This is a genomic window from Tsukamurella sp. USMM236 (genome assembly GCF_037148755.1).
Classification (GTDB): domain Bacteria; phylum Actinomycetota; class Actinomycetes; order Mycobacteriales; family Mycobacteriaceae; genus Tsukamurella.
This window is the reverse complement of sequence record NZ_JBBCSS010000005.1, coordinates 1-57,671: the sequence shown is the minus strand read 5'-3', so window position 1 is coordinate 57,671 and position 57,671 is coordinate 1. Positions and strand designations below refer to the sequence as shown.

49 protein-coding genes and 1 riboswitch (1 of these 50 running past the window's edge) are annotated in these 57,671 nt (G+C 70.2%); of the genes, 27 read left to right on the top strand and 22 right to left on the bottom strand.

Features of this window, described 5'->3' with window-relative positions; genetic code table 11:
* The 12 genes from WFK95_RS17105 to WFK95_RS17050 form a co-directional block, all read left to right on the top strand.
* On the top strand, window positions 1–108 hold the end of the coding sequence (locus tag WFK95_RS17105) for a PH-like domain-containing protein (RefSeq protein ID WP_224646575.1). The gene continues 384 nt to the left of window position 1, outside the view; only the last 108 of its 492 coding nucleotides appear in the window; the start codon falls outside the window, past its left edge; the stop codon is at window positions 106–108.
* The gene (carA, locus tag WFK95_RS17100; protein WP_224646574.1) at window positions 109–1,233 is read left to right on the top strand and encodes a glutamine-hydrolyzing carbamoyl-phosphate synthase small subunit; all 1,125 of its coding nucleotides are present in this window, start codon (window positions 109–111) and stop codon (window positions 1,231–1,233) included. It abuts the gene before it with no gap.
* Complete coding sequence (carB, locus tag WFK95_RS17095) at window positions 1,233–4,562, top strand: carbamoyl-phosphate synthase large subunit (RefSeq protein ID WP_336671344.1); 3,330 nt, start codon at window positions 1,233–1,235, stop codon at window positions 4,560–4,562. The genes carA and carB overlap by 1 nt, the downstream gene beginning before the upstream one ends.
* A complete protein-coding gene (gene pyrF, locus WFK95_RS17090) occupies window positions 4,559–5,353 on the top strand; it encodes an orotidine-5'-phosphate decarboxylase (protein WP_336671343.1) in 795 nt (264 codons plus the stop codon). Before carB ends, pyrF begins: the two co-directional genes overlap by 4 nt.
* A gap of 55 nt (window positions 5,354–5,408) precedes the next feature.
* Window positions 5,409–5,891, top strand: coding sequence for a cation:proton antiporter regulatory subunit (locus WFK95_RS17085; protein ID WP_336671342.1), 483 nt, complete (start codon window positions 5,409–5,411; stop codon window positions 5,889–5,891).
* The gene (locus WFK95_RS17080) at window positions 5,888–7,099 is read left to right on the top strand and encodes a cation:proton antiporter (protein WP_224646566.1); all 1,212 of its coding nucleotides are present in this window, start codon (window positions 5,888–5,890) and stop codon (window positions 7,097–7,099) included. Before WFK95_RS17085 ends, WFK95_RS17080 begins: the two co-directional genes overlap by 4 nt.
* 336 nt (window positions 7,100–7,435) lie before the next feature.
* Window positions 7,436–7,750 carry an integration host factor, actinobacterial type gene (mihF, locus tag WFK95_RS17075; protein WP_224646564.1) on the top strand — a complete coding sequence of 105 codons (315 nt, stop codon included), beginning with the start codon at window positions 7,436–7,438 and terminating at the stop codon, window positions 7,748–7,750.
* 6 nt (window positions 7,751–7,756) lie between these two features.
* Window positions 7,757–8,353 (top strand): guanylate kinase, encoded by a 597-nt coding sequence (gmk, locus tag WFK95_RS17070; RefSeq protein ID WP_224646562.1) that lies wholly within the window; start codon window positions 7,757–7,759, stop codon window positions 8,351–8,353.
* A gap of 69 nt (window positions 8,354–8,422) precedes the next feature.
* Window positions 8,423–8,695 (top strand): DNA-directed RNA polymerase subunit omega, encoded by a 273-nt coding sequence (rpoZ, locus tag WFK95_RS17065; protein WP_068520856.1) that lies wholly within the window; start codon window positions 8,423–8,425, stop codon window positions 8,693–8,695.
* A gap of 13 nt (window positions 8,696–8,708) precedes the next feature.
* Window positions 8,709–9,947: a bifunctional phosphopantothenoylcysteine decarboxylase/phosphopantothenate--cysteine ligase CoaBC gene (gene coaBC / locus WFK95_RS17060; RefSeq protein ID WP_224646560.1), complete on the top strand. Its 1,239-nt coding sequence runs from the start codon at window positions 8,709–8,711 to the stop codon at window positions 9,945–9,947.
* Between the two features lie 38 nt (window positions 9,948–9,985).
* The gene (gene metK, locus WFK95_RS17055) at window positions 9,986–11,209 is read left to right on the top strand and encodes a methionine adenosyltransferase (protein WP_336671341.1); all 1,224 of its coding nucleotides are present in this window, start codon (window positions 9,986–9,988) and stop codon (window positions 11,207–11,209) included.
* A gap of 17 nt (window positions 11,210–11,226) precedes the next feature.
* Window positions 11,227–13,218, top strand: coding sequence for a primosomal protein N' (locus WFK95_RS17050; protein WP_336671340.1), 1,992 nt, complete (start codon window positions 11,227–11,229; stop codon window positions 13,216–13,218).
* On the opposite strand, the gene WFK95_RS17045 is transcribed toward WFK95_RS17050, so the two are convergent.
* Window positions 13,215–13,901, bottom strand: coding sequence for a TetR/AcrR family transcriptional regulator (locus WFK95_RS17045; protein ID WP_336671339.1), 687 nt, complete (start codon window positions 13,899–13,901; stop codon window positions 13,215–13,217). The two genes, WFK95_RS17050 and WFK95_RS17045, sit on opposite strands and share 4 nt — an antisense overlap.
* A gap of 62 nt (window positions 13,902–13,963) precedes the next feature.
* On the opposite strand from WFK95_RS17045, the gene WFK95_RS17040 reads away from it, so the two are divergent.
* A complete protein-coding gene (locus WFK95_RS17040) occupies window positions 13,964–14,536 on the top strand; it encodes an ester cyclase (protein WP_336671338.1) in 573 nt (190 codons plus the stop codon).
* Window positions 14,537–14,545: 9 nt separating this feature from the next.
* Here WFK95_RS17040 and WFK95_RS17035 read toward each other — a convergent pair whose 3' ends face one another.
* Complete coding sequence (locus WFK95_RS17035; protein WP_336671337.1) at window positions 14,546–14,854, bottom strand: hypothetical protein; 309 nt, start codon at window positions 14,852–14,854, stop codon at window positions 14,546–14,548.
* Between the two features lie 108 nt (window positions 14,855–14,962).
* Here WFK95_RS17035 and WFK95_RS17030 point away from each other — a divergent pair, with 108 nt between their 5' ends.
* Window positions 14,963–16,837 carry a neutral/alkaline non-lysosomal ceramidase N-terminal domain-containing protein gene (locus WFK95_RS17030; RefSeq protein WP_336671336.1) on the top strand — a complete coding sequence of 625 codons (1,875 nt, stop codon included), beginning with the start codon at window positions 14,963–14,965 and terminating at the stop codon, window positions 16,835–16,837.
* Here the strand turns inward: WFK95_RS17030 and WFK95_RS17025 are convergent.
* The 3 genes from WFK95_RS17025 to pdhA are packed head-to-tail and all read right to left on the bottom strand — an operon-like array spanning window position 16,798 to window position 20,231.
* On the bottom strand, window positions 16,798–18,099 hold the full coding sequence (locus tag WFK95_RS17025; protein ID WP_336671335.1) for a dihydrolipoamide acetyltransferase family protein: 1,302 nt from the start codon (window positions 18,097–18,099) through the stop codon (window positions 16,798–16,800). The genes WFK95_RS17030 and WFK95_RS17025 overlap by 40 nt on opposite strands.
* Window positions 18,096–19,100: an alpha-ketoacid dehydrogenase subunit beta gene (locus tag WFK95_RS17020; protein ID WP_336671334.1), complete on the bottom strand. Its 1,005-nt coding sequence runs from the start codon at window positions 19,098–19,100 to the stop codon at window positions 18,096–18,098. Before WFK95_RS17020 ends, WFK95_RS17025 begins: the two co-directional genes overlap by 4 nt.
* A 3-nt stretch (window positions 19,101–19,103) precedes the next feature.
* Complete coding sequence (gene pdhA / locus WFK95_RS17015; protein ID WP_336671333.1) at window positions 19,104–20,231, bottom strand: pyruvate dehydrogenase (acetyl-transferring) E1 component subunit alpha; 1,128 nt, start codon at window positions 20,229–20,231, stop codon at window positions 19,104–19,106.
* 153 nt (window positions 20,232–20,384) lie between these two features.
* Here pdhA and WFK95_RS17010 point away from each other — a divergent pair, with 153 nt between their 5' ends.
* Window positions 20,385–20,876 (top strand): Lrp/AsnC family transcriptional regulator, encoded by a 492-nt coding sequence (locus tag WFK95_RS17010; RefSeq protein WP_336671332.1) that lies wholly within the window; start codon window positions 20,385–20,387, stop codon window positions 20,874–20,876.
* 59 nt (window positions 20,877–20,935) lie between these two features.
* Here WFK95_RS17010 and gdhA read toward each other — a convergent pair whose 3' ends face one another.
* Complete coding sequence (gene gdhA, locus WFK95_RS17005; protein WP_224646718.1) at window positions 20,936–22,279, bottom strand: NADP-specific glutamate dehydrogenase; 1,344 nt, start codon at window positions 22,277–22,279, stop codon at window positions 20,936–20,938.
* A gap of 105 nt (window positions 22,280–22,384) precedes the next feature.
* Window positions 22,385–23,437, bottom strand: a complete 1,053-nt coding sequence (locus WFK95_RS17000; RefSeq protein ID WP_336671331.1) for an alpha/beta hydrolase family protein — start codon at window positions 23,435–23,437, stop codon at window positions 22,385–22,387.
* A 144-nt stretch (window positions 23,438–23,581) separates the two neighbouring features.
* Here WFK95_RS17000 and def point away from each other — a divergent pair, with 144 nt between their 5' ends.
* From def to WFK95_RS16985, 3 genes are read left to right on the top strand one after another with little or no spacing between them, the layout of a single operon-like run.
* Window positions 23,582–24,127, top strand: coding sequence for a peptide deformylase (gene def / locus WFK95_RS16995; protein ID WP_224646716.1), 546 nt, complete (start codon window positions 23,582–23,584; stop codon window positions 24,125–24,127).
* Window positions 24,127–25,062, top strand: coding sequence for a methionyl-tRNA formyltransferase (locus WFK95_RS16990; RefSeq protein ID WP_336671330.1), 936 nt, complete (start codon window positions 24,127–24,129; stop codon window positions 25,060–25,062). The genes def and WFK95_RS16990 overlap by 1 nt, the downstream gene beginning before the upstream one ends.
* On the top strand, window positions 25,008–26,420 hold the full coding sequence (locus WFK95_RS16985) for an RsmB/NOP family class I SAM-dependent RNA methyltransferase (protein ID WP_443081576.1): 1,413 nt from the start codon (window positions 25,008–25,010) through the stop codon (window positions 26,418–26,420). The genes WFK95_RS16990 and WFK95_RS16985 overlap by 55 nt, the downstream gene beginning before the upstream one ends.
* Here the strand turns inward: WFK95_RS16985 and WFK95_RS16980 are convergent.
* Together WFK95_RS16980 and WFK95_RS16975 are read right to left on the bottom strand one after the other, a co-directional pair.
* Window positions 26,417–27,019: an endonuclease domain-containing protein gene (locus tag WFK95_RS16980; protein ID WP_336671329.1), complete on the bottom strand. Its 603-nt coding sequence runs from the start codon at window positions 27,017–27,019 to the stop codon at window positions 26,417–26,419. The genes WFK95_RS16985 and WFK95_RS16980 overlap by 4 nt on opposite strands.
* A gap of 461 nt (window positions 27,020–27,480) precedes the next feature.
* Entirely contained in the window at window positions 27,481–28,431 is a 951-nt protein-coding gene (locus tag WFK95_RS16975) for an LGFP repeat-containing protein (protein ID WP_224646711.1), read from the bottom strand.
* 192 nt (window positions 28,432–28,623) lie between these two features.
* Between WFK95_RS16975 and rpe the strand changes: the two genes are divergently transcribed.
* From rpe to WFK95_RS16940, 7 genes are all read left to right on the top strand, one after another.
* Window positions 28,624–29,301: a ribulose-phosphate 3-epimerase gene (gene rpe, locus WFK95_RS16970; protein ID WP_224646709.1), complete on the top strand. Its 678-nt coding sequence runs from the start codon at window positions 28,624–28,626 to the stop codon at window positions 29,299–29,301.
* 2 nt (window positions 29,302–29,303) lie between these two features.
* Window positions 29,304–30,296 carry a bifunctional diaminohydroxyphosphoribosylaminopyrimidine deaminase/5-amino-6-(5-phosphoribosylamino)uracil reductase RibD gene (ribD, locus tag WFK95_RS16965; protein WP_224646707.1) on the top strand — a complete coding sequence of 331 codons (993 nt, stop codon included), beginning with the start codon at window positions 29,304–29,306 and terminating at the stop codon, window positions 30,294–30,296.
* Window positions 30,297–30,341: 45 nt separating this feature from the next.
* A riboswitch (FMN riboswitch) is annotated at window positions 30,342–30,500 on the top strand.
* A gap of 55 nt (window positions 30,501–30,555) precedes the next feature.
* The gene (locus WFK95_RS16960) at window positions 30,556–31,188 is read left to right on the top strand and encodes a riboflavin synthase (RefSeq protein WP_224646705.1); all 633 of its coding nucleotides are present in this window, start codon (window positions 30,556–30,558) and stop codon (window positions 31,186–31,188) included.
* A gap of 2 nt (window positions 31,189–31,190) precedes the next feature.
* Window positions 31,191–32,438 carry a bifunctional 3,4-dihydroxy-2-butanone-4-phosphate synthase/GTP cyclohydrolase II gene (locus WFK95_RS16955; RefSeq protein WP_068520822.1) on the top strand — a complete coding sequence of 416 codons (1,248 nt, stop codon included), beginning with the start codon at window positions 31,191–31,193 and terminating at the stop codon, window positions 32,436–32,438.
* Window positions 32,435–32,914, top strand: coding sequence for a 6,7-dimethyl-8-ribityllumazine synthase (gene ribH / locus WFK95_RS16950; RefSeq protein ID WP_336671328.1), 480 nt, complete (start codon window positions 32,435–32,437; stop codon window positions 32,912–32,914). Before WFK95_RS16955 ends, ribH begins: the two co-directional genes overlap by 4 nt.
* Entirely contained in the window at window positions 32,911–33,357 is a 447-nt protein-coding gene (locus tag WFK95_RS16945; RefSeq protein ID WP_336671327.1) for a 6,7-dimethyl-8-ribityllumazine synthase, read from the top strand. The genes ribH and WFK95_RS16945 overlap by 4 nt, the downstream gene beginning before the upstream one ends.
* Window positions 33,358–33,410: 53 nt before the next feature.
* Complete coding sequence (locus WFK95_RS16940) at window positions 33,411–33,863, top strand: PH domain-containing protein (protein ID WP_224646727.1); 453 nt, start codon at window positions 33,411–33,413, stop codon at window positions 33,861–33,863.
* A gap of 4 nt (window positions 33,864–33,867) precedes the next feature.
* Here the strand turns inward: WFK95_RS16940 and WFK95_RS16935 are convergent, their stop codons facing one another.
* The 7 genes from WFK95_RS16935 to WFK95_RS16905 form a co-directional block, all read right to left on the bottom strand.
* Window positions 33,868–35,355, bottom strand: coding sequence for an aldehyde dehydrogenase family protein (locus WFK95_RS16935; protein WP_336671326.1), 1,488 nt, complete (start codon window positions 35,353–35,355; stop codon window positions 33,868–33,870).
* Entirely contained in the window at window positions 35,352–36,932 is a 1,581-nt protein-coding gene (locus WFK95_RS16930; protein WP_336671325.1) for a GMC family oxidoreductase, read from the bottom strand. Before WFK95_RS16930 ends, WFK95_RS16935 begins: the two co-directional genes overlap by 4 nt.
* Window positions 36,933–37,033: 101 nt before the next feature.
* Complete coding sequence (locus tag WFK95_RS16925; protein WP_336671324.1) at window positions 37,034–38,488, bottom strand: peptide MFS transporter; 1,455 nt, start codon at window positions 38,486–38,488, stop codon at window positions 37,034–37,036.
* A 40-nt stretch (window positions 38,489–38,528) separates the two neighbouring features.
* Window positions 38,529–39,539 (bottom strand): ankyrin repeat domain-containing protein, encoded by a 1,011-nt coding sequence (locus WFK95_RS16920; protein ID WP_336671323.1) that lies wholly within the window; start codon window positions 39,537–39,539, stop codon window positions 38,529–38,531.
* 27 nt (window positions 39,540–39,566) lie between these two features.
* Window positions 39,567–40,571, bottom strand: coding sequence for a hypothetical protein (locus WFK95_RS16915; protein WP_336671322.1), 1,005 nt, complete (start codon window positions 40,569–40,571; stop codon window positions 39,567–39,569).
* A gap of 95 nt (window positions 40,572–40,666) precedes the next feature.
* Window positions 40,667–41,038 carry a TA system antitoxin ParD family protein gene (locus WFK95_RS16910; RefSeq protein WP_336671321.1) on the bottom strand — a complete coding sequence of 124 codons (372 nt, stop codon included), beginning with the start codon at window positions 41,036–41,038 and terminating at the stop codon, window positions 40,667–40,669.
* A 102-nt stretch (window positions 41,039–41,140) separates the two neighbouring features.
* Window positions 41,141–41,815 (bottom strand): DUF4352 domain-containing protein, encoded by a 675-nt coding sequence (locus tag WFK95_RS16905; protein WP_336671320.1) that lies wholly within the window; start codon window positions 41,813–41,815, stop codon window positions 41,141–41,143.
* Between the two features lie 334 nt (window positions 41,816–42,149).
* On the opposite strand from WFK95_RS16905, the gene WFK95_RS16900 reads away from it, so the two are divergent.
* Entirely contained in the window at window positions 42,150–44,021 is a 1,872-nt protein-coding gene (locus WFK95_RS16900) for a DUF2075 domain-containing protein (protein ID WP_336671319.1), read from the top strand.
* Window positions 44,022–44,100: 79 nt separating this feature from the next.
* Complete coding sequence (locus WFK95_RS16895) at window positions 44,101–44,982, top strand: HNH endonuclease (protein WP_336671318.1); 882 nt, start codon at window positions 44,101–44,103, stop codon at window positions 44,980–44,982.
* Window positions 44,983–45,021: 39 nt separating this feature from the next.
* Here WFK95_RS16895 and WFK95_RS16890 read toward each other — a convergent pair whose 3' ends face one another.
* The 6 genes from WFK95_RS16890 to pglX all read right to left on the bottom strand — a co-directional run bounded on the left by WFK95_RS16890 (window position 45,022) and on the right by pglX (window position 57,536).
* Window positions 45,022–47,130, bottom strand: coding sequence for a DEAD/DEAH box helicase (locus WFK95_RS16890; protein ID WP_336671317.1), 2,109 nt, complete (start codon window positions 47,128–47,130; stop codon window positions 45,022–45,024).
* Window positions 47,131–47,137: 7 nt separating this feature from the next.
* Window positions 47,138–48,427 (bottom strand): BREX system ATP-binding protein BrxD, encoded by a 1,290-nt coding sequence (gene brxD, locus WFK95_RS16885; protein ID WP_336671316.1) that lies wholly within the window; start codon window positions 48,425–48,427, stop codon window positions 47,138–47,140.
* Window positions 48,424–51,162: a BREX-2 system phosphatase PglZ gene (pglZ, locus tag WFK95_RS16880; protein WP_336671315.1), complete on the bottom strand. Its 2,739-nt coding sequence runs from the start codon at window positions 51,160–51,162 to the stop codon at window positions 48,424–48,426. Before pglZ ends, brxD begins: the two co-directional genes overlap by 4 nt.
* Complete coding sequence (locus WFK95_RS16875; RefSeq protein WP_336671314.1) at window positions 51,159–54,908, bottom strand: DUF6079 family protein; 3,750 nt, start codon at window positions 54,906–54,908, stop codon at window positions 51,159–51,161. The genes pglZ and WFK95_RS16875 overlap by 4 nt, the downstream gene beginning before the upstream one ends.
* 220 nt (window positions 54,909–55,128) lie before the next feature.
* Complete coding sequence (locus WFK95_RS16870) at window positions 55,129–56,535, bottom strand: P-loop ATPase, Sll1717 family (RefSeq protein WP_336671313.1); 1,407 nt, start codon at window positions 56,533–56,535, stop codon at window positions 55,129–55,131.
* A complete protein-coding gene (pglX, locus tag WFK95_RS16865) occupies window positions 56,535–57,536 on the bottom strand; it encodes a BREX-2 system adenine-specific DNA-methyltransferase PglX (protein ID WP_336671312.1) in 1,002 nt (333 codons plus the stop codon). The genes WFK95_RS16870 and pglX overlap by 1 nt, the downstream gene beginning before the upstream one ends.
* Between the last annotated feature and the right edge of the window lie 135 nt (window positions 57,537–57,671).

The window sequence follows — 57,671 nt, the reverse complement described above, 5'->3', positions numbered from 1 at the left end:
CTGTTGGTGTTCCGCTGGGAGCTCCCCACCGGCACCGTCGTGGACACGGGCTTCCGCGCCGACGACAAGACGACGTATCGAAAACTGATGGACGTGAGGGAAAGTTAGATGGCTGCCGACAACAAAGCACTGCTGGTCCTCGAGGACGGAACCGTGCACCGCGGAGTCGAGTTCGGCGCCGTCGGGCAGACCCTCGGCGAGGCCGTCTTCTGCACCGCGATGACCGGCTACCAGGAGACGCTGACCGACCCGTCGTACGCGCGACAGATCGTGGTGGCGACCGCCCCGCAGATCGGCAACACGGGCTGGAACGACGAGGACGACGAGTCCCGCGGCGACAAGATCTGGGTCGCCGGCTACGCCGTGCGCAACCCCACCCGCCGGGTGAGCAACTGGCGCGCCAGCGGCACCCTCGAGGGCGAGCTGGTGGACCAGGGCGTCGTCGGTATCGCCGGCATCGACACCCGCGCGCTGGTGCGCCGCCTCCGCGACAACGGCTCCATGCGCGCCGGTGTGTTCTCCGGCGAGGCGCTCGCTCCCGAGGCCGAGCTCCTCGACCGGGTGCGGGAGCAGCCGTCGATGAAGGGGCAGAACCTGATCGGCGAGGTCTCGACCACCGAGTCCTACACCATCGAGCCGGAGGGCGAGGCCCGCTTCACCGTGGTCGCCGTCGACCTCGGCATCAAGACCAACACGCCGCGGATGTTCGCCGAGCGCGGCATGCGGGTGCACGTGGTGCCCTCGACCATCACGCTCGACGAGGTGCGCTCGTTCAACCCGGACGGCTTCTTCCTCTCCAACGGCCCCGGCGACCCCGCCACCGCCGCGCACGAGGTGGAGCTGACCCGCGGCGTCCTGGACGCCGGGCTGCCGCTGTTCGGCATCTGCCTGGGCAACCAGCTGCTGGGCCGTGCCTTCGGCCTGGAGACCTACAAGATGAAGTTCGGCCACCGCGGCATCAACATCCCCGTCGTGGAGCACGCCACCGGCCGGATCTCGATCACCGCGCAGAACCACGGCTTCGCCCTCGAGGGCGAGCGCGGCGCCGAGTTCGACACCCCGTTCGGCCGCGGCCGCGTCAGCCACGTGTGCGCCAACGACGGGGTCGTGGAGGGCGTCGAGCTGCTCGACGGCCGCGCCTTCTCGGTCCAGTACCACCCGGAGGCCGCGGCGGGTCCGCACGACGCCGCCTACCTCTTCGACAAGTTCGCGACTGTTATGGGAGACAAGTAATGCCACGGCGCACCGACATCCAGCACGTCCTGGTGATCGGCTCGGGCCCGATCGTGATCGGCCAGGCCTGCGAGTTCGACTACTCCGGCACCCAGGCCTGCCGCGTGCTGCGCGCCGAGGGCCTGCGCGTCTCGCTGGTGAACTCGAACCCGGCGACGATCATGACGGACCCCGAGTTCGCGGACGCCACCTACATCGAGCCCATCACCCCCGAGTACATCGAGAAGGTGATCGTCGCCGAGCGCGACAAGGGCTTCCCGATCGACGCCGTGCTCGCCACCCTCGGCGGCCAGACCGCGCTCAACGCCGCGGTCGGCCTGCACGAGCAGGGCATCCTCGAGAAGTACGGCATCAACCTCATCGGCGCTGACTTCGACGCCATCCAGCGCGGTGAGGACCGGCAGAAGTTCAAGGACATCGTCGCCAAGATCGGTGGCGAGTCCGCGCGGTCCAAGGTCTGCTTCACCCTGGACGAGTGCAAGGAGACCGTCGCCGACCTGGGCTACCCGGTCGTCGTGCGGCCGTCGTTCACCATGGGCGGCCTCGGCTCGGGCATGGCCTACGACGAGGCCGACCTGATCCGCATCGCCGGTGCGGGCCTCGCCGCCTCGCCGACCGCGAACGTGCTCATCGAGGAGTCGATCCTCGGCTGGAAGGAGTACGAGCTCGAGCTCATGCGCGACGGCCGCGACAACGTGGTGGTCGTCTGCTCCATCGAGAACGTCGACCCCGTCGGCGTGCACACCGGCGACTCGGTCACCGTGGCCCCGGCGATGACGCTCACCGACCGCGAGTACCAGATCATGCGCGACCAGTCGATCGCCATCCTCCGCGAGGTGGGCGTCGACACGGGCGGCTGCAACATCCAGTTCGCGCAGGACCCGCGCGACGGCCGCCTCGTCACCATCGAGATGAACCCGCGCGTCTCGCGCTCCTCGGCGCTCGCCTCGAAGGCCACCGGCTTCCCGATCGCCAAGATCGCCGCGAAGCTCGCCGTGGGCTACACGCTCGACGAGATCCTCAACGACATCACCGGCGAGACCCCGGCGTGCTTCGAGCCGACGCTCGACTACGTCGTGGTCAAGGCCCCGCGCTTCGCCTTCGAGAAGTTCCCCGGCGCCGACGACACCCTCACCACCACGATGAAGTCGGTGGGCGAGGCGATGAGCCTGGGGCGCAGCTTCGCCGAGGCCTTCGGCAAGGTGATGCGCTCGCTGGAGACCAAGCGCCACGGCTTCTGGACGGGTGCGCCCGTCGAGGGCACGCTCGAGGAGCTGCTGCAGGAGATCACCGTCCCCAAGGACGGCCGGTTCTACCTGATCGGCCGGGCCTTCGAGCTGGGCGCCACCGTGGAGCAGGTCTTCGACGCCACGGCGATCGATCCCTGGTTCCTCGAGGAGATCAAGGCGGTCATCGACCTCGGCACGCGGGTCCGCGACGCGGACCTGACGCCGGACCTGGTGCGGCTGGCCAAGACCCACGGCTTCTCCGACCTGCAGATCGCCGAGCTGCGCGGGGTGAGCGAGGACGAGGTCCGCGCGTTCCGGCACGAGCACGACGTGCGCCCGGTCTACAAGACCGTCGACACCTGCGCCGCCGAGTTCGAGGCGAAGACCCCGTACCACTACAGCAGCTACGAGCTGGACCCGTCGGCCACCGGCGAGGTGGCCCCGCAGACGGAGCGGCCCAAGGTGCTCATCCTCGGCTCGGGCCCGAACCGTATCGGCCAGGGCATCGAGTTCGACTACTCGTGCGTCCACGCCGCGCTCACCCTGAGCGAGGCCGGCTACGAGACCGTGATGATCAACTGCAACCCGGAGACGGTCTCCACCGACTACGACACCGCCGACCGGCTCTACTTCGAGCCGCTGACCTTCGAGGACGTCCTCGAGGTCTACCACTCGGAGCAGCGCTCCGGCGAGGGCGGCCCGGGCGTCGTCGGCGTCATCGTGCAGCTCGGCGGGCAGACCCCGCTGGGCCTCGCCGCGCGCCTCAAGGCCGCGGGCCTGCCCATCGTCGGCACCTCGCCCGAGGCCATCGACCTCGCCGAGGACCGCGGCGAGTTCGGCCGCGTGCTCACCGAGGCGGGCCTGCCGGCGCCGAAGTTCGGCACCGCCACCACCGCCGAGGGGGCCCGCGAGGTCGCCGCCGGGATCGGCTACCCCGTGCTCGTGCGCCCGTCGTACGTGCTCGGCGGCCGCGGCATGGAGATCGTCTACGACGAGCAGGCGCTCCTCGACTACATCTCGCGCGCCACGGAGCTCGCGCCCGATCGCCCGGTCCTGGTGGACCGGTTCCTCGAGGACGCCGTGGAGATCGACGTCGACGCCCTGTGCGACGCCACCGGCGAGGTCTTCATCGGCGGCATCATGGAGCACATCGAGGAGGCCGGCATCCACTCCGGCGACTCGGCCTGCACCCTGCCGCCCACCACGCTCGGCCGCGCCGACATCGACGCGGTGCGCGCCGCCACCGAGGCGCTGGCCCGCGGCATCGGCGTGCACGGCCTGATGAACGTGCAGTACGCGCTCAAGGACGACGTGCTCTACGTCCTCGAGGCCAACCCCCGCGCGTCGCGGACCGTGCCCTTCGTCTCGAAGGCCACCGCGGTCCAGCTCGCGAAGGCCTGCGCCCGGGCCATGCTCGGCCAGACCATCGCCGAGCTGCGCGAGCAGCAGATCCTGCCCGCGGAGGGCGACGGCTCGCAGATGCCGATCGACGCGCCGGTCTCCGTCAAGGAGGCGGTGCTGCCCTTCAACCGGTTCCGGCGCGCGGACGGCACCGGCGTCGACTCGCTGCTCTCGCCCGAGATGAAGTCCACCGGCGAGGTGATGGGCGTCGACCGCGACTTCGGCACCGCCTTCGCCAAGTCGCAGACCGCGATCAGCGGCTCGCTGCCCGCCACCGGCAACGTCTTCGTCTCGGTCGCGAACAAGGACAAGCGCGCGCTGATCTTCCCGATCAAGCGCCTCGCCGACCTCGGCTTCTCGATCCTCGCCACCGAGGGCACCGCGGACGTGCTGCGGCGCAACGGGGTCCAGGTGGAGACGGTGCTCAAGCACTCGGATGTCATCCCCGAGGGTGAGCAGTCCATCGTCGAGAAGATCAAGGCCGGCGAGGTGGGCCTGATCATCAACACTCCGTTCGGCAACGCCGGCCCTCGCGTCGACGGCTACGAGATCCGCACCGCCGCGGTGCAGGCCTCCGTGCCGTGCGTGACCACGGTGCAGGGCGCCTCGGCCGCGGTGCAGGGCATCGAGGCGGCGCTGCGCGGCGGCATCGGCGTCAAGAGCCTGCAGGACATGCACGCGGCACTGGTGAACCGGTGACCTTCGCCGCGCGCGTCGCCAGCGCCGTCGCCGACCGGGGGCGGCTGGTCGTGGGCATCGACCCGCACCCGCCGCTGCTCGCCGCGTGGGGCCTGTCCGACGACGCCGCCGGCGTGCGGGCCTTCGGGCTGCGCTGCGCCGAGGCCTTCGCCGGCGAGGTCGGCTTCGTCAAGCCGCAGGTGGCCTTCTTCGAGCAGTTCGGCGCCGCCGGGATGCTCGCGCTGGAGGAGGTCATGGCCGCGTGCCGCGAGGCGGGCGCGGTCGTGATCGCCGACGCCAAGCGCGGCGACATCGGCTCCACCATGGCCGGCTACGCGCGCGCCTGGCTCGGCGACTCGCCCCTGTCCGCCGACGCGGTGACGCTCTCGCCCTACCTCGGCTACGGCTCGCTGCGACCGGCGATCGACGTGGCCCGCGCCGCCGGGCGCGGCGTCTTCGTCCTCGCCCGCACCTCCAACCCCGAGGGCGCGCAGGTGCAGGCCGACGGCGTCGGGCAGCGGATCGTCGACGACGCCCGGGCCGACAACGCCGACGGGACCGGCACCGTCGGCCTCGTGGTGGGTGCCACCCGCGAGCACGGCCTGGACCTGGACGGCCTGGCCGGGCCGATCCTCGCGCCGGGACTGGGCGCGCAGGGCGCCACTCCGGCGGACCTCGCGGCGATCTTCGGCACGGGTGCGACGGTGCTGCCCAACTCGTCGCGGCAGGTGCTCGGGGCGGGCCCCGAGGCCGCGGCGCTGCGGTCCGCGGCGCTGGCCGTGCGGGACGAGGTCGAGCGCGCGCTCGGCTGATCCGTCCTCGCCCGATCCGATCCTCGCCCGATCCGCCGCGGCTATCGTCGACGGGGTGAACGTCGATGTGACACCGCTCCCCGGCATCGGAGTGCGCAAGGACTTCGAGCTCGCCACCGGCCGCCGCGTGGGGGTCGTGGCGCACCGCGACGGCACCGTCGAACTGTTCCTCTCGGAACGCGACGATCCCGACGCGAGCGCCGCCCAGGTGCCCCTGTCCGGCGAGGAGGCCGGCGTGCTCGCCAACCTCCTCGGCGCGCCGCAGCTGGTCAACCAGTTGCACGCTGACCAGCGCGGACTCGAGGGCATCAACACGCGGCAGCTGCCGATCCTCGCCGGCTCGCCGTACGACGGGCGGACACTGGGGGAGACCCAGATGCGGACCCGGACCAAGGTCTCGCTCGTGGCGGTGATGCGGGCGGGCGAGGTGCAGCCCTCGCCCGGCCCCGAGTTCGTCTTCACCGCGGGCGATCTGCTGGTGGTCGTCGGGACGGCCGAGGGGCTCGACGCCGCCGCGCAGATCCTGACGAACGGGTGACCCTCCACCTCGACGAGAACACGGTCGCGCTGATCGAACTCGGCGCCATCTTCTTCGTCCTGGGCTTCCTCGGCCGCGCCGCCAGCAAGGTGGGGGTCTCGCCCATCCCGCTGTACCTGATCGGCGGCCTGGCCTTCGGGGTCGGCGGCGTGATCCCGCTCGGCGAGGCCTCGGAGTTCAGCCACACCGCCGGCGAGATCGGCGTGATCCTGCTGCTGCTCATGCTGGGCCTCGAGTACACCGCGGCGGAGCTCACCACCGGCCTGCGGCAGTCCTGGCTCGCCGGTGTGGCCGACATCGTGCTCAACGCCACCCCGGGCGCCGTCGTCGCGCTCGTCCTCGGCTGGGGGCCGACCGGCGCCCTCGTACTCGCGGGCGTCACGTACATCTCGTCGTCGGGCATCGCCGCGAAGGTGCTCAGCGACCTCGGCCGGCTCGGCAACCGCGAGACGCCCGTCGTGCTCTCGGTGCTGGTCTTCGAGGACCTGGCGATGGCGATCTACCTCCCGATCCTCACGGCGATCCTGGCCGGTCTCGGACTCGCGGGCGAGGTCTCGGCGGTGACGATCGCGGTGGTGGTGGTCAGCGTCGTGCTGATCTCGGCGGTCAAGTACGGCCACCGGGTATCGGCGCTGGTCTACAGCGACGACCGCGAGGTCTTCCTGCTCAAACTCATCGGCGCCGCCCTGCTGGTGGCGGGTGTGGCGTCGGCGCTGCAGGTCTCCGCGGCCGTAGGCGCCTTCCTGCTCGGCATCGCCATCTCCGGGTCGATCGCCCACGAGGCGACGCGCCTCCTGGAGCCGCTGCGCGACCTCTTCGCGGCCCTATTCTTCGTGGTCTTCGGGCTGAACACCGATCCGCGGGCCATTCCGCCCGTCCTCGGCTGGGCGGTCCTGCTCGCCGTCGTGACCACCGCGACGAAGCTCGCGACCGGGTGGTGGGCGGCCAAGCGGGTCGGCGTGAAGCGGATGGGCCGGGCCCGCGCCGGCGCGGCCCTCGTGGCGCGTGGGGAGTTCTCCATCGTCATCGCCGGACTGGCGGTCACGGCGGGCGCCGTGGACGGCCGCGTCGCCGCGCTCGCCACCACGTACGTCCTGATCATGGCCGTGGTGGGGCCGATCATCGCCCGGGTCGTCGAGCCCGTGGTCCGGGCGGGGGAGCGGACGGTGCGGCGCGTGCGTTCCGGCGCATCGCCCTCGGCGGGGTGACGGCGGGCCCTCGTCGACGGCGAACGGGGCGCCGACACGCCCGGGCCCGCCGCGAAGTGCAGGTATTTTCGCAGGTCACTTGAGTTTCACCTGTCACATCGGCCGGTCGCTCGTCGCGAGGTTCTACCGTTCTGAAAGCATTGTGGTGCAACGGTTCTCGATTGCAACGCACACTGTGTGCAGCTGTTCGGGCCGTCGCCCGGCCGGGACGCCTACAACACCGCCAAACCGCAGGTGAGAGGGGGGTGGGGTTCCCATCCCGCGCGAAACGTGGGTACCGTCGCAGGAGTCGCAAGTACGCGGCAAAGACCTAAGTACATCGAAGACGGAGGAATCGTGGCCCTTCCCCAGTTGACCGACGAGCAGCGCGCCGCTGCTCTGGAGAAGGCAGCTGCCGCTCGTCGTGCACGCGCCGAGCTGAAGAACCGGCTCAAGGGCGGCACCACCACCCTGCAGCAGGTGCTCAAGGACGCGGAGACCGACGAGGTCATCGGCAAGATGAAGGTCTCGGCACTGCTCGAGGCGCTTCCCAAGGTGGGCAAGGTCAAGGCGCAGGAGCTGATGACCGAGCTCGAGATCGCCCCCACCCGCCGCGTGCGGGGTCTGGGCGACCGGCAGCGCAAGGCGCTGCTCGAGAAGTTCTCCGCCTGACACGTAGTGTCCGGAGAAGTTCCCGCGGGCCGGAGGGGCCGACTGGTTGTACTGGTCGGCCCCTCCGCCGTCGGTAAGTCGTCTGTGGTCGGCAAGCTCCGCTCGGAGGTTCCCGACCTGTTCTTCTCGGTGTCCGCCACCACGCGCGATCCGCGCCCCGGTGAGGTGGACGGCCGGGACTACCACTTCGTCGGCGACGGAGGTTTCGACCGCCTGATCGCCGACGGTGCGCTCCTCGAGTGGGCGGAGATCCACGGCGGCCTGCAGAGGTCGGGGACGCCCGCGCAGCCCGTGTACGCGGCGCTCGAGGCCGGGCGGCCCGTGCTGGTCGAGGTGGACCTCGCCGGCGCGGCCAGCGTCAAGGCCGCGCTGCCCGAGGCGGTCACCGTCTTCCTGAGCCCCCCGAGCTGGGACGAGCTGGAGCGCCGGCTCCGCGGCCGGGGCACCGAGAGCGCCGAGAAGATCGAGCGCCGACTCGAGACCGCGCGGGCCGAGATGGCCACGCGGGACGACTACGACGCGGTGGTCGTGAACGACGACTTGGACCGCGCCGTGTCGGATTTGGTATCCTTGCTGGTCGGCGCCGGCGACCCGACGGCCTAGCCTTGCCGCCTTGCGGGCGTAGACTGGGCGGACCAGCGATAATCGTGAAGTTTGTGACGTAGGAGAAGCGTGAGCACCACCACTGAGACCGTGTACGACCAGCCGCTCGGCATCACCAACCCGCCGATCGACGAGCTGCTCGAGCGCACCTCCTCGAAGTACGCCCTGGTGATCTACGCGGCCAAGCGCGCGCGTCAGATCAACGACTACTACAACAGCCTGTCCGACGGCATCCTCGAGTACGTCGGCCCGCTCGTCGAGCCGGGCCTGCACGAGAAGCCGCTGTCGATCGCCATGCGCGAGATCCACGAGGATCTCCTGGAGCACACCGAGGGCGAGTAGAGCTGACGCGCCCATGATCATCGTCGGCGTCGGCGGCGGTATCGCCGCCTACAAGGCGTGCGCTCTGGTCCGGCACTTCACCGAACGCGGGCACGAGGTGCGGGTGATCCCCACCGAGTCCGCGCTCAAGTTCGTCGGTGCCGCGACCTTCGAGGCGCTGTCGGGCAACCCCGTCCAGACGGGGGTCTTCGAGTCGATCCCCGAGGTGCCGCACGTGCGCCTCGGGCAGTCGGCCGACCTCGTCGTCATCGCCCCGGCGACCGCCGACCTGATGGCGCGCGCCGCCCAGGGCCGCGCCGACGACCTGCTGACCGGCACCCTCCTCACCGCCCGCTGCCCGGTCGTCTTCGCTCCGGCGATGCACACCGAGATGTGGGAGCACCCCGCCACCCGGGCCAACGTCGCGACTCTGCGCGAGCGCGGCGCCGTCGTCATCGAGCCCGCCTCGGGCCGGCTCACCGGGAAGGACACCGGCGCCGGCCGGCTGCCCGAGCCCGACGAGATCGGCGCCCTCGCCGACGTCCTGCTGGAGCACCCGGGAGCACTGAACCGTGACCTCGAGGGCCGGAAGGTCGTCGTCTCCGCGGGCGGTACCAAGGAGGCGCTCGACCCGGTCCGCTACCTCACCAACCGCAGCTCCGGGAAGCAGGGCTACGCCCTCGCCCGGCTCGCCGCGCAGCGCGGCGCGCAGGTGACGCTGGTCGCGGGGAACACCGTCGGCCTGGCCGACCCGTCGGCCGTCGAGGTCGTGCGCATCGCCTCCGCGCTGGACCTCCAGGCCGCCATGGCCGAGCACGCCGCCGACGCCGATCTCGTGATCATGGCCGCCGCGGTCGCGGATTACCGGCCCGCCGAGGTCGCCACCACCAAGCTCAAGAAGGGCGCCGACGGCAAGAGCGAGGCCCTCGAATCGATCACCATGATCGAAAATCCCGACGTGCTCGCCGGGCTCGTGGCCGCGCGCCGCGAGGGCTCCCTGCGCTCCGATGCCGTCATCGTCGGCTTCGCCGCGGAGACGGGCGACGCCAACGGGTCCGTCCTCGACTACGGCCGGGCCAAGCTGCGCCGCAAGGGCTGCGACCTGTTGGTGCTCAACGCGGTCGGCGACGGCCGCGCCTTCGAGGTCGACGAGAACTCCGGCTGGCTGCTGGGTGCGGACGGCGGCGAGACCGCCCTGCCCCTCGGCTCGAAGGCCGCCATGGCCGCGCGCATACTGGATGCCGCGGTTTCCCGCGTGCCGGCAGCGCGCTAGCATTTCCAATCGCAAACATCATCGAGAGGACGTCCGAAGTGGTTTCCGGTTTCGCCAGTTCCGCCCACCGCCTGTTCACCAGCGAGTCGGTCACCGAGGGCCACCCGGACAAGATCTGTGACGCCATCTCGGACTCGATCCTCGACGCCCTCCTCGCGGAGGATCCGACCTCGCGCGTCGCGGTCGAGACCCTGGTCACCACCGGCCAGGTCCACGTCGCCGGTGAGGTGACCACCTCCGCCTACGTCGACATCCCGCACATCGTGCGCGACAAGGTGCTCGAGATCGGCTACGACAGCTCCGCCAAGGGCTTCGACGGCAACTCCTGCGGCGTGAACATCGCCATCGGCGCGCAGAGCCCCGAGATCGCCCAGGGCGTCGACCGGGCCTACGAGCACCGCGTCGACGGCGCGCAGGACGAGATCGACGCCCAGGGCGCCGGCGACCAGGGCCTGATGTTCGGCTACGCCTGCTCGGACACCCCCGAGCTCATGCCGCTGCCGATCTCGCTGGCCCACCGCCTCTCGCGCCGCCTCACCGAGGTGCGGAAGAACGGCACCCTGCCCTACCTGCGCCCGGACGGCAAGACCCAGGTCACCATCGAGTACGCGGGCGAGCAGCCCGTCCGCCTCGACACCGTGGTCATCTCCAGCCAGCACGCCGCCGACATCGACATCGACGGCATGCTCGCCCCCGACCTGCGCACCCATGTGCTGAACACCGTGATCGCCGACCTGAACCTGCCCAGCCTCGACACCTCCGCGGTGCGGCTGCTGGTGAACCCGACGGGCAAGTTCGTGCTCGGCGGGCCGATGGGCGACGCGGGCCTGACCGGCCGCAAGATCATCGTCGACACCTACGGCGGCATGGCCCGCCACGGCGGCGGCGCCTTCTCCGGCAAGGACCCGTCGAAGGTGGACCGCTCGGCCGCGTACGCGATGCGCTGGGTCGCGAAGAACGCCGTCGCCGCGGGCCTCGCGGAGCGGATCGAGGTCCAGGTCGCCTACGCCATCGGCAAGGCCTCGCCCGTCGGCCTGTTCGTCGAGACCTTCGGCACCGAGCAGCTCGACCCGATCAAGATCCAGCAGGCCATCGCCCAAGTCTTCGACCTGCGTCCCCGCGCGATCATCAATGACCTCGACCTGCTCCGGCCGATCTACGCGCCCACCGCGGCGTACGGCCACTTCGGGCGCACCGACATCGACCTGCCGTGGGAGCGCACCGACCGCGTGGACGCCCTGCGCTCCGCGGCCGGCCTCTGACACCCGCCCCGACCGGTGTGACCGCACCCGGCCCCGCCGAGGCCGCGCAAGCGGCCGTCGAACTCCCGATCGCCCGCGTCCTGCCGCTGCTGCAGGTCAGCCACCTCGATCGGGAGTTCGACTATCTCGTCCCGCCCGAGCTGGACGAGCAGGCCCGGCCCGGCGTCCGGGTCCGGATCCGGTTCTCCGGCCGGCTCGTCGACGGCTATCTCCTCGAGCGGCTCCCGCGCACCGAGCACGAGGGCAAGCTCGCGCCGCTGCAGCGCGTCGTCTCCCCGCTGCCGGTCCTCACCCCGCCGGTGCTCAAGCTCGTCACCGAGGTCGCCGCACGCTACGCCGGAACCCGGGCCGACGTGCTGCGGCTCGCGATCCCGCCGCGACACGCCCGCGTCGAGAAGTCCCTGCTGGAGCAGGAACCCGCCGAACCCGCGCCGCCGGAGGCGCCCCCGGCGGCCCTCGCCGAGTACACCCACGGCACCCAGTTCGCGGCGGCGGCGGTCGCCGGACGGTCGCCGCGCGCGGTCTGGCAGGCCCTCCCGGGCGAGGACTGGGCGGCGCGCCTGGCCGAGCTCGCGGCCACCGTCGTCGCGGCCGGACGCACGGCGCTGCTCATCGTCCCCGATCAGGCCGATCTCGACCGGCTCGCCGCGGCGTGCGCCCACCTCGACCCCGCGGTGCTGGCCGCCGGCCTGGGGCCCTCCGCCCGGTACCGGCGGTGGCTGCTCGCGCTGCTCGGGCGGACCCGGGTCGTGATCGGCACGCGGAGCGCCGCGTTCGCGCCGCTGCCCGACCTCGGTCTCGTGGCCGTGTGGGACGACGGTGACGAGTCCTTCGTGGAGCCGCGCGCCCCGTACCCGCACACGCGGGAGGTGCTCGCGCTGCGGGCGCACCAGGAGGGCGCGGCGCTGGTCATCGGCGGTTTCGCCCGCACCCCCGAAGCGCAGGCCCTCGTCGAGGCGGGGTGGGCCGCGGAGATCGCGGCGCCCCGCGAGCTGGTCCGCAGCCGCTCGCCCCGCATCTCCGGGACCGCGGACTCGGACATCGCGCTGGCCCGCGACCCGCTCGCACGCTCGGCCCGGCTGCCCGCCGCGGCCTTCGCCGCCGCGCGGGAGGCGCTCGACGCCGACCGCCCCGTGCTCGTCCAGGTGCCGCGCCGCGGGTACGCGCCCGCGCTATCGTGCGAGCGCTGCCGAACACCGGCCCGGTGCCGGCGCTGTCACGGCCCGCTCGAGCAGGCCGGCGGAGGCGTCCTGCGCTGCCGGTGGTGCGCGCAGGACGACCCCGGGTACCGGTGCCCCGCCTGCGGCGGGTCCGCGATGCGCGCGGTGATCGTGGGCGCGATGCGCACCGCCGAGGAACTCGGCCGGGCCTTCCCCGGGGCGGCCGTCACGGTCTCCGGCGGCGAGACGGTGCACGCCGAGGCGCCCGCGGGCCGGCGGATCGTGGTCGCCACGCCCGGCGCGGAGCCCGTGGTCGACGGCGGCTACGGCGCGGCGCTGCTGCTCGACGGCTGGCTGCTGCTCGGCCGCGCGGACCTGCGGGCCGCGGAGGAGTCCTTCCGCCGCTGGATGAACGCGACCGCGCTGGTCGCCGCCGACGGTGCCGTGGTTTGCGGCGCGGATGCGGGTATCCGCGCGGTGCAGGCGCTGATCCGTTGGGATGCGGCCGGTTTCGCCGCCGCGGAGCTCGCCGAGCGGGCCGAGGTGGGGTTCCCGCCGGCCACGCACCTCGCCGCGCTCGACGGTGCCGAGGCCGACATCCGGGCCGTCGCGGACGCCGCGACGCTGCCCGACGGTGCCGAGGTGCTCGGCCCCGTCGACCTGCCGCCCGGGGTGCGGATCCCGGGCGCACCGGACGAGGGACCGCCGCCGCAGCGGCTCCTGGTGCGCGTCGCGCGCCGGGACGGTCGCGCCCTGGCGCGGGCGCTGTTCCTGGCGCAGGTGGGCCGGAGCCTGCGGCGCGAGGGCAACCCCGTCCGCATCCAGATCGACCCGCTGCGGATCGGTTAGGCGCCGCCCCGGCGCTGTGGCAGCCGGGCCTCGACGGCGCTGATCGACAGGCCGATCATGTACTCGAACTCGGCGTCCGCGTCGAACCGCGCGAGGTCGGGAGCCACCGACTCGACGGCCGGCAGGCCGCACGCGGCGAGCCCCGCCCGGCGGCGCTCGATGGCCTCGGCGTCCGTCATCCCGAAGGTCGGCGCCGCCTCGAACTCGCGGAGCAGCGTGCCGATGAGGGAGGCGAGCAGAGAGCGCATCAGGTGCACGGCCTCCGCGGGGGCGAATCCCGCACTGAGCAGGACGTCCAGGATCGACTGCGTCGGCGCCAGTGCGGCGACGGACTGCACCTGGCGGGTCAGCACGAGCGTGGCGGCCCGGGGGTGTGCCTGGGCCGCGGTGCGGAAGGCGCGCGCCACGCCCGCGAGATCGGCACCCAGGTCGCCCGTCGGGACGTGCACGACGATCGACCGGAGCAGGTGCTCGGTGACCGCGTCGAGCAGGTCGTCCTTGTCCCGGACGTGGTTGTAGAGGCTCTTCGCGTCCACCGACAGGTGCCGCGCGATGGACCGCATACCGACCTCGGCGACGCCGTCGCGGTCGATCAGCGCGAGCGCCGCCTCGACGACCGCGGCGCGCGACAGCCTCGGCGCTCCGAGGGCGGGGCGCCCCCGTCGGGGCCGCGGCGTGGTCATGAACCCCATCATCCCCTACATTCGGCACCCGAAAATATCCACGCTGTGGGTAATATGGCGGGATGATCGCCCACACCTCCCGCTTCGTCATGCCGCCCGCGTCCGTCCTCCGGGCGCGCGAGAAGCTGGTGCTCGACCACTTCCACGACGAGGTGCGCCAGGACTGGGACGCGACCCTGGCGACCTTCCCGCATCCGCACTACGAGCTCGTCGCGCAGATGACCGTGCACGACGGCGACGACGAGGTACGCGGCTACTACGCGGACACCCGGGTCGCCTTCCCCGACCAGGACCACGAGCTCATCGCGCTGCGGCACAGCGTGGACGCCGTGATCGTCGAGTTCTGGCTGCTCGGGACCCATCGCGGGCCGCTCGGCGCGATCCCGCCCACCGGGAGCCGCCACCGCACGCGGATGACGGCGTACTTCGTCTTCGACGAGGAGGAGCGCCTCGTCGCCGAGCGGATCTACTTCGACCAGCTGACCATCCTGCGGCAGCTCATCGGGGGCCTGAACCTGCGCAGCCCGAAGGGGCTGCTGACGCTGGGGCGGGTCCTGGTCGGCGCCCTCCGGATGCAGAGCGGCGCGCCGGATCCGAGGCTCACGCGGACCGCGCCGCCCCGGCTGGACGACTGACCCCTCGGGTCACTCCTCCTCGTCGGCCGCGGAGGCCTCGATCAGCTCGTCCGCCGTCGCCGCCTCGGGGTCCGGGCGCGGCTCGTCGGCGGATTCCGGTTCGGCGACGGGCTCGATGGGGTCGGAGGCGGATTCGGGCTCGGCGGCCGATTCGATGATGCCGGGCGACTCGGCCGGCGTGCCGACCTCGCGCGGTGCGTTCCCGGTGTCGATGGTCGCGGTGGACGGCTTGTCGGTCTCCTCGTCGGCGGCGGAGGCGATCCCGGCTCCGGAGAAGGTGATGGCTGCGGCGGCGACGATTGCTGCGAGAGTGCGCATGTCGGTGTCCTGGTGTCGGCTGCGGTGGCTGGCGACCGTTCCTTCATCGCGCGACCGACCCTACGCCGGTCGGCGACGGCGCGCAGGGGAGGTTCTAACCTCGAAGCCGTGACTGCGACGGGGTGGCGGGCCGGTTGGGCGAAGACGGACATCACGGGGGAGCCGTGGGGCGTGGGGCTGATGGGCTACGGCATGCCCGGCCAGCGCGGCCGCGGCCTCCTCACCCGGCAGTGGGCCCGCGCCTTCGTCATCGCCACACCCTCGCACCGGATGGCCTACGTGGTCGCCGACATCGGGATGTTCTTCCAGGCCGCGGTCGACGAGATCACCGATCGACTGGCCGCCGCGACCGCAGGCCGGCTGTCGGCCGAGAACGTCGTGCTCACCGCCACCCACACCCACTGCGGCCCCGGCGGCCACGGCCGCCACCGCCTCTACAACATCACCACCCTGGGGCACCACCGGCGCACCTTCCACCGCCTGGTCGACGGGGTCGTCCGCGCCGTCCTCGACGCGGAGGCCGCCCTCGCGCCCACCGAGCTGTCGCTGGCTCACGGCGAGCTGCACGACGCCTCCGTCAACCGCAGCGCGAGCTCCTTCGACCGCAACCCGGATCGCGACCGGCTGCCCGGCCGCATCGACCCCGCGGTCACCCTGCTGCGCCTCGAGCGCGACGGCGAGCTCCGCGCCGCGATCGACTGGTTCGCCGTGCACTGCACGTCGATGGGCAACGGCAACCGCCTCGTCAGCTCCGACAACAAGGGCTGGGCCGCGGCCGCCTGGGAGACCGCCGAGCGCGACGTTCATCCCGACTTCGTGAGCGCCTTCGCCCAGACCAACTCCGGCGACATGTCGCCCAATCTCGGGGGCGCCGCCGGCCACGGCCCCACGGACGACGAGCGGGCCAATACCGCCGAGATCGGCAGGCGCCAGCTCGACGCCGCCCGGCTGCTCGCCGACGGACCCGGCCGCCCGCTGACGCCGGTCATCGGCCACCGCCTCACCCACGTCGACTTCGGCGCGGCGCAGACGGCGACGGGGCCCACCGGCCGCGCCGTGCTCGGCGCCGCCTTCGCCGCCGGCACGACCGACGGGATCGGGTCACCGGCGTTCCACCAGGGCCTGGGCAACCGCATCGGCCTGATCAGCCGGGCGCTGTACCGCCGCCGCCCGGTGCTCGCGGCGCAGCAGGCGCCGAAGGAGATGTTCCTGCCCGCCGGCGCGCTCGGCTGGGTGCAGGAGGTGCTCCCGGTCCAGTTGATCCGGCTGGGGGAGCTGCACCTGCTCTGCCTGCCCGTCGAGGTCACCGTTACGGCGGGCGCTCGCCTCCGGGACGCGGTCGCCGCGGCGGCGGGGATCGACCCGCACGACGTGCTGGTCCAGGGCTACGCCAACGGCTACGCGCACTACCTCACCACGCCCGAGGAGTACGACGCGCAGCGCTACGAGGCCGGGAGCACCGTCTTCGGGCGCAATCAGCTGGCCGCCTTCACGGAGGCCGCACAGCGACTCGCCGCCGACCTCGCCGCGGGGCGCCCCTCGGAGCCGGGCGCGCCCCCGCCGCGGCAGCGCGCCCCACGGATCGGTTCGCCGTCGGGCTCGACGATGCTGAGCCGGCCCCGCCCGGTCCGCGTGGCGGCCGTGCGGACGCCGGTCGACGGGGGCCGGCTCGCCGTCGATTTCGACTGCCCGCACCCGAACCGCGTGATCCCCGACAGCTACGCGCGGGTCGAGCGGCGCGAGGGTGACCGCTGGGTGCCCGTCGCCGACGACGACGCCCCGTCGACCGAGATCACCTGGCGCCGAAGGAGATCCGTGTTCACGGCGACGGTCACGGTCGACCTCGGTGGAGTTCCCGGCGAGTACCGCGTCGGCTACGCCGAGGCGGAGCCGGGCAGGTACGCGTGGGCGCCCGTGCGGCTGGGTGTGTCCGAAGATTCGGCTCAGAGGTGCGCGAGCGCCCGGACGGGGTCCTCGACGTAGTCGGCGAACAGCCGGAGGAAGCCGCCCGCCTCGCCGCCGTCGCACACGCGGTGATCGAAGGCGAGCGAGACCTGGGCGACCTTGCGGACGACGATCGCACCGTCGACCACCCAGGGCCGGTCGATGATCCGCCCGATCCCGAGGATCGCGGCCTCGGGGTGGTTGATGATCGGCGCGGAGCCGTCGACGCCGAAGACGCCGTAGTTGTTGAGCGTGAACGTGCCCCCGGTGAGCCGGGCGGGCGGCAGCGCGCCGTCCCGCGCGAGCGCGGTGGTCTCGGCCAGCCGCCGTGCGAGCTCGACCGTGGTCAGGCTGTCGGCGTCCGCGATCACCGGCACGACGAGGCCCCGCGGCGTCTGCGCCGCGATCCCGAGGTGCACCCGACCGTGCTGGACGATCTGCCGGCGATCGGCGTCGACGGTGGAGTTGAGCTGGGGGAACCGCCGCAGCGCCGCGACCGCGAGGCGCGCCAGCAGCGCGAGCAGGCTCACCCGATCCGCGTCGGGGAGCGTCGCGTTCATCGCGGTCCGCGCCGCGAGGAGCTCCGTGGCGTCGACGTCGACCCACGTGGTGGCCTCCGGGATCTCGCGCCGGCTCGTGGTCAGCTTGTCCGCCACGGCCTTCCGGATGCCGTTGAGCGGGATCCGGACGTCGCTCCTGCCCGCGGCCGGTCGCTCCGGCACGGGCGGGGCTGTGCGAGCGGCGAGCGCCGCGTCGACATCCGCGCGGCGGATGACGCCGCCCACGCCCGAGGGGCGCACCGTCGACAGGTCCAGCCCGCGCTCGCGGGCGAGGTCGCGGACCACTGGGGAGATGACTCGCGTGACGGCCGGCGCCGCCTGCTCGCGGGCCGGAGCCTGCGCGGGTGCGGCCGCGGCCTTCGGGGAGGCGGCGCGTCGCCGCCGGGTGGGCCGGTCCGCGCTCGTCCCGTAGCCGATGAGCACGTTCCCGGACGGGCCGTCGGCGGGCGGGCCGTCGGCGGATGGACCGCCGAGGGGCGGGGCGGCAGTGGTGGCCGGGGTCAGGACGCCGACGGAGATGAGCGGCGCGCCGACGCGCAGCGTCTCACCCGGCTCGCCGTGGAGGGCGATGACGGTGCCCGCGAACGGGACCGGCACCTCGACGGCCGCCTTGGCGGTCTCCACCTCGACGATCACCTGGTCGACGGTCACGGTGTCGCCGACGCCGACGCGCCACGACAGGATGTCGGCCTCGGTCAGTCCCTCGCCGAGGTCGGGGAGCAGGAAGACCTGGTCGCTCATGCCGTCACCGCCCAGCGCGCGTCGACGCGGTCGTCCCACTGCAGCCGGTCGACGGTGTCCAGGATCCGGTCCACGCCGGGCAGGTGCAGCCGCTCGAGCTTCGGTGGGGGATAGGGGATGTCGAGGCCGCTCACCCGCAGCACGGGCGCGTGCAGGTGGTGGAAGCAGCGCTCCTGCACGCGGGCCGCGATCTCGGCGCCGACGCCGGCGAAGCCCTGCGCCTCCTGCACCACCACGCACCGCCCGGTGCGCCGCACCGACGCCGCCACCGTCTCGTCGTCGAACGGGACGAGCGTGCGCAGATCCACCACCTCGAGCGAGATCCCGTCCTCGGCCGCGGCCGCCGCGGCGTCGAGCGCGACGCCGACCGACGGGCCGTACGCGACCAACGTCGCGTCCGTGCCCGCGCGCCGCACGACGGCCCGCCCCATCGGCGCGCCGACCGTCAGATCCGCCTCCGCGGAGGCGAAGTAGAGGCGCTTGGGCTCCAGGAGGACGACGGGGTCGGGATCGTCGATCGCGCGCCGCAGCAGGGTGTACGCGTCGTCGACGGTGGCGGGGGCCGCGACCTTCAACCCGGGCGTGTGGACGTAGTAGGCCTCGCTCGAATCGCAGTGGTGCTCCACGCCGCCGATGCCCCCGGCGTAGGGCACGCGGATCACCATCGGCACCGCGAGCGCGCCGCGGGTGCGATTGCGGAGCTTGGCGACGTGGGAGACGATCTGCTCGAACGCGGGGTACGCGAAGGCGTCGAACTGCATCTCGACCACGGGCTTGAAGCCCGCCATGGTCATGCCGACGGCGAAGCCGACGATGCCCGACTCCGCGAGCGGCGTGTCGAAGCAGCGGTCGGCCCCGAACTCGCGGGTCAGGCCGTCGGTGACGCGGAAGACGCCGCCGAGCGTGCCGACGTCCTCGCCGAAGACGACCACGTCGGGATCCGCCGCGAGCGCGTCGCGCAGTGCGGTGTTCAGGGCCTGGGCCATGGTGTGTCGCGGCATCTCTCAGTCCTCCTGGGCGTCCGACGCGGCGGCCAGTTCAGCCTCGACCTGCGCCTGCTGCTCGCGCAGCTGCGGGGTGGGTTCGGCGTAGACGTGCCGGAACAGGTCGGCGGGGTCGACGGGGCGATCGGCGTTCATCTTCGAACGCAGGTCCGCGGCGGCGGCCTCGGCCTCGTCGGCGATCGCGGCGACGGCGGCGTCGTCGATCCGGCCCCGCGCCCGGAGATGGGTCTCCAGCCGGGTGATCGGGTCGCGGCGGATCCACTCCTCGACCTCCGCCGCGGAGCGGTAGCGGGTGGCGTCGTCGGCGTTGGTGTGCGCGTCGATCCGATAGGTGTGCGCCTCGACGATCACCGGCCCGTTGCCCGAGCGGACGAAGTGGGCGGCCTCCTGCATCACGCCCAGCATGGCGATCGGGTCGTTGCCGTCGACCTGCTCGGATCCGATGCCGTAGCCGACGCCCTTGTGCGCCAGGCTCGGGGCGGCGGTCTGCCGGGAGAGCGGCACACTGATCGCGAATCCGTTGTTCTGCACCAGGAAGACCACGGGCGCGTGGAAGACCGCGGCGAAGTTGAGCGCCTCGTGGAAGTCGCCCTCGCTGGTGCCGCCGTCGCCGCACAGGGCGAGCGCGATGGTGTCGGTGCCGCGCAGGTCCTCGCCGTGCGCCACGCCCGCCGCGTGCAGCAGCTGCGTGGCGAGCGGGGTGCACTGCGGCGCGGTGCGCAGGGCCGCCGGGTCGTAGCCGCAGTGCCAGTCGCCGGCCAGCAGCGTCAGCACCTGCACCGGATCCACGCCGCGGGCGGCCAGCGCGACCGAATCGCGGTACGTCGGGAACATCCAGTCCGTCGGGCGCAGGCACATCGCCGCGGCGATCTGGCACGCGTCCTGCCCGTGCGAGGAGGGGTAGACGGCGAGCCGGCCCTGCTTCGTCAGGGCGGTGGCCTGCGCGTCGAAACGCCTGCCCAGCACCATGAGCCGGTACATCTCGACCAGGCGGTCGTCGTCGGGATGGGGGTAGCGGGCGTGCGAGTCGGTGAGCTCGCCCGCCTCGTCGAGGTACTGCACGGGCGTGTCGGCCGGAAGGAACTTCCGGTACGTCGGCTCGCTCGTGAGATCGCTGGTCGTGGTCACGTCGTCCTCCCTGGTCGGCTGCTCGTCGAGAGTCGCACCGCGCGGACGGGATTCCTACGGAACCGGTGAGTAGCGAGACGATCGTCGTAGGATTGAATGAATCAAGAGCAGATCATCCGGAATCGATGCGGGACGCGGGACGGAGCTGGACGGATGGCGGACGGCACCGAGCACCCCGCTCTGGACGGTTTCGATCGCCGGATCCTGCAGGTGCTGGCGGAGGACGGCCGGATCTCGATGCGTGCGCTCGCCGAGCGCGTGCACGTCTCGCGGGCCAACGCCTACGTGCGGGTGGAGCGGCTGGAGCGCAGCGGGGTGATCCGCGGCTACGCGGCGCGCGTGGACCACGAGCGCGCCGGCTTCGGCACCTCGGCGTACATCGGGCTGTCGATCCGCCAGGACGCGTGGAAGGACGTCGCCGAGCACCTGCGAGAGCTGCCCTACGTCGAGCACTTCGCCCTGGTCGGCGGCGATTTCGACGTGCTTCTCCTGGTGCGGACGCCGGACAACGCCGCCCTGCGCGACGTGGTGCTCGTCAGTCTGCAGGCGCTGGAGGGCGTGCGGTCCACCCGCACGTGGCTGATCTTCGACGAGGCCGACCGCCCGGGCGCGCTCGGCCCGCCCGATCCGGGCACCGTCGGATAGCGCGAACGACCCGGCCCCCTGGAGGTGGGCCGGGTCGTTCGTCGTGCGCGTGCTGCGGGCTAGACGACGCCGAGCGCGAGCATCGCGTTCGCGACGCGGATGAAGCCGGCGATGTTCGCGCCGGTCACGTAGTCGCCGGGGCTGCCGTACTCGTCGGCGGTCTCCAGGCAGCGGTCGTGGATACCCCGCATGATGTCGGCGAGCCGGTCCTCGGTGTAATCGAAGGACCAGGAGTCGCGGGAGGCGTTCTGCTGCATCTCCAGCGCGCTGGTGGCCACGCCGCCGGCGTTGGCCGCCTTGCCCGGCGCGAAGGAGACCTTCGCCTCGGCGAAGAGCTTCACGGCCTCCGGGGTGCACGGCATGTTGGCGCCCTCGGCGACGAAGTTCGTGCCGTTCTTGATCAGCCGGTCGGCGGCGTCGCCGTCGAGCTCGTTCTGGGTGGCGCAGGGGAGCGCGATATCGCACGGCACGTCCCAGACGGACCCGCCGGGCACGAAGATCGCGCCGCGCTCGGCCGCGTAGACGTCGATCCGCGCGCGGCGGCGCTCCTTGACGTCCTTGAGCAGCTCCAGGTCGATGCCCTTCTCGTCCACCACGTAGCCCGACGAATCGGAGCACGCGATGACGGTGCCGCCCAGCTGCTCGACCTTCTCCGTCGCATACACGGCCACGTTGCCGGAGCCGGAGACCACGACCCGCTTGCCCTCGAAGGAGTCGCCCTGCGTCTTGAGCATCTCGTTGAGGAAGAACACCGCGCCGTAGCCGGTCGCCTCGGTGCGCACCTGCGAGCCGCCCCAGGTGAGGCCCTTGCCGGTGAGGACGCCCGACTCGTAGCGGTTGGTGATCCGCTTGTACTGGCCGAACAGGTAGCCGATCTCGCGGCCGCCCACACCGATGTCGCCCGCGGGGACGTCGGTGTACTCGCCGATGTGGCGGTAGAGCTCCGTCATGAAGGACTGGCAGAACCGCATGATCTCGCCGTCGCTGCGGCCCTTGGGGTCGAAGTCCGAGCCGCCCTTGCCGCCGCCGATGGGCAGGCCGGTCAGCGAGTTCTTGAAGATCTGCTCGAAGCCGAGGAACTTCACGATGCCCAGGTACACCGACGGGTGGAACCGCAGGCCGCCCTTGAAGGGGCCGAGCGCGGAGTTGAACTCGACGCGGAAGCCGCGGTTGAGCTGCACGTTGCCGTTGTCGTCCTGCCACGGCACGCGGAAGATGATCTGGCGCTCCGGCTCGCAGAGGCGGCGGATGACGGCCGCGTCGACGTACTCGGGGTGCTTGCTGACCACCGGCGCGAGCGAATCGAGGACCTCTTTCGCGGCCTGGTGGAACTCGGTCTCCCCGGGGTTCCGCCGGAGGACCTCGTCGTACAGCGTCCCCAGCGTGCCCTCAACGTGCGCCATTGCACAGTCCCTTCTGTCCGTAATGACCGTCAGGGGCACATTACGGTGTAAGCGATTGCAGCAGGCTCGCGCCCTGCGCCCGGCGGGACCGCGGTCCCGCCGCCGTCATCCGCGCGGCCGGAACTCGTCGACGTAGCCCAGGATCGCCTTCTGCACGACGGGCCAGTACCGGTTCTGCGACTGCGACGGCTGGTAGATGTTGTGGCCCGCGCCGGGCAGCAGCACCGTCTCGCCGCGGCCGCCCTTGGCCTTCAGCGCGGCGACGAAGGCCTCGCAGCCGGCGGGCCGGACGATGCGGTCCGCGGTGCCGTTGAAGCACGTCACGGGGACCTTGGGGTTGATGTTCTGGATCGGGTCGGCGACGGCGAACTGCTGCGGGAACTCGTCCGGCAGGCCCAGGAAGAGCCGGGTGTTGACGTTGCCGTCGGCGACCGCGCGGCGCATGTCGAGGACGCCGCCCATCGAGACGACCGCGGCGGGCGTCACCGCCGGCACGCTGCCCATCGCCCCGGGCGTGAGCATCGAGCGCGCGGACGCCCACACGGCCAGCTGACCGCCCGCGGAGTGCCCGGCGACGACGACGTCGTTCAGGTCCAGGTTCGGCGCGTACTGCGCCTTCACCGTCTGCAGGAAGTCGATCGCCGCGGCGGTGTCGGTGAGCGTGGTGGGGTAGCCGCCACCGGCGCCGATCCGCCGGTACTCGACGTTCCACACCGCGACCCCGTGGCTGACCAGCGACCGAGCCATCTCCGACATCGATCCCGCCGCCGAGGGCGTGCGCCAGCCGCCGCCGTGTAGCAGCACCACGACGGGGATCTGCGCGGGCAGCTGGATCGTGGTGCGGGCGCTGAGCGGGCCGCCCGACGGGTTCTGCTGGAGCGCCGGATTGGCGGGCAGGTACAGCTCGCCGTAGTTCTGCTCGGGATCCGGGACCCCGTCCGGGACGGGGTAGACGATGCGCTGCGGCTGCGTGACCGGGAACTTCCCGACCAGCGAGGCCGGGTTCATCGGGGGATAGGACGCCGAGGGGGACGCCGGTGCCGACGACGAAGGAGCACCCTTGCCACCGGTGACGGTGGTGGTGCACCCCGTGCCGAAGAGCACGGAAAGGCAGACGACGGCGCCGATCAGCGGCCGCCGGGCGCGCGCGAACTGCACGTCGACCCTCTCTCGCCCGGCGGGGCGGTTCATGGCGTTTCCGTCCGGAATCCTAAGGCAACCCTGGCTCGAACTGCTAGTGCGGGCGCGCCGCTGTGACAGGTGCCGCTGCCCCGTGTTCGGTCCGGGCTGGATAATGGGGGGATGAGTGTGCTCCCCGTTCGCATCTATCCGGACCCCGTACTGCGCACCCCCGCGGATGAGGTGACGGTCTTCGACGCCGATCTCGCGCGGCTGGTCGACGACATGATCGACACGATGCACCACCACAACGGCGCCGGCCTGGCGGCGCCGCAGGTGGGCGTGAGCAAGCGGGTCTTCGTGTACGGCTGCGGCGGCCGCGAGGGCCACCTGATCAACCCGGTGTGGCGCGCCGTCGGCGACGAGCTGCAGACCGCGGCCGAGGGCTGCCTGTCGATCCCGGAGGTGCGCGGCGAGTGCACCCGCCACATGAACGTCGTGGCCGAGGGCGTCGACGTCACGGGCGCCCCCGTCACCCTCGAGGCCACCGAGATCCTGGCCCGCTGCATCCAGCACGAGAGCGACCACCTCGACGGCGTGCTCTACCTGAGCCGCCTCGACCCCGAGGAGCGCAAGGCCGTGATGCGGGTGATCCGCAGCTCTCCGTGGTTCACCGATCCGGCCGCCACCCTGGCCGCCGGTGCCGGTGGCGCGGGCGGACGCGCCTGATGCGGCTGCTGTTCGCGGGCACCCCCGAGCCCGCCGTCCCGGCGCTTCGCGCCCTCCTCGCCTCGGACCACGAGGTCGTGGGCGTGCTCACCCGCCCCGACGCCCGCTCGGGCCGCGGCCGCGGCGTGCGCCGCTCGCCCGTCGGGCAGGTGGCCGACGAGGCCGGGATCCCCGTGCTCACGCCCGCCACACTGCGGGATCCGGACGCGCGGGCGGCGATCGTCGACCTGGCGCCGGACTGCTGCCCGGTCGTCGCCTACGGCGGGATGATCCCGCCCGATCTCCTGGACGTCCCCGTCCACGGGTGGATCAACCTGCACTTCTCGCTGCTCCCCGCGTGGCGCGGCGCCGCCCCGGTGCAGGCCGCGCTGGAGGCCGGCGACGAGGTCACCGGCGCGTCCACCTTCCGCATCGAGGCGGGCCTCGACACCGGCCCGGTGTTCGGCGTGCTCACCGAGCGGATCCGGCCCGACGACACCGCGACGGTGCTGCTCGACCGGCTCGCCGAGCACGGCGCCGAGCTGCTCACGCGTACCGTCGACGGGGTGGAGGCCGGCGCGCTGCAGGCCCAGCCCCAGTCCGCCGACGGCGTCTCGCACGCGCCGAAGGTCACCGTCGACGCCGCGCGGGTGCGTTTCGACCTGCCCGCGGGCGCCGTCGACCGGCACATCCGCGCCATGACCGACGCGCCGGGCGCGTGGGTGCCGCTGGGCGAGGCGCGGCTCAAGCTCGGGCCCGCCGTCGTCGACCCCGAGGCGGAGCGCCTGGCCCCGGGCGAGTTGCGGGTCACCAAGCGCGACGTCCTCGTGGGCACCGCCACGGCGCCCCTGCGGCTCGGCACCGTCCAGCCGCCCGGCAAGAAGCCCATGCCCGCCGCCGACTGGGCGCGCGGCGCCCGGGTCGAGTCCGGCACGATCCTCGGAGGCGACCAGTGACCGATCCCGCGCGCAGTGCCGCACTCGAGACCCTCGCCGCCGTCCGCGAGCGGGGCGCCTACGCCAACCTCGTGCTGCCCGGCCTGCTCCGGGACAAGCGGCTCAAGGGCCGCGACGCGGCCTTCGCCACCGAGCTCACCTACGGCACCTGCCGCGCCCAGGGGCTCCTCGACGCGGTGATCGAGGACGCCTCCGGGCGCCCGGTCGCCGACATCGACGGCCCCGTGCTCGACGCGCTGCGCCTGGGCGTCTACCAGCTGCTGCGCACCCGGGTGGGGGCGCACGCGGCCGTCTCCGAGACTGTGGACGCCGTGAAGGCGACCGCCGGCCGCGGCGCCTCCGGTTTCGCCAATGCGGTCTTGCGGAAGGTGTCCAAGGACGACGAGGACACCTGGGTCTCCCGCGTGGCCCCGCCCGCCGCGGACGACCTGCTCGGGCACCTGGCCATGCAGTACGCGCACCCGCGGTGGATCGCCGAGGCGTTCTGGGAGTCGCTGCGCGCCAACGGCATCAACTCGATGGGGCAGCTGCAGGCGCTGCTCGCCTCCGACGATTCCAGGCCGCCCGTGCACCTCGTCGCGCGACCGGGGGAGATCTCCGCCGAGGAGCTGGCGCTCATCGTCGAGGGGGAGACCGGCCGGCTCTCGCCCTACGCGGTGTACCTTCCCGGCGGCGATCCCGGCGCGCTGGACCCCGTCCGCGACGGCCTCGCCGGTGTGCAGGACGAGGGTTCGCAGCTGGTGGCCCGGGCGGCGGCGGTCGCGCCGCTCGAGGGGCCCGACGGTGGCCGCTGGCTCGACCTGTGCGCCGGGCCGGGCGGGAAGGCCGCGCTGCTCGGCTCGCTCGCCGCTATCGACGACGCCCGCGTCGACGCCGTCGAACCCGCCGAGCACCGGGCTGAGCTGGTGCGCAAGGCGATTCGCGGGCTCCCCGTGGATGTGCACGTGGCCGACGGCCGCGCGTCGGGGCTGGAGCCGGGCTACGACCGGGTTCTGGTCGACGCCCCGTGCTCGGGCATCGGCGCCCTGCGACGCCGGCCCGAGGCGCGCTGGCGCAAGCAGCCCTCCGACGTCGCGGGCCTGACGGTGCTGCAGCGCGAGCTGCTCACCGCCGCTGCCGAGCTCACCCGCCCGGGCGGCGTGGTGCTCTACGCGACCTGCTCCCCGCACGTCGCCGAGACGCTCGGCATCGTCGGCGACGAGGAGCTGCTGGCGGCCGCGGGGCTGGAGCGGATCGACACCCGCCCGCTGGTCCCCGAGACGGACCTGCCGCTGGGCGACGGCCCGCACGTGCAGCTCTGGCCCCACCTCCACGGCACCGACGGCATGTTCTTCCAGGCCCTGCGCAAGCTCCCCTAATCCGATTGAACGACGTTCTGGAGACTATGACCTGCGCTTTTGCTCTCCGGAACGTCGTTCAATCGGTGGATCTTCGGGAGTTTGAGGGGCGGGTTCGTGGGCGACGGTCCGCTCCAGCCCCGCGTCCGTAGCTCGCGGGCGACGCGGTCGAGGAACGTCGCTCGGCCGCTGAGGAGCATCGGTGAGGTGACGCGGATGATGATCCATTTCTGGTCGGTGATGGCGTTCCAGCGGGCGATGTCGATGCGTTGTTGCTCTGTCGAGCGGTGGTAGCCGCCGTCGTACTCGATGGCGATGCGGTACTTCCCGGAACCGAGGTCGACGTGAAAGGGCGTACCGGGGACCGGTTGCTGCGGCCGGAAGAAGTCGAGGCCAGATCGATGAACGACGAGGCGTGAGTAGGTCTCCCAAGGGGACTGCGCGCGGTTGCTGGCCTCGGCGATGACGTCGCGTACCCGATTCGCCCCGTACAGACCGGGATGCGTGTCGAGATAGGCGAGAATGGCGGCCTTCGTGGTCAGGGACCTGCCGAGCCGATCGGCGCGGATGAACTGATCCACCCCCGCGATCTTCTCGTCACCCTCGGCGAAGCGGGCCACGTCGACGGCGGTCCGAACGATCGATGTGGCGACGTGCCCGGACACGGTGACGACGTCCTCGACAGGGAGGTGACCGCAGCGCATCACCACGCCGTGTCGCCTCCCCTGCGCGGGAAGCCAGATCTCCGGCCTGTGGCCGACGGCGTACTCGACACCGTGTAGAGCCGCAGCGCTCCAGCAGACGAACACGAGATCGGGGTACGCGGACTCGAGTGCCTCGAGAACGTCGTCGTTCGACGGCGTCGCAGCGCCATCGTGGCGAATGCCGTGGATGACGGGGGTCGATTCCTGCCGGAGCGCATGCTCGGTCCGCCCGCCGAGGAGTTCCCGCCTGCGTCCCATCACATCAATTGGACGCACCAGCCTTGCGATCGGATCCCTACGAGACCAATTGAACGACGTTCTGGAGAGTCCGACCTGCGGTTTTACTCTCCAGAACGTCGTTCAATTGGGGAGGGGTGTCAGCCCTTGAGGACGCCGCCCTTGGTGAACTCCTGGGTGAGGACGCCGCCGGGGCCGGGCTTCGCGTCGCCCTTGGGGTAGCCCATGCCGAAGGCGCCGCCGCCCTTGACCCACTGGTCCTTGATCTTGCCGGAGACGACGTGCGCGCCGTTCTCGGGCGACCAGACGATCGAGCCGTTCTGGAAGTCGTTGTAGGCGCCCGCGACGGACCCCGCGGTGGGGCCGCCGACGGAGAGCTCGCTCATCAGCGGGAAGCCCAGCTTGCCGGTGGGGCCGCCCTGCTTCAGGTAGAAGTCGCGGATCGCGCCCGAGACGCCGGCCGCCTTGCCGCCGTTGACCTTCGGGTTCCAGTAGATGGTGCCGTTGGTGAACTCCTGCACCTTGGAGCCGCCTGCGACGTCCTTCTCGACGCCGAGGGGCTGGCCGTACTTCTTCTGGCCGCCGTCCTTGGTGAAGGTGTCGTTGATCGCTCCGGTGACCGCGAACTTCAGCGGCTCGTCGGGCTTGGTGTCGGCGGCGGGCGTGGTGGCCGCGGCCTGGCCGGCGAGCAGCTGGCCGAGGAGCTTCTGCGCGTTCGGGTCGCTGCCGAACATCTTCACCAGCGTCGCCACGTCGGTGGTGGGCAGCTGGCCGGTCGCGAGGATCTGCTGCACGCCGGGGATCTTCGCCAGCTCGGTCAGCGCGGGCTGCGCCGAGGCGGGCACCGCGTTCGCGGTGGAGACCAGCGGGGTGCCGGCTGCGGCGGGCGCGGCGGCCGGGGCCGCAGCGGCGGGAGCAGCCGCCGCCGGAGCGGCCGGGACTGCCGGTGCGGCCGCCGGCGCCGCCGCAGGGGCGACGGGGACCGCGGGCACGGCGGGTGCCGCGGGATCTGCCATCGCGGGCGCCGCGGCAACGAGTGCGGCCGCGGCGACCGCCACGAACGTGGTCAAGGTGGTGCGTGCGATCCGCATGACGACCTCTCAACAATCGACGACACGAGAGTTACCCGTGTGATTAGTGGTGCTGATGTTACTAGAGTGACAAATGAAACACAACGACGTCGCGGTCCGCGCGCGTGAATCCGCGGCCGAACCGCCTCGCGACGCCGAATCCGGCCTCGTGTGCGCGCGGAGCCGCGGATCCGCAGACGTAGAATCCGACGCATGTCTTCGCCGATGATCGCGCCGTCCATCCTCTCCGCCGACTTCGCCCGACTCGGGGCGGAAGTGGAGGCCGTGGGCGGACCGGAGGGCGCCGACTGGGTGCACGTCGACGTCATGGACAACCACTTCGTGCCGAACCTCACCCTCGGGCTGCCCGTGGTCGAGAGCCTGCTCAAGGCGACGACGATCCCGCTCGACTGCCACCTGATGATCGACGACCCGGGCCGCTGGGCGCCGCCGTACGCCGAGGCCGGCGCGTACAACGTCACCTTCCACGCCGAGGCCACCGACGATCCGGTCGCCGTCGCCAAGGACATCCGCGCCGCGGGCGGCAAGGCGGGGCTTGCGATCAAGCCCGGCACCGCCTTCGAGCCCTACATCGAGATCCTCAAGAGCTTCGACACGCTGCTGGTCATGAGCGTCGAGCCCGGCTTCGGCGGGCAGTCCTTCATCGCCGACGTGCTGGAGAAGGCGCGCGCCGCCCGCCGCCTCGTCGACTCGGGCGAGCTGCGCCTGCTCGTGGAGATCGACGGCGGCATCAACGCCGACACCATCGAGCAGGCCGCCGCCGCGGGCGTCGACTGCTTCGTGGCGGGCTCCGCCGTCTATAACGCCGCGGACCCCGCCGAGGCGCTGCGCAAGCTCCGCGCCCAGGCCGCCGCCGTCCCGCGCCCCTGACGGTGGACCTGCAGGCCGCGCTCGCGCTGGCCGTCGAGGAATCGGCGGCCGCCCGCGGGATCAGCACCCCCAACCCGCCCGTCGGCGCGGTCATCCTCGCGGCCGACGGCACCGTCGCCGGACGGGGCCGCACCGCCCCCGCCGGCGGGCCGCACGCCGAGGTCGTGGCGCTCGCCGAGGCCGGGGACGCCGCGCGCGGCGGCACCGCCGTCGTGACCCTCGAGCCGTGCGACCACACCGGCCGCACCGGGCCCTGCACACAGGCCCTGATCGCCGCCGGGGTCGGGCGCGTCGCCTACGCAGCCGCCGACCCGAACCCGCTCGCCGCCGGGGGAGCCCACACCCTGCGCGCGGCCGGGGTGGAGGTGGAGCACCTCGCCGTCGAGCCGTGGCCGCTCACCGAGTGGCTGTTCCGGCAGCGGCACGGCCGCCCGATGGTCACCGTCAAGCTGGCGGCCACCGTCGACGGCCGGATCGCCGCTCCCGACGGCACCAGCCAGTGGATCACCGGCCCCGCCGCGCGACGGCGCGCGCACGCCGAACGGTCCCAGCTCGACGCGATCATCGTGGGCACCGGCACCGTCCTCGCCGACGACCCGGCGCTCACCGCCCGCGATGCCGACGGCGAGCCGCTGGCGCACCAGCCGACCCGGATCGTCCTGGGGGAGCGGGAGATCCCCGCCGGCGCGAAGGTGCTCACCGGTCCCGGGGAGGCGCGCGTCGTCCGCAGCCGCGACCCGCGCGCCGCGCTCGACGCCGCCGGCGACGCCGTGCACGTGCAGGTCGAGGGCGGCGCGACGGTGATCGGCGCCTTCGTCGCCGCCGGCCTCGTGGACCGCGTCCAGGCCTACATCGCCCCCGTGCTGCTCGGCGCCGGGCTGCCCGCCCTGACGGTGCCCGGCGTGGGCACCCTCACCGACGCGACGCGGCTGCGCCTGGACACCGTCGAGCGGCTCGGCGACGACCTGTTGGTCACCCTGTTGCGTTCTGCGTGAGCCCAACACTTGGGGCCGTGGCCGGTCAGTGCTACCTTCGGAAGCGGAAGTTCTCAGGGCGGGGTGCGATTCCCCACCGGCGGTGATGGACTCCGGGCGATCCCGGTGTTCGAGCCCGCGAGCGCCCCACCGCGAGGTGGGGGTCAGCAGATTCCGGTGCGATTCCGGAGCCGACGGTCATAGTCCGGATGAAAGAGAACTACGCGGGTGTACCCCGCGTCGTCGTGCCGCCCTGAGGCCGAAGTGGCAGGAGCGGCGGATGTTCACCGGCATCGTCGAAGAGTTGGGCGTGATCACCGCCCGCGAGGACCTCCCGGATGCGGCCCGTTTCACGGTCCAGGGCGATCTCGTCACCTCCGATGCGAAACACGGCGATTCGATCGCGGTCAACGGCGTCTGCCTCACGGTCGTCACCGTCGAGGGCGGCGCCTTCACCGCCGACGTCATGGAGGAGTCCCTCCGTCGCAGCTCGCTGAGCAAGCTCGGCCCGGGCGACCGCGTCAACCTCGAGCGCGCCGCCGCCATCAACTCCCGGCTCGGCGGCCACATCGTGCAGGGCCACGTCGACGGCACCGGACACGTCCTGAGCCTGAGCCCGTCCGAGCACTGGACCGTCGTGCGGCTCGCCCTCCCGGAGCAGCTGGCCCGCTACGTCGTCGAGAAGGGCTCCATCACCATCGACGGGGTCTCGCTCACCGTCTCCGCCCTCGGGCAGGGGGTGACCGGCGACGACGCGCAGCACTGGTTCGAGGTCTCGCTCATCCCCACCACCCTCGAGCTCACCAACCTCGGCGGGGCCGAGCCCGGCACCGTCGTCAACCTCGAAGTGGACATCGTCGCGAAGTACGTCGAGCGCCTGACCGGATTCGCCGGGCGCGAGGAGGAGAAGTAGCCATGACGAGAATGGATTCGATCGAGCGCGCCATCGCGGACATCGCCGCAGGCAAGGCCGTCGTCGTGGTCGACGACGAGGACCGGGAGAACGAGGGCGACCTCATCTTCGCCGCCGAGAAGGCGACGCCCGAGTTGGTGGCCTTCATGGTCCGCTACACCTCCGGCTACCTGTGCGTGCCGCTCGACGGCGCCACCTGCGACAAGCTGGGTCTCCCGCCCATGTACTCGACCAACCAGGACAAGCACGGCACCGCCTACACGGTCACCGTCGACGCCAAGGAGGGCGTGGGCACCGGCATCTCCGCCGCCGACCGCGCCACCACCATGCTGAAGCTGGCCGACCCGAGCTCGACGGTCGACGACTTCACCCGGCCCGGGCACGTCGTGCCGCTGCGCGCCAAGGACGGCGGCGTGCTGCGCCGCCCCGGCCACACCGAGGCCGCCGTCGACCTCGCCACCCTGGCCGGGCTCGCCCCCGCCGGCGTGATCTGCGAGATCGTCTCGGAGAAGGACCCGGGCGGCATGGCCAAGTCCGACGAGCTGCGGGTCTTCGCCGACGACCACGGCCTCGCCATGATCTCCATCGCCGACATGATCGCCTGGCGCCGCAAGAACGAGAAGCACGTCGTGCAGGTCGCCTCCGCGCGCATCCCCACCCGCTACGGCGACTTCCAGGCCGTCGGCTACACCTCGATCCACGACGACGTCGAGCACGTCGCGCTGGTCAAGGGCGACATCACCGCGGACGACGGTGCCGACGTGCTCGTTCGCGTGCACAGCGAGTGCCTCACCGGCGACGTCTTCGGCTCGCTGCGCTGCGACTGCGGCCCCCAGCTGGACGCCGCCATGGAGATGGTGGCGCAGGAGGGCCGCGGCGTGGTGCTCTACATGCGCGGGCACGAGGGCCGAGGGATCGGCCTCATGCACAAGCTGCAGGCGTACCAGCTGCAGGACGGCGGCGCCGACACCGTCGACGCGAACCTCCAGCTCGGCCTGCCCGCCGACGCCCGCGACTACGGCCTCGGAGCCCAGATCCTGGTGGACCTCGGCATCACGTCGATGCGCCTGCTCACCAACAACCCGGCCAAGCGCGTCGGCCTCGACGGCTACGGACTGCAGATCACCGAGCGGGTCGCCATGCCGCTGCGCGCCAACGCCGAGAACATCCACTACCTGCGCACCAAGCGCGACCGGATGGGGCACGACCTGCGCGACCTCGACCACTTCGACCAGGGAGGTACCGCGTGAGCGGCGCTGGAATCCCCGACATCGCTCTCGACGGTGCGGCCGACCTGCGGCTCGCGATCGTCGCGTCCCGCTGGCACGACACCGTCTGCGAGGCGCTCCTCGCGGGCGCCGTGCGGACCGCGGAGGCCGCGGGCGTACGGCACGTCACCGTCGAGCGGGTGGCGGGCGCCGTCGAGCTGCCGGTCGTCGCGCAGGAACTGACGAAGAACCACGACGCGGTCGTGGCGCTCGGCGTCGTGATCCGCGGCGGCACCCCCCACTTCGAGTACGTCTGCGATGCGCTCACCGCGGGCCTGCTGCGCGTCTCGCTCGACGCCGGCGTCCCCGTCGGGAACGGCGTGCTCACCACGAACACCGAGGCCGAGGCCCTCGACCGCGCGGGCCTGCCCGGCTCGGCCGAGGACAAGGGCGAGCAGGCCGCGTCGGCCGCGCTCGACACCGCGCTCACGTTGCGCAGGCTGCGGGCGGCCCGATGAGCCGCATCGCCCTGGTCCAGGCCACCTGGCACCGCAACATCGTCGACCGGGCCCGCGACGGCTTCGTCGAGGAGTGGCAGCGCCTCGGCCACGACGGTGCCGAGGTCGACGTCTTCGAGGTGCCCGGCGCCTACGAGATCCCGCTCACCGCGAAGCGGCTCGCCACCACCGGGCGCTACGCGGCCGTCGTGGCCGCCGGCCTCGTCGTGGACGGCGGCATCTACCGGCACGACTTCGTCGCGACCGCCGTCATCGACGGCCTGATGCGCGTGCAGCTCGACACCGACGTGCCCGTGTTCTCGGTGGTGCTCACCCCGCACCACTTCCACGAGCACGACGAGCACACGGCCTACTTCGAGCGGCACTTCGTGGGCAAGGGGGCCGAGGCCGCCCGCGCCGTGGACACCACCCTGACGGTGCACGCCGCCCTGCCGACCGCGTAGCCGCGGCCGCGGGCGACGGCCCGCTGTCCGCTTTCCGTAGAATGGCGCCCGTGATGACCGACGCGACCACGCAGCCCGTGCTCGAAGTGACCCCGCGCAAGATCAAGATCTACGCCTGGTCGTTCGCCGTGGTGCTGGTCCTGGGCCACGCCTTCGTCGCCTGGCTGCTCAAGGCCGGCGGCGACTCGGGGATCGCCTTCAAGACCGGCGATCAGGCGGGCATGGTGGGCATCGGGATCATCCTGGCCTGCGGCGCGCTGCTCTTCGCCCGCCCCCGGCTGCGTCTCGGCCCCGACGGGGTGACGGTGCGGAACCTGCTCAACGAGAACACGTACCCGTGGGACGTCGTCGAGGGCTTCTCGTTCCCCGAGGGCGCGCAGTTCGCGCACCTCGAACTGCCGCGCGACGAGTTCGTCGCGGTCTGGGCCATCCAGGCCCGCGACGGCGAGCTCGCGGTGCAGTCCTTGGATCGCGCCCGCGAGGTCGCCGCCGTCTACCAGCGCTGAACCGCTACTTGATCGTGCCTCCGCGCCCGTGCAGGATCGTCATCAGCTGCGTGAGCTGACCCTCCTGCGCCGCGGTGCGCGCGAAGCTCGTCAGGTTGAGCAGCGGGTTGAAGCGCTTGCGGGCGATGCCCTTGGCGTAAGTGAACTCGCGCAGGCCGTCGGGGCCGTGGATGCGGCCGAAGCCCGACTCGCCGACGCCGCCGAAGGGCAGGTTCGGCACGCCGGCGAACGTGATGATGCCGTTCACCGCCGCCATGCCGGAGCGGATCCGGTCCGCAAGCTCCATGCCGCGGGCCTTGGAGAAGACCGTCGCCGCGAGGCCGTACTTCGTGGCGTTGGCGAGCTCCACCGCCTCGTCCATGGTGTCGACCTTGGCGACGGTCACCGTCGGGCCGAAGGTCTCCTGGGTGACCGCGATCGAGTCCTCGGGGACGTCGACGAGCACCGTCGGCTGGACGAACCGTTCGCCGACCGCGTCGACGCCGCCGACGAGGGCGCGGCCGCCGCGGGCGAGGGCGTCCTCGATGTGCGACTTGATGATCGCCAGCTGGCTCGGCATGGTGATCGGGCCGATCTTGGAGTCCTCCGAGTCGTTCGCCGTGACCTCGCGGGCCTTGGCGACCAGCTTCTCCAGGAACGGGTCGTAGACGTCCTTGTGCACGTAGACGCGCTCCACGCCGACGCAGGTCTGGCCGGCGTTGGCGAAGGCACCCCAGGCCGCGGCGTCGGCGGCGGCGTCGAGGTCGGCGTCGCGGTCCACGAGGAAGGCGTCCTTGCCGCCGGCCTCGATCACCACCGGCGTCAGTGTCTCCGCGCACGCGGCCATGACCTTCTTGCCGGTGTTGGTGGAGCCGGTGAAGGCCACCTTGTTCACGCCCGAGGTGCACAGCGCGTTGCCGGTCTCGCCGAGGCCCGTGACGGCCTGCAGTACGGGGCGGCCGACGGCCTCCTCGAACGTGCGGGCCAGCCACACGCCGACGCCGGGCGTGTACTCCGAGGGCTTGAAGACGACGGCGTTGCCGGCGGCGAGGGCGTAGGCGATCGATCCCATCGGGGTGAAGACGGGGTAGTTCCACGGGCCGATGACGCCGACGACGCCGAGCGGGTGGTAGCGCACCGTCGCCGACTGGTTCGCCATGACCAGGCCCGAGCCGACGCGCCGCGGCCCGAGGACCTTCTTCGCGTGGTTGGCGGCGTAGGCGAGGTGGTCGATGCCGAGGGCGGCCTCGAGCAGGGCGTCGCCGTGCGGCTTGCCCGTCTCGTCGTGCACGATCTGCGCCAGCTGGTTGATCCGCCGGGTGATCACGCCCTTCCACGTGTTGAGGGCCTGCTTGCGGCCGTCGAAGCCGATCTCCTGCCACCAGTCGGCCTGCTCGCGGGCCCGCGCCACGACGGCGTGCACGTGGTCGGCGGAGTGGATCGGGTACGTCTCGACCACGTCGCCCGTGCGGGGGTTGAGGGAGTCGAAGGTCTTCGTGTTCGCTGCGGTCATGCTGACTTCCTGATCTCGTCGGCCGCCTTCTCGGCGATCATGATGGTGGGGGCGTTCGTGTTGCCGCGCGTGATCATCGGCATCACCGAGGCGTCGACCACGCGCAGTCCCTCGGTGCCGCGGACGCGCAGCTGCGGGTCCACCACGGAGTCCTCGCCGGACCCCATCGCGCAGGTGCCCACCGGATGGAACAGGGTCTGGGCGTAGGTCCGGATCAGGGCGAGGAAGTCGTCGTCCGACGGATCCTCGGGCACGTGCCAGGGCTTGCCCAGGTTGCGCGCGAGCGGCCCCTGGCGGCACAGCTCGAAGCCGGCCCGCGTGCCCGCGAGGAGCGCCTCGAGGTCGGCCTGCTGATCGAAGTAGTTCGGCTCCAGCGACGGGTGCCAGTCGGGGTTCGCCGAGCGCAGCCGCACCTGGCCGCGGCTGGCGACGTTGACCAGCGTGGGGCCGCAGATGAATCCGCGCTTCGTCGGCTCGTGCAGCATGTTGTCGTAGAAGCCCGATCCCATGACGTGGTACTGCAGGTCCGGGTGCTCGAGATCGTCGCGGGAGCGGAAGAAGCCGCCCGCCTCACCGCCGTTGGACGCCAGCGGGCCGTTGCCGAGCAGCTTCCAGCGCAGGAGGTTCTGCAGGTTCTGCGCCTCCATGAGGTCGCTCGCGCCGTGGGTGTCGAAGATGATCGGCACGATCGGATGATCGTGCAGGTTGGCGCCGACCCCGGCGAGGGCGACCCGGGTGTCGATACCGAACTCGGCCAGGTGCTCGGCCGGGCCGATCCCCGAGAGCATCAGCAGCTGCGGCGAGTTGATCGCGCCCCCGGACAAAATCACCTCGCGGCGGGCCTTCGCGGTGTGCTCCGCGGCCTGCTGCTTGAAGGTCACGCCCGTGGCGCGGTCACCGTCGAACTCGATCCTCCGGGCGGTGGCGCCCAGTGCGACCGTGAGGTTCGGCCGCGAGCGCGCCGGTTCGATGTAGGCCTTGTCGGTCGACCAGCGCCGACCTCCCTTGCAGGTGACCTGGTACAGGCCGGCGCCGTCCTGGGTGGCGCCGTTGAAGTCGTTGTTCCGTTTCAGTCCGGAGCTGACGGCGCTGTCCACCCACGCGTTGACGAGCGGGTGCGTGTACACCCGGTCCTCGACATTGAGGGGGCCGTGGGTGCCGTGGAACTCGTCGCGGCGGGCGGCGTTGCCCTCGGCCTTCTTGAAGTAGGGCAGCACGTCGTCGTGCGACCAGCCGGTGGCGCCGTACTCCGATTCCCAGGCGTCGAAGTCCGCACGGTTGCCGCGGATGTAGATCATCGCGTTCATCGACGAGCAGCCGCCGAGCGCCTTCATCCGCGGCCAGTACGTCGGCCGGTCGTCGAGGTGCTTCTGCGGGGTGGTGGTGTAGTTCCAGTCCCACTTCGTCTTGAACAGCGCCGAGAAGGCGAGCGGGATGTGGATCTCGTCCGCATCCGCCTCGCCACCCGCCTCGAGGAGCAGGACGGAGACGCCCGGATCCTCCGACAGGCGCGCCGCCATGACGGCGCCCGCGCTGCCGGCCCCCACCACGATGTAGTCGTACTCGTCCGCCGGCAAACCCGCTCCTCGCGTCGTTCCAGTGCTTGGTGACGAAGTTACTCGGAAGTCTCGTGGGCGTGAAGGGATTGGACAGGTTCGACGGTGCCCTCAGGTCACCCTCAGGCGACGGCGGGGGCGAGGCGCTTGATCATCGGGGTCAGGGCCACGACGACCAGGCCGATGGCGATGGCGGTGCCGCCCAGGATCAGGAAGTAGGGCGCTTCGTCGTCCTGGTCGTAGAACGTCGCGAGGCGGCCGGCCAGGGCGGTGCCGAGGCTGATGGACAGGAAGTTCAGGGCCACCATCTGCGTCGCGAAGGCGCGCGGCGCGAGCTTGGTGGAGACGCTGAGGCCGACGGGGGAGATGCACAGCTCGGCGAGCGCGAAGATCAGCATGATCCCGAGCAGGCCGATCAGCGGCGCCGTGTTCACGCCCGCGGGCATGAGCAGGAAGGCGAGGAAGGCGACGCCGATGCCCATGGTGCCGATGGCGAACTTGATCGGCGTGCTGGGCTGGCGCGGGCCGAGCTTCGTCCACAGCGCCGCGAAGGCGGGCGCGAAGATCAGGATGTAGACCGGATCGACGGACTGGATCCAGGAGGCGGGGAACTCCCAGCCGCCGAGGGTGCGGTCGAGGCGCTCGTCGGCGTAGACCGCGACGAACGTGAACATCTGCTGGAACAGTGCCCAGAAGGCGACCTGGGAGAGGAAGAGGGGGATGAAGGCCTTGATGCCGTTGCGTTCGGCATCGTCGACCCGGTTGCTGCGGAGGAGGAAGACGAAGTAGGCGAGGGAGATCGCGGCGACGGTGATGATCACAGCGTCCACCAGGTTCTTCGCGGTGATCACGCCGGTCAGGATGAGGCCCGCGACGATCGCGATCGCGACCACGGCGCCTGTGGCGACGCGCTGGATGTCGGTGCGCGAGGCGGGGTTCGGCACTTCCTGGCTGATCCGGGGGAGCATCTTGCGGGTGAGCCCGTACTGGAGGAGGCCGAGCGCCATGCCGACCGCGGCCAGGCCGAAGCCCCAGTGGAAGCCGACGTTGTCCTGCAGGTACCCGGTGAGCAGGGGGCCGATGAAGGCGCCCAGGTTGACGCCCATGTAGAAGAGTGAGAAGCCCGCGTCGCGGCGGGTGTCGCCCGCCGGGTAGAGGTCGCCGACCACCTTGGTGGCGTTGCCCTTCACGCCGCCCGAGCCGACGGCGACGAGCACCAGGCCGATCGCGACGCCGGTCGCGCCGGGGATGGCCGCGAGGGCGATGTGCCCGGCCATCACGAGGCACGCGGAGTAGAAGAGGGTGCGCTCGGCGCCGAGCAGGCGGTCGGAGACCCAGGCGCCCGCGATGGTCGAGAGGTAGACGAATCCGCCGTAGGCGCCGACGATTCCGAGCGAGGTGGTCTTGTCGAAGCCGAGGCCGCCCTCGGACGCCGAATAGTACAGGTAGTACGCGAGGATCGCCTGCATCCCGTAGAACGAGAAGCGCTCCCACATCTCGACGCCGAACAGGTTCACCAGCGGCCAGGGATGTCCGAAGAAGCGGGTGTCGGGTTTGTAACCGGGGGTGGTGGTCATTTGTCGATGTAACCATGCCCGGGGCGCCCGGCGTGGCAGCTCAGCGCAGGAGTCGCTCCGCCTCCGGCTGGTACGCGTGCTCGGCCCACTCGCGCGGCGTGGTGCCGTACTGCAGGTCGACGACGGTGCGGTCGGCACCGGCGTCGAGGAGCGTGCGGATCAGGTCGAGGTCGCCCGCCCAGGCGGCGTGGTGCAGCGGCGTCGCGCCCTCGCTGTCCCTCGCGTTCGGGTCGTCGGGGACGGTCGGGACGGTGACTGTGACTCCCGTGACGTCGATGCCGTGCTCGGCGAGGAGGTTCAGGCGCGCGGCGAAGCCGTGCTGCGCGGCCCAGTCGATCTGCCGGCGCCAGACCTGCGCGCGGTTCTCCGTCTCGGTACCGACGCGCGTCTCCCACGGACTCGGTCCGGCGTCGGCGAGGCCGTGCGCGAAGAGCAGCTGGAGGTGCGTGTCGTCGGGCCGGAACATCCGGTTGTAGAGCGTCTGCTGGTCGGCGGGGTGCGCTCCGCGGTCCAGCAGGAGGGCGGCCAGTTCCTGGGCGCGGGGGTGCCGCGGCTCGCGGCCGGCGCCCTGCTCGCCCTCGCCGAAGACTCCGGTGAGGGCGGTGAACGGGGTGGGCAGGCCGGAGTGCAGGAAGCCGGTGTTCGGGTCGGCGCCGGCGTCGAGGAGCAGCGTCGCGGCGTCGAGCGAGCGATCGATCGCCGCGTCGATCGGGAGGCGCGAATAGCAGAGGTAGCTGAGGGGGTGCCAGCCGAAGGGGCCGCCCGGGGCGGCCGCCAGGGAGGGATCGGCACGCAGGTGTGCGGCCACCGCATCGGCGTCGCGCGCCGCCGACGCCGCCCAGACAGAGCGCTCGACGATGCCGGGGGCCTGTGCGAGCAGGTCGGCGGCGGCACGCCAGCGCGGCGGCTCGTCCGACGGTCCGTAGCGCAGGCACGCCAGCGAGCAGAACAGGTCCGCGGGCGGGAGCGCGGCCTCGTCCACGGCGCACGGGTCCACGGTGAGGTCGGCGTTCGACGCGTCGGGGGAGCCGCTGCGTGCTCGCTGGGGCATGGCGCCTCTCGGTGGGTGGACGTGTGGTCAGCGCGGCAGGTTGGTGCGGGCCACCTGCTCGCGGAGGAAGGTGAATTGGGCGTCGAGGCTGGCCTGCAGGTCGCGCAGCTCGTCCGCGTGGTGCTGGAAGCGCAGCGCGTCGGCCTCGTTGCCGACGGCGTCCCGGTACAGCTGGTCCAGCAGCTCGCGGTGGGCGCTGCTGTTGGTGCGGTCCAGGATCTGCAGGTCGCCCAGGAGCCGTTCGACGGGGCGCAGTTCACCCAGGTACTCGGCGAGGGCGGCCACGTGATCGCGGAGGGCGTCCTCGGCCATGCGCGCGGCGTGCGTGTACTCGTCGATGTGCTGGGCCAGCGCGGGCGCCGCCGGCGAGGCGCCCGACGGGCGTGGGGTGTCGGTGCGCATGCGCCACACGCGGTGGGCGCGGTGGCTGATGTCCTGCAGCGTGGCGTCGAGGTTGATCCGGACGCGGTGCTGGTCGAGGAGCGGGTTGTTCCAGGCGGGAGAGCGCCGGATCTCCTCGGTGAGCAGGACCGCGACGCCCAGGAGGCGGGTCTCCACGCGGGTCTGGCCCGGTTCGGCGTCGGGGTTGTACGCGGGGGTGCGCTCGGCGCGGAACGGCCACGGATTCGCGGCGAGACGCGCCTGCTCCCGCTCAGCGATCCGGTTCTTGTAGCGCGTGAGCCGCCAGAAGTGGAACCCGGCGACTCCGGCGGCCGCGAGCAGGAAGATCAGGATCGCGGGGACGCCGGACGTCGCTATCGCGCTGCTGACCACGAGAGCGGCGATCACGACGACGACCGCCGCACCCTTCTTGAACTGCGGCGGCGGCCCGTACTGCAGATGTGCCGGGTAGCCCGGCGTGTTGCTCGCGGTGAACCGCCGGTAGGCGTCGTCGATCGCGGTCGCGCGCAGGTTCTGCAGGTAGTGGGCGGCGTCATGCGCCGCGGCCTGTGCCTGCTCCCGCCCGACCGGAACTGCATCCGCCGCCGTGGTCACCCGGCGGGCGATCTCCTGGGGCACCGTCTCCGCCATCTCGAACCTCCTCCAGATCCCTACCTCGAATGTACCGGCGTCTCGTAGCGCTGAGATTTTCGTTGGCTCGGCAGCGTCGACGCGGATGACCATTGTCAATCGTCCGAAAGGACGACCTCCGTGCCATCGGGGTGGTGTTCGACGAGGCGGCCCTGGTCGTCCAGGACAACTGTGACGACTCCCTCCGCGGCCAAGATCTCGCCGAAATCGGTCTCGTGCAGCTTCTGCTGGAGTTCCATTCGGAAGAGTGCGCCGTACAGCCGCGCTTCTTCGCGGGTGAGAGCACTGATGGGAACGGTTCCAGCACGAGCGGACTCGACACGGCGTCGTGAGGGAGTGTCGTGCGTTATCTCTCGACCGATCCTGACCCAATGATCGATCTGGTCGGCAACGGATCGGCCACGTCGAGCGGCTTCGGCGTGGGCGTGTTCGACGATGTCGTCGGCGATTCGGACTGTGTGCGACATCGTGGTTCTCCTCCGTCGACCAGATCGATGCGATAACACAATGCTAGGCGCCGTCGTGGCGCTCCGGCCACCGCCGAGACGGTGGTCCGGAGCTCCTGTCGACTACTTCAGGGCGACCGTCGCGCCGCCGGAGAACATCGAGTCATGCAGCTCGATGGTGGCGGGCTCGGCGTCCTTGGGCATGTCGAAGACGACCTTGATCTGCACCGTGTTGCCGGGGTTGATGTTGTCCCACACCGGCACGTCGGAGTCGCCGAGCGCGATCTGCGCCATGGAGTCCGATTCGAACGAGCGGCCCTGCGCATCCTTGACCTTCTGCGACGACGGGCTGAAGTCCTGCGGCTTGGTGCCGATGTTCTTCACCGTCATCGCGACGACCACGAACTGGCCCTGGGCCTTCTTCGCGAGATACGGGTTGTCGCCCACCTCGGCGAGCCCGGTCTGGACACCGGTCACCACGAACTCGAACTTCCCGTCGCGGACGGGGGTGTTCAGGCCCACGGCCTTCGGGTCCGCCTTCTCGGTGGCGGCAGTGCCGGCCGTGGTGCCGCCGGCGGCGGTCGCCTCGTCCTTGTCGCCGCCGCCGGTTGCGACCGAGACGACCACTAGGAAGGCGATCACCGCGAGCACGATCCACGGCCACTTGCGCTTCTTCTTGGCAGGGGGAGCGGGCGGAGCGCCGTAGGGCGCGGGCTGGCCCGGGTACGGCTGGCCGGCGTAGGGCTGACCGGGCTGCTCGGGCTGGCCGGGCTGCAGCGGGAAGGGCTGCTGAGACATGACGAATCCTCGATTCTTGGGATCTGTGAAGTCGACCTGAGGCGGGAAGTGCCTCACGTCGTGAGTGGAGCCCTCGGCTCCGTTGGATCAGGCCGACGGTGCGCGGACCGCGCCCGTCAGAAGTGATGACTGTTAGTTCAAGTCAGAATGCTTGTGCGTGTGGTCATTTCATCCTCCCCAGGACCTGATGGAAGGAGCATCGCACCGCCCACTGACAAGTTTCTGCTGTCGGTCTTCGGCATCGCGGTAGTCTCAGGTCAGCGGTTCGACGGAACTCCCGCCCAGGGCAGATCCCCTCCGCACGATCATTCGTGCTGCCCTGGGGGATTCTGGCGTGACGTTGTTGCGGGTCACCGCGAACCGACTGCTCGAGGAGTACACCTCGGAGTCGCTCGTGGAGAAGCTGCTGGAGCGCATGTTGTTCGAACGCGGAATCACCGTCGCCCGCGCCGAGCAGCGGTCGTGGGGGAACAGCCTCCCGTCGTTCGCCGCGGACCTGCGGCACGGTGGCCTCGGCGACGTCGAGATGCTGATCGAGTACAAGCTGCCGCTGTCCTCGCGACGCGCCGACGTCGTGCTCGCGGGTGTCCACCCCGATACCGGCGCACCGTCGTACGTGGTGGTCGAGCTGAAGCAGTGGTCGTCCGCTGCCTTGTTCGAGGACGATCCGGGCATGGTGACCGTCCCGCACCTCGGTGGTCCGGTGCTACACCCTGTCGCCCAGGTGGCCGGCTATTGCGAGTACATCGGGGACTTCGCCCGAGCGTTGCGCGGTCAGGATGATCCGCTGGCAGGTATCGCGTACCTACACAACGTCCACGATCCCGGCGAAGTCGCCGACCTCAGTGCCTACCCCGCAACGGCTGAGGGGCGTCTGTTCACCGGGGCTGACACCGACGCCATGCTCGCGTACCTCCGCACTCGGCTCAAGCCCGGTGCGCCGTCCGGCTACGCAGCCGATGCCCTGCTGAACTCGCCCGCCGCACCGTCGCAGCAACTGCTCGCCGTCGCTGCGGAGGAGGTGCGCGAACGGCAGGTCTTCCACTTGATCGGCAACCAGAAGCTCGCGGTCGACCTGGTACTGCACGACGTGGAGCGGGCCCGGGCCGCCGACACGAAGCGCGTTCTCGTGGTGACGGGCGGCCCCGGGAGTGGCAAGAGTGCGATCGCGCTCGCCCTTCTCGGAGATCTCGCCCGACGGGGCCGGACGGTGCTGCACGCGACTGGGTCCCGGTCGTTCACCACAACCCTGCGTCAGGTCGCGGGTGCCCGGGCGCCCCGCGTCAAGGCGATGTTCAAATACTTCAACCAGTTCGTCACCGCGGACCGCAACGGGCTCGACGTACTCATCCTCGACGAGGCGCACCGGATCCGGGAGACTTCTGCCAACAGGTACACGCGCGCGGCCGACCGGACCGGGCGTCCGCAGGTGGACGAGCTCATCGCTGCTGCTCGGGTGCCGCTCTTCCTCCTCGACGAACACCAAGTGGTGCGACCCGGAGAACTGGGTTCGCTGCCTCAGATCCGCGCCTACGCCGCCTCGCTCGGCCTGGAGACGGTGCACATCGCGCTCGACGACCAGTTCCGCTGCGGGGGCAGTGAGCGGTACGTCGAATGGGTACTGGACCTCGTAGGGCTCGGTGAGCGGGCGCCATGGACGTGGACGGGAGACGACGGCTTCGAGGTGCGGATCGCGGAGACGCCCTGGGACTTCGAACGGACACTCAGCGAGCAGCGGGACAAGGGCTACTCCGCGCGCATGACCGCCGGCTATTGCTGGCCGTGGAGCGATCCCACCCCCGAACGGACGCTGGTACCCGATGTCGTGATCGACGATTGGGCCCGGCCGTGGAACTCCAAGTCCGACCGACGGATGGGCGATGTTCCGCCCTCGCAGCTGTGGGCGACCGAGGACGGCGGCTTCGGGCAGGTCGGATGCGTGTACACGGCGCAGGGCTTCGAATACGACTGGAGTGGCGTCATCCTCGGGCCGGACCTCGTTTGGCGCGACGGCCGATTCGTCGTGCGACGGGACGAGAATCGCGATCCCAGCCTCAAGTCGAAGAAGAACCTCACGGACGTGCGGTTCGACCTGCTGATCCGCAATACCTACAAGGTGCTGCTCACCCGCGGCATGGTCGGAACCGTTCTGTACTCGACCGATGAAGAGACCCGCGAGGCGCTCCGGCGTCTCGTGCAGCAGTAACAACGAAACGAGCTCGGCCCGACAGGCTTCCGCAAGGACATGCCTCCACCCGATGCGAACCTTGAAGGGCGCATGGGCAATGACGGCATGGATCGTTACGATCGCCAGCGAGTATCCCGAGCACATGGGGATCGCATTCGAGGACAAGTGGTGGGACTTCGGTCAGCGTCGCGATATTCGAGCCGGAGATGATCTCTTCTTCTGGCAGGCAGGTGTGAAGAAGGTCGTGGGCTGGGCGACCACGACGAGCTCGATCGAGCCTCGAACAGAGGAAATGCCGCCAGCTCACTGGACGGATGATTCACCGACTCGCTACCGATATCGAGTGCACCTAGTGAAGCGGGCGGCGGCACCGGTTACGTCGCCGACGTGGGATGAACTTCGTGCGCGCATTGGAACGAAGGCATCTCCGAACATCCCTGTGATTGAGGTGAAGACCGGCGCAGGAGAGAGGTTCCTCAAATCGCTCTTTCTGGACGCGTCGAGTGAGATCGACGAGGCATTGCTTCGTCAGCTCACGGCAAAGGGGGCATTTCTCGACGCGGCCGACCGACGGCTACGGCGGGTCACCGATGTCGTGATCCGACCTGGCCAATCGGGCTTTCGCGACGGTCTTCTGGTTGCGTACGACGGTCGATGTGCAATATCGGGCAGCGACGTCACCGAGGTACTCGAGGCGGCTCACATCGTTTCGTACCGGGGCATGCAGTCGGATTCGGTGAAGAACGGGCTCCTCCTGCGTGTCGACCTGCACAGGCTGTTCGACAAGTTCCTAGTCACCGTCGGCGCGGATCGTCGTGTCCGTGTGGCCCCCGGACTGCGCGAGGGGGCGTACGGCGACTTCCATGGAAAACTTCTGCGCAATCCAATCGTCGCCGGCTCGGAGCCTGCCGACGAGGCCTTGGAGAACCACTGGAAAGCCTGCGACTTCATGACGTCGGCGGGGCAAGTTCGTATTTGAAATACGCGTAGGCGGCTCGATGGGAACTACGTGCAGGACCTACCCACTGAACCGAACAACGGCCACGTGGGATGCGCAGTCGAGGGCACCGTCGACGTCCATGTCGCGAACGGCGACGGTACGTCGTGCGAGGTAATCAGGGAGCGCTGCCGAGAATTTGAGCCCTTCGACGGATCGATCGTCGATCAGCGGGAGTCGCTGTTGCGCCTCGTCATCGAGCCGGAGTAGCTGGATCTGGTCGGCGATCGAGCCGGCGGTCAGGTCGGCGTGGAGGCGCAGATAGCGACTGTTGAACGATTGCCTAGGAGCGACGAGGTCTGGTGCCCATGCCGCAAGGGTGCGGTTCGCCTTGGTGCCGGCCCACGTCCACCATCGCCACTCGTTCTTCTCCCGCGCCACAACAAGACCGCGTTCGGAAACGCTCCATCCTGAAGTCTCGCGGAGGTCGCTCAAGGTCGCAGACGCTCGTCGAGTGAGCGTCACCCCGTCGGGCAGGGAACCGAGCAGGACTGCGCGTGCACCGCGGGTGAGGGCGAAGGAGTCACCGTCGGCGGCGCTGCCCCACTTGGCCTTGCCTGCCAGCGTGCTCGATTCGACGTACACCTGGCGGCGCTTCCAATCCACGTGGGTGACCTGCCAGGACCGGCCGCCGAGAAGGAGAACGCGCGGACCGTCGACGAGGTCGGTGAGGACGGATACATCCACCGACCCCACCTCCTGCCGGCCGGCGAAGACGCGGAACTCGGGGGCGGCAGTGAAGACGGCGAGCAACTCCATGAAGTGGCGGCGCCCGAAGCGCTTCTCCGCCTCGGCACCGATGAACGCGGTGCCTGAGTCATGCTCGAGAAAGCCTTCGTCGAGGAGGTACTGGAAGATCTCGTCGCCGTCGTGGTCGAACAGTGGGAGGGAACCCCAGCTGCCGCGCCAACCGTCGATCGGTACGCGGCGAGTCTGCAGCGCCAGGGCGAGCAGCTGTTGCGCGGCGATGTGGCGCGGTTCGGGAGGAGCGAGCACGGGTTCGACGAAGCCCTCCGACCAGCAGTGCAGCATGCCCAGGGTGTTGAGGACTGCTTCGTCGCTCGTCGCCATGAAGAGGCAGTTGCGGACTGTGCCGGGGCGTCGGCCGGTTCGGCCGAGGCGCTGAAGGAAGGACGAGACGCTTTTCGGCGCGTTGATCTGAATGACACGATCGAGGTCTCCGACGTCGATGCCGAGCTCGAGCGTGGACGTTGCGACGATCACGCAGTCCCTGGCTTCGGCGAAGGCCTTTTCCGACTGTCGGCGTTCATCCGCCGACAACGAGGAATGGGAGACGAACGTGGTGATTCCGCGTTCTCGAAGTTCTGATCCGAGTTCCTCGGCCAACCTCCGAGAATCGACGAACACCAGACGCTTCTCACCTTGATGCAGCGCGGCGATCACCGTTGCGGCGTTCTCGATGTTGCCCACCGAATCGACTGTGAGCTCCGGTGGGTCGGCCTGGCGCGCGGGAGGATTGATCACGCGGCCGGCAGTGCGGGCGCCACCCTGGAGCCAGGTCAAGAGGTCGTCGGGATTACCGACGGTGGCGGACATTCCGATCCGCTGCAGCCGCCTACCGACGAGACTCTCGAGTCTCGCCAACACCGCGAGGAGATGCCAACCACGATCGTCCCCGGCGAAAGCGTGCACCTCGTCGATCACGACGGCTCGCAGTTCGCCGAGCACAACTGCCGGATCGACCGATTCGGAGACGAGCATCGATTCAAGGGACTCGGGCGTGGTCAACAACACGTCCGGGCGTTCGGACTTGATGCGCTTGCGCTGTCCTGCCGTGACATCGCCGTGCCACGTGGCCGCATCACGGCCGACCCAGGCGGCGTACTCGGCGACGCGTGGCTGGAGGTTGTTGAGTAGCGCTTTGAGCGGGCAGAGGTAGAGAACCGACGTCCCCGACCAGCGTTCGCGTTGCATCTTGGTCAGGATCGGAAAGACCGCTGCTTCGGTCTTGCCACCGGCCGTAGGCGCGAGCAGGATGGCATCTTCGCCGGCCAGAATCGGCGCCACCGCGTGATTCTGGAGTGGCCGCAGGCCTGGCCACCGGAGGCTGTTCACGATGTGGTGCTGGATACCAGAGTCCAGCGCGTCGAATCCCGCGGTACCGGTCATGGACGGCTCAGAGCTCCACGTCGTCCGCGGACGACGCGCGCAGGACCTCGTCACGCTCGGTGGAAGCGATGGTCAGTCGGTAGTCGCGCCGAGGATCGAAGTCCTCGAACTGATCGATCCGGTCCAGGACATCGGCGACCAACTTCTTCAGGAACAGCCGCGGCGAGACCCCGACCTTGCCGCCGAGCTCGCCGGCGACGGCGGCAGCGAGGTCCCGCAGGTAGGCGTCGTCGCACACAGACAGAATTCGTGAGGGCGAGGCGGCACCGTCGGCGTACAGATCGCGCACCCGTGTGCCCACTTCGACCAACTTGTCCATGTCGAATCCGGTGAGCCGGATCTGCGGTGCGCGAGGGTTGTCGAAGCGGGGGTCACCGAAGTCAGTGTGGAGGCGTTGCGCAAGTGGTGGGAGTGTCTGTACGCCCATGCGGCCGTCATAGAACGCCGGCGTGCCGGTGATGAGCAGATACAGCCCGGGGTATCGGCCGGAGTCCAGTTCATCGAGCCACTGACGGAGTGCATTGAGCGCCTTCTCCCGCGAGTCACGGCGCATGCGCTGCAGGGTCTCCACCTCGTCGATCACGAGGACGAGTCCCGCGTGCCGGGAGCCCTTCAACACCGAGAGTAGGCCGGTCAAGAAGCCCATCGCGAGGAAGTGGTCCACGTCCTGCTTCACTCCGGCGAACCGCTTGGCCTGCGCGCCCACGTGGGGCTGCCCGCCGAGCCAGGCGATCAGGCCGTCGGCCGTGGCGGCGTCGCCGGATTCCAGAGCCTCGCGGTATTTGCGCAGCACCATCGGGTACTGCGGTGTGGACGATGCGACCGTCGCGAGGCGCTGCTCCAGCAACTTCTCGACCTCCGCCGCGGGTGCCTCGTCGGTCCCGAGGGCGTCGGCGGCGTCCTCCTCGACGCCGTAGAGCCAGGCGTCGATCACGGCGCGGAAAGCGCTCTTGGAGAAGGCCGAGGTGCGGAGTTCCTCGATCGTGCGTCGGTACACGGTCTCCAACCGGTGCAGCGGCGTCTCCAGCTCGCTGATCTGTACCTCGGCGACGGCGAAACCCCGTGCCATCGCACGCTGTTCGACCCAACGGGCGAAGAACGTCTTACCCGCGCCGTACTCGCCACGGACCGCCTTGAACGCGGATCCGCCGGCGGCAACCGCGACGAGATCCTCGTCGATGGCTCCGGCGAATTTGTCGATGCCGACGGCCAGCGCATCGAGCCCGCCATCCGGCACCGTTCCCTGACGGAGCGACTGCAGGATCTCGCGTCGCCGGACCGGCGAGACGGGGCTCACCGTCGAACTCCGAACTGCTCGAAGAGAACATCGGCAGCGACCACCAACTCTGTTCCGTTCACCGAGACGGCCTCCACGCCGTCGACGTTGAACACCTGCAGGAGCGTGGGGGCGGTGCGCCCGACGCGCGCGGACGTCGACCCGAGCAGTGCATCGACGCGGGTGAGTGGCAGGACGCCGCCCAGCGAGATCGCTTCTCGGATGACGCTGCCGACCGCCGCTGCCTTCATCCGGGGTGCGAACAGCCGCATCTGTGATCGGAACAGGTCGCTCTCCTCAAGGGCGGCCACGGCGCTGTCGTGGACAGGTGCCGAAGGTGATGCGCTCGGCGCATCGGGAAGGTCGAACAGACCGTCACCCTTCGGCTCCGCCTTCCTCCGGGCGGGCTTGATCGGTGCCTTCGGTGCAGCGATCGGTATCGGACCGATGCTTGAGGCCGGCGACCCGTTCCAGAATTGCGGAGCCTCGATGCCGCCGGGCGTGAGGTCCAGATGGGCGGGCGGAGCGCCCTTCACGAGGATCGTGACGGGGATGGTGACTTCCGCGAGCGACGCGCCGCCGTGGTAGCCGGCCTTCTTGCCGGTGTACCGGACCTGTTCGTCGACGGCGAGGATCTCCTCGTTCCCGGCCGCGAGAACCCGTGGGCCGCTCACGAGAACCTCGTACGCCTCCGCGGCCTCGTCGACGGGGCGGTGCCGTGAGGAGGTCCGGGTGCCGCGCTGTACCGACGGTGCCTCACTGCGCTCGACGACGTGTCCGTGGTCGGAGACGAGGACGACGGTGCGCCCGACGGTCGCGGCCGCCGCGAGCAGCGCCTCCAGGTGCCGCACGTGCGAGACGGTCCAGACGGTGCCGATCGGATCGGACTTGTCCAGGGCGTCGTCGATCGTGTTGAGCACGCACGCGACCACGGGGGTGTCGACGGTGTCGTTGATGGACTCGCGCACCTCGGGGGCGAGGGACCCGCCGGCGAGTGCATCGATCTGGGCCTTGTGAAACAGCGGAGTCTGTTTGGCCGGCAGTCCGTTTCGTTCGAGCCACGAGGCGAAACCGGGCTTTTCTTTGGTTTGGTCGCCCGCGGTGAGAGCGCCGGTGAGCAGCGAGCATCGGGAGAAGCGCGTGACCGTGGGAAGGACTGCGACAGCTGAGGTGGGAAGGTCGTCCCGTGTGAACTGCTGCCACTGCGGACTGCGTCGGGTGAGATCGGTGACGATCTCGTTGGCCGCTGCGGAGCCCATGCCGTCCGCGACGATCACTAGCACGGGGGAGCGGTTCTGCCGATCGTCCCCGAAGGTCGACGATGCAGCTTGGGTCAGTGGCACGACGACGCGGTCGAGCAGATTCTCGATCGGGAGGAACGCGTCATCGGACGGGGCGTGCGTGGCTGAAGCCGCGAGTTCCCTGGCGAACTCTCGGTCGTATTTCCCACGCCGCGCGCGGACCGTCGCCAGGATTCGACCGTTGGCTGACTGCAGTGCGGGATCCTCTGCGCCGACGAAGGCCTCGTCGATCGCCGCGTCGACCCAGGAGATCGCAGTGCGGTATGCGTGCAGCCAGGCGCTCAGCCCGACGGGCGACTCGAATTCTCCGCGCGTCCATCGCAGGAGGCGTAGTGCAGACCGGGCGACGCGGACGTCCTGCGGTGCGTCGGGTCCGTCCGCGAGGGCGGAGGAGTGCGCTCGGACCGCCTCCCAACTGTCTTCGGCGTCGGCGAGGGGACCGCCTTCGACGGCGGAGTCGAGGGCTACGGCGAAATGAGCGAGTCGGTGCGGGAGTGCGTCGGGGAGCACGTCTGAGCGACCCACGAGCGGGGCCGCGCGGAACTCGGCGACGAGGTCGGTGGCGCGCCGGAGCAAGGATGCCGTGCCGCTCTCCTGAGCGGCGAGCGTGGCGGCGGTACCCCAGGCGCGGATTTCGCGTTCGGTCAGCTCGACACCGAGCGCCTGAGCGAGCAGCGTGCGGACCACGACCACGGAATCTCGTGCTGCGCCCGGGGAGTGCGGGCCGGCATGGGTGTCGTCGGTGAGGGCGGCAACGAGGCCGAGCGGCACGAGGTCGGACGGCCCGCGCGTGCGCCAGACGGCGGTCATGGCGCGGCCCGCATCCCCGAGTCGCCCGGATAGCCAGGCGTTGAACTGTTCGAGCAGGACCGGATCGGCACTCTCCCGCCAGGACTCGAACCTGAGAGGTGTGGAGGAGATCGACCACAGCGCCACGCGATGCGGGGAGACGCTGTCTGCCTCGAGTCCGAAGCCGCGCGTTAGCGCACCGAAGAGGTGGTCGCTGGTGAGCACGCCTCCGGGGGCGGGTTGCACGACGTCCGGGAGTGAGCGCAGGGCTGACCGCGCGGCGTCGTTCTTGTTGCCCAGCAGGCTGAACTCTTGGCTGGTCGCGTTGAACGCCTCACGGAGCGCGGGCCACGGATCCAGATGGGAGAGGGTGTGGCGGCCGGTGAGGTGGTCCTGCACTCCGACGGGGATCTCTGTCGCCGGACGGTCCGTGAGGATCACGACCCAGTCCACTTCGTGCCGGTCCAGGAGAGCGTCACGGATCGCGAGCACGCTCGGGGCCGTGCGCACGCGGACGCTCTGTCCGTCGACGGTGAGCGTCGGGTCACCGGACCACTCCGGTCGCGCCGCGACGGCGATCGCACCGCGCGCGTACTCCTTCGCCTTGAGCTGCCGTACCAGCGCGCGGATTCCGGCGCGGTCGGCGACCGGTAGTGAACTCGTCACTCGTCCACCCGCGTGATGGTGACCTGGAATCGCGCTCCGGGGTGGGCGCGCAACAACGCCTGAAGGTGCCGCTCGAACAATGACTCCGTCTCCGCATTGAGGTCCAGGGTGACCGGCTGGAACGTCGACTTGGAGGTATCGAACGGCAGCGGAACCTCGTCGGGGTCCGGTCGCGCCGGCGGCGGCGGAGGCGGAGCGACGGGGCCGGGCGCGAGGGCCTCCAGCCACGACTCGCGCTGGCCCTTGGCGCGCTCCAGTGCGCCGGCGAGGCCGATGGCGAACTCCTGTGACGTCACCGCTTGCTGGATGTCGGACAGGATCCGCTTGGCTTGGCTGCCGTGCGGGGTGTCGCCCGGCGCGTGGAGCAGGACGTCCCACTGCCTCGTGGGGTTCTTCGTGATCGCCTGCGCCACGTCGGCGGCCGTGCTCAGCGATTGCGAGACCTCGATGTCGGACCCGCGGAGCGACGCGTCCGCGATCAGGGGAACCAGGTCCAAGTTCTTGGTGCCCGGGACTCGGTCCTCAAGCAGTTCCATCAGATCGGCCGCAAGCGGACCGCGGCCCTCGCTGAACGGGAGCTTGAAGTACTCGTAGTACGTCTGCAGCTCGCGGACGAAACTCCGGCGGCCGGCGAACTCGGAGCGCGCGTACTCCCGCACCGCGTCACCGAACACGCCGAGATTCGTCGCCGTGAGGTACTCGCTGAGGTTCTGGCCGGTCCACGTCTTCCACCGCTGCACGGCGCGCTCGAACACCGCCTGGTCGGGAAGGGGCTCGAGACGAAGCTCCATGGCCGGCTTGATCTCGCCGACGGCGGGCTCGTCCACCGTCGACTTGAACAGGAACCAGGACCGCTTGGTCCGCGTCGCCCACACAGCCGCGATCAGGTCGACCATGTCGTCCGTCAGGCCGCGGCGCTCCGCGATCTTCGCGATCGCCTGCCGCAGCGCCGCCACCTCGACGGCGCCGCCCTCATCGATCCCGGCGCGACCCAGCTCCTGGGTGATGCGGTTCTGCCAGGCGGTGAACTGGTCCGGGCCGAACATGAGGTGGGTCTCGTTGGTACGCGCCAATTCGAGTGGTCCAACAATGCGGCGCACCGTCGAGCGTTCGGATTGGTCGAGGGCCACCCGGCCGTCCGGCACCGACTGGGCTTGCCGCAGGCGGCGGAGCACGAGGTTGAGGTCACGCCGCAGGATGAGCTTGTCCTCGGGAGAGAATTCGGGATGCTCGGGGAACCGGGAGGCGAACGCGTCGGCGAACAGTCGGTCCGCGGCGGCGCCGAGGGTGCCGCCGATCGGCGTGCTCACGTTGACCCCGGAGTGCAGAGGCCGGAGGTAGGGCTCCGGCGCGGTGGCCCCGCCGGCCACGCCGTACGCCACTTGCAACGCCATGCCGAGCTGCGCCACGGTCTGGTTGCGCTGGCCCTCGAGGATCGCCTTCGCCGCAGCGCGATCCGCTTCGGGGAGCTCGTTCGCATAGGTGCCCCAGCGTTCGCCATTGAGTAGGTACTCGAGCACCACGAGCCGGCCGAGGCGGCGGTTGGTGTCGTCGTCGAAGAACGTGGGCAGCCAGGCGATGGTAAAGGCCTCGTCGCCGGTGCGCCTCAGCTCGTCGATCCGGTCGTGGTCCTCCTGGACGGTGTGCCCGGGGTCGTCGAAGGGGAGGTCGACTACGAGGCGCAGCGCGCCGTTCGTCCGCGGGACGAAGGCCTCGTCGGAGAGGTAGCCGCGGTCACGCACGTTGCCGAAGACGATCTCGACGGTGCGCTCGGTCCCGCGCCAGACGATCTGGCGGAGGCGGGCAGCGTCGATGGTGGCGGTCGCGTCGGCGACGCCGAATTGCTCGGCGAGGAGCCGGCGGATGAGTTCGCGGCGCCGGCCGTCGGTGTCTTCCCCGGAGGCGCGCTTGACGATCCGTTCGTAGTCGACCGATTCGAGGGACGCGGAGATGATCGGGTTAGCGTCCGAGGTCACGCTGATCTCGGGGATCTCGGCGGCCCAACGCTTGACCTTGCCGAGGATCTGTCCGGCCTGGTCGCCGGGGATCAGGGAGATCACGCTGCCGTGGTTGAGGGAGGCCAGTCGGTTGGCGTCGATCTGCTTGAGCGCGGGCACGTTCGGCGCGATCGCGGCCATGAGCAGCGTCTTGGCGATGCGGATGTCGGCGCGGAGTCCGGGCGGGGTCTCGGCGTCGGCGATGTCGGAATCGACGCCGGCCTCGCGGAAGAGCAGCGGTCGCAGCTTCTCCAGCCACAGGGTGCGGGCTGTCTTGAACGTGGATGCCGCGGCGGCGTTGATGGCGGTGCCGCCGGCGCTGTCGATCACGTAGTCGAAGGCGTCGCCCACGGGGATCACGTTGGAGATGGTGAGCTGATCGGCCTCGTCCTGCAGCATCTGCTGCATCACCTTGAGGGCGGTGCGCTCGCGCTGCATCTGGCCGGAGAGCGCGCGCAGCGTGGCAATGAGGGCGGGGGAGAAGGGGTAGGTCAGCTTGAATGCGTCGGCGTCAGCGCCGCGGTGCTGATCGTCGGTATTCACGCCATCGAGCAGCACGTCCCACACCTTGGGGCTGCGCTCGATCCGGCCGAACGAATCCTGCAGCGCGGTGGCCGCTTCCGCGTTCAGGGGTTGGAGGAGGCGCTTGTTCGCGATAAAGGGAAGGTTCTCGTCACCGAGCGTGACCTCGCCGAACCGGCCGGCCTGGTGCGCGAACGCCTGCTCCACGGCCTGCTGGGTGGCGCCGGAATCGCTGCCGCCCGCGACCCATTTGGAGAGGTCGTGCTGGCGCGCGATGAACGAGGCGATCGGGACGGCGAGGCGCCCGCGGCTGGTCTCGACCAGCTTGGTGATCTTCTGGACCTCGGCGCTGAACTTCTCGCGCTCGGTGATGAGGAAGGTGAGCCACAGGACCAGCTCGTCCAGGAGCAGGACCACGCCGTCGTATCCGAGCGATCTGGCGTGGTCTGCGATGACGGCCAGGCCGTCTTCGAGTGGCAGCCAGTCGGTGTTGCGGGAGAAGCTGGTGAAGTACGTCGCGATCAGCGCCTGCTGCAGACGCGCGCGGTCCGCCGCAGGGGCGCCGGGCGCGGAGGCCTCGGCGTAGGTGGTGCCGTTCCAGGTGGTGGTCGCGGCGCCAAGCGCCGCCCAGTTGACGGTGCCCAACGGTGCCGCCTCGCCCTGATTGAGGCCGCCGAAAAATTTCTCGTCTCCCATCTCGGACCGGAGGCGCGCGGCGTCCTCGAAGAGCCCGCCGGCGGAGTGGAGGACGGGCGGCCTGGCATCGGGATGAAGCTGGGCGATCTGACGCAGGTACTGATCGAACAGCGCCGACTCGATGCTGGTCGAGTCGAGGAAGTGGAACGTGAGCCGCAGCAGATTCGCGTCGGCGATCTTGGGATGCTTCGCGATGATCGGCTGCAGGTCAGCGATAGCCAGGGCCTCGGGCGCGTGCCCGAGCACCCCGTACAGCACGGCCATGAAGTGCGACTTACCGGAACCGAACGACCCGTTCAGGTACGCGGCCTTGTTCTCCCCGGTGCGGAGCGCCTCTTCGACGGTGCCGAGCGCCTGATCGAATGCCTCGGCGATCGCGGGCGTGACGACGTAGTTGTCGACGGTGCCCTGCATGTGCCCGCGCTCGACGGAGTCCGACAGGCGCAGCACGTAGTCGTTCGTGCCGTGCGATTCGGGGATCGAGAACGTCTCCCGCAGTGTGCGTGCGGGTGAGCCTGGGCTTGGGAACATGGTGTCTCGCTACTCCGTTAAGTCGTGGGTCCACTTTGCCTAGTCGTGTGGATGTTGTAGTTGGGCGGAGCCAGACGCGCCCGCGGTGACGTGGCGACCTCAACGATCGTAGTCGCAACACCCTGCCGCGCTCTGCGCGTAGTAGCCGCCCGGGTCCTCATAGCCCGAATCGTGCGCAACTTTCGCTGCGAAGTCATGATAATCGTCCGATGCTCGCGAATCAGCGGTCAGTCAGGTTGAGCGCCTTCAATAGCGATGGGTGAACTTGCAGCCCCTCAGATGGCCGGGCGAGGTAGGGGTCGTCGTAGCGGAATTTCACTGTTGACCCTGACTTGAAAACACCGATAACGGAGCAGTCAAACAGAAGGTCGAGAACCTTATGGGCGTCACCTTCGGAGATTCTGTTCCGAGAACAGGATTGTAACCACTCGGATTCAGTGTGGGATCTCTTCCCGAGGCCTTTAAGTGCACGAACAACTTCGTCGAATTCGATCTCGTGCAACCCGATTTCGTCTTTTAGTTCCCGAAGCATGTGGTCGCTATACGGTCCTTCACCCTCGTAGATATCGGAAGGTGAAATGCTCTGCATGATATCGGCACGGGACTCTTCGGCATTGATGCAAAACGCAATGAGGTCGCGAGGTCGTCGCATCGTCCTCTTTGTCATATACTTAAACGCGGACTGTCTGTTACGCATTTCCTCGATCGGGAAGGCTTTGGCCCAGGCTGCGGATTTCGAACAATCTAAGGAGTGGGAAATTCGGAGAGCCACGATATCTTGAAGTTCGTTGTCGGACCAGTCCAGATGCACCTGATCCTGGCTGGTTTTGTTGAGATCATTGAAGCTTAACGCGTTCCAAATATCGGTCCTTAAGAAGGCGACAACGGGAGCGGGATAGCCTTTAATGCTTAGCGATATTGAAAGGTCTCGGGCCGCGTTGATTGCGCCGGCAATTAGCTTTTTGCTCTGGTCGGATCCGTCCCAGGCGTCATCGAGTCGGTCGACTAGGACCGTAAACGGAGCCCGACTGAAGTTCTGACTGAAGATCTCTTCAATCTTTGACAGAGAGCCCGACATTTGGGGGTCGACCGCGCGAGGCCCGTCTGCTACCGTGATGCCGCCGCCGCCGACTCCCGCCACGGTCGGTAGCGTAAGTGTCTTCGGGTCACGCGATCTTCTGAACCAGTTCCCTAATGCACCGAAACTGCCAACACCGCTCGTTATGCCTATTTGATTGAACGCCGCGACCAACGTCTTCTGTTCGGTTCTTTCGAGAGAATTGAAGATCTTTTCGGCGGCAATATAGTAGTATAATAGTTTCCACGACAAGCTATAACTGCGAGCTGGGGTCAACTCTTCTTGATTGAGATTTCGATGTATTTCGAATGCGTAGTCGATCAAGTCGAGGCTGATTACCTCGACGTCTGGGCATGATTCCTCAATTCTGGATTCAAGGTATTTGAATAAGGCGGTCTTTCCTGCGCCTTTTCGGCCCAGCACCAAATATTTTCCACGACCAACTATGTCCTGAACATGGCGAGTTGCCAAGAAGTAGCTGGGCAGGTCTTTGTCGCTTTCGGCCTCAAGGCGACCAAAATCGAGTCGAGAGTAGTCTTCGGGCGGCATTATCGCTCCTTTTGGGCGGGTGCTCTACGGTCTCCGTCTGATTGGTGGTCAATAATCGGGGTATAGGTAGCTGTGAATATCGACATCAAGAACGGGATCAGCCCTCGAGTGATGCTGCTTGATCCACGGTTTAATGCCCCTGTGACGGCAATGGATGTATTCACGGAATGATTGCCTTCTGACTCACGCTCTGCCCGTATCGACGCTATTGCGAGGCCTTGGTAGGCGTGGTTCCAGCCAGCCCAGCCGAGGAGAGGGGTAGGGTCGGTAGCGCGGCCCAGGCCGGGGTAAGAGATGAAGCGTTCCTTGGGGACGTCTAGCTTGCCGCGGTGGGACCAGTAGGACTGCTTCTTGAAATCAGCGCTGGTGTACTTCGGGGGGACGGGGATGTCCTCGGCCTTCGCCAGGCCGGCGTCCTCCTGGCGTTGGAGCTCCCAGACCTTCTCCCATTCGGCGCGTTTGCGCAGACCGGATGGCTTGTAACGGAGTTCGGCGAGGAATGGGACGGCTTCGTCCTTGAGGAGCTTCTCCAGTGTCTTCGTGACCGGAGCGTCCTTCTGGCCGGCCCACATGTCGAGGGCGATGATGAAGTCGGGGTTCGTCTCGACGCGCGCGGCAAGCTCGGCGACGGAGAGGGGTTGCGGTGTGCCCTGTGGGGTGAACCAGAGGGACTTGTCTTCGAGGCGGTCGAGGAGCCAGTTTCGGAGAGCACGTTCGAACTTCGCCTCCCAGGACTCGCCGGCCCAGCGGCGCTTGTACTCGGGCTTCTCGAGAAGCCGGATGTACTGGTTGGACTCGATCTCGTCGAGTCTCCGCTGTACGAGGTCGCGGTATTCGGCGGACCAGTGCTGGGGGATCTCGGTGATCGGGGTCGATCCGTGGCGAGCGAACCACGCTGTGTCGATCTCTCCTGCGGCGGCGCGGCGAGCGAGGGCGATTTCGAAGGCGCGTTTGCCCAACGCGATTCCGGGGGCGGCGCCCGGGGGGAGTGTGAGGTCCACGTCGGTCAGACCGTAGAGGCTGTAGGGACTGCTGCACGATCGGGTGACAGTGTCGGTGTCATGCCGCTGAGGCGGCTGTGTTGATGATCGTCTCGTATTCGACGGGCGTCAACCGGCCGAGGCGGACCTGACGGC

What these genes read in the sequence shown, in the direction of transcription:
- carA (WP_224646574.1), top strand. Translation starts at nt 109, where the DNA reads ATGGCTGCCGACAACAAAGCACTGCTGGTCCTCGAGGACGGAACCGTG.
- carB (WP_336671344.1), top strand. Translation starts at nt 1,233, where the DNA reads ATGCCACGGCGCACCGACATCCAGCACGTCCTGGTGATCGGCTCGGGC.
- coaBC (WP_224646560.1), top strand. Translation starts at nt 8,709, where the DNA reads ATGATCATCGTCGGCGTCGGCGGCGGTATCGCCGCCTACAAGGCGTGC.
- WFK95_RS17045 (WP_336671339.1), bottom strand. Translation starts at nt 13,901, where the DNA reads ATGACCACGCCGCGGCCCCGACGGGGGCGCCCCGCCCTCGGAGCGCCG.
- WFK95_RS17040 (WP_336671338.1), top strand. Translation starts at nt 13,964, where the DNA reads ATGATCGCCCACACCTCCCGCTTCGTCATGCCGCCCGCGTCCGTCCTC.
- WFK95_RS17035 (WP_336671337.1), bottom strand. Translation starts at nt 14,854, where the DNA reads ATGCGCACTCTCGCAGCAATCGTCGCCGCCGCAGCCATCACCTTCTCC.
- WFK95_RS17025 (WP_336671335.1), bottom strand. Translation starts at nt 18,099, where the DNA reads ATGAGCGACCAGGTCTTCCTGCTCCCCGACCTCGGCGAGGGACTGACC.
- WFK95_RS17020 (WP_336671334.1), bottom strand. Translation starts at nt 19,100, where the DNA reads ATGCCGCGACACACCATGGCCCAGGCCCTGAACACCGCACTGCGCGAC.
- WFK95_RS17010 (WP_336671332.1), top strand. Translation starts at nt 20,385, where the DNA reads ATGGCGGACGGCACCGAGCACCCCGCTCTGGACGGTTTCGATCGCCGG.
- gdhA (WP_224646718.1), bottom strand. Translation starts at nt 22,279, where the DNA reads ATGGCGCACGTTGAGGGCACGCTGGGGACGCTGTACGACGAGGTCCTC.
- def (WP_224646716.1), top strand. Translation starts at nt 23,582, where the DNA reads ATGAGTGTGCTCCCCGTTCGCATCTATCCGGACCCCGTACTGCGCACC.
- WFK95_RS16990 (WP_336671330.1), top strand. Translation starts at nt 24,127, where the DNA reads ATGCGGCTGCTGTTCGCGGGCACCCCCGAGCCCGCCGTCCCGGCGCTT.
- WFK95_RS16975 (WP_224646711.1), bottom strand. Translation starts at nt 28,431, where the DNA reads ATGCGGATCGCACGCACCACCTTGACCACGTTCGTGGCGGTCGCCGCG.
- rpe (WP_224646709.1), top strand. Translation starts at nt 28,624, where the DNA reads ATGTCTTCGCCGATGATCGCGCCGTCCATCCTCTCCGCCGACTTCGCC.
- WFK95_RS16960 (WP_224646705.1), top strand. Translation starts at nt 30,556, where the DNA reads ATGTTCACCGGCATCGTCGAAGAGTTGGGCGTGATCACCGCCCGCGAG.
- WFK95_RS16955 (WP_068520822.1), top strand. Translation starts at nt 31,191, where the DNA reads ATGACGAGAATGGATTCGATCGAGCGCGCCATCGCGGACATCGCCGCA.
- WFK95_RS16945 (WP_336671327.1), top strand. Translation starts at nt 32,911, where the DNA reads ATGAGCCGCATCGCCCTGGTCCAGGCCACCTGGCACCGCAACATCGTC.
- WFK95_RS16940 (WP_224646727.1), top strand. Translation starts at nt 33,411, where the DNA reads ATGACCGACGCGACCACGCAGCCCGTGCTCGAAGTGACCCCGCGCAAG.
- WFK95_RS16935 (WP_336671326.1), bottom strand. Translation starts at nt 35,355, where the DNA reads ATGACCGCAGCGAACACGAAGACCTTCGACTCCCTCAACCCCCGCACG.
- WFK95_RS16925 (WP_336671324.1), bottom strand. Translation starts at nt 38,488, where the DNA reads ATGACCACCACCCCCGGTTACAAACCCGACACCCGCTTCTTCGGACAT.
- WFK95_RS16920 (WP_336671323.1), bottom strand. Translation starts at nt 39,539, where the DNA reads ATGCCCCAGCGAGCACGCAGCGGCTCCCCCGACGCGTCGAACGCCGAC.
- WFK95_RS16915 (WP_336671322.1), bottom strand. Translation starts at nt 40,571, where the DNA reads ATGGCGGAGACGGTGCCCCAGGAGATCGCCCGCCGGGTGACCACGGCG.
- WFK95_RS16910 (WP_336671321.1), bottom strand. Translation starts at nt 41,038, where the DNA reads ATGTCGCACACAGTCCGAATCGCCGACGACATCGTCGAACACGCCCAC.
- WFK95_RS16905 (WP_336671320.1), bottom strand. Translation starts at nt 41,815, where the DNA reads ATGTCTCAGCAGCCCTTCCCGCTGCAGCCCGGCCAGCCCGAGCAGCCC.
- WFK95_RS16895 (WP_336671318.1), top strand. Translation starts at nt 44,101, where the DNA reads ATGACGGCATGGATCGTTACGATCGCCAGCGAGTATCCCGAGCACATG.
- WFK95_RS16890 (WP_336671317.1), bottom strand. Translation starts at nt 47,130, where the DNA reads ATGACCGGTACCGCGGGATTCGACGCGCTGGACTCTGGTATCCAGCAC.
- WFK95_RS16875 (WP_336671314.1), bottom strand. Translation starts at nt 54,908, where the DNA reads ATGTTCCCAAGCCCAGGCTCACCCGCACGCACACTGCGGGAGACGTTC.
- WFK95_RS16870 (WP_336671313.1), bottom strand. Translation starts at nt 56,535, where the DNA reads ATGCCGCCCGAAGACTACTCTCGACTCGATTTTGGTCGCCTTGAGGCC.